The sequence below is a fragment of the Acidovorax sp. GW458-11-26-14-TSB4 genome, assembly GCF_059423865.1.
On the sequence record NZ_JBWKYR010000032.1, the window covers coordinates 1 to 42,721 of the forward strand.

The 42,721-nt window shown below is 64.7% G+C and carries 58 protein-coding genes; 28 read left to right on the plus strand and 30 right to left on the minus strand.

Translation table 11 applies throughout. The features are described 5' to 3' along the window. Positions 1-439: 439 nt before the first annotated feature. From AC07X5_RS30335 to AC07X5_RS30460, 26 genes are all read right to left on the minus strand, one after another. Positions 440-856: a Mor transcription activator family protein gene (locus AC07X5_RS30335; RefSeq protein ID WP_494773168.1), complete on the minus strand. Its 417-nt coding sequence runs from the start codon at positions 854-856 to the stop codon at positions 440-442. Further along, positions 853-1,149: a hypothetical protein gene (locus AC07X5_RS30340; protein WP_494773169.1), complete on the minus strand. Its 297-nt coding sequence runs from the start codon at positions 1,147-1,149 to the stop codon at positions 853-855. The genes AC07X5_RS30335 and AC07X5_RS30340 overlap by 4 nt, the downstream gene beginning before the upstream one ends. A gap of 36 nt (positions 1,150-1,185) precedes the next feature. Then, positions 1,186-1,509 carry a hypothetical protein gene (locus tag AC07X5_RS30345; protein WP_494773170.1) on the minus strand — a complete coding sequence of 108 codons (324 nt, stop codon included), beginning with the start codon at positions 1,507-1,509 and terminating at the stop codon, positions 1,186-1,188. A gap of 52 nt (positions 1,510-1,561) precedes the next feature. Continuing rightward, positions 1,562-2,131, minus strand: a complete 570-nt coding sequence (locus AC07X5_RS30350) for a hypothetical protein (protein WP_494773171.1) — start codon at positions 2,129-2,131, stop codon at positions 1,562-1,564. 136 nt (positions 2,132-2,267) lie between these two features. Continuing rightward, entirely contained in the window at positions 2,268-2,516 is a 249-nt protein-coding gene (locus tag AC07X5_RS30355; protein ID WP_494773172.1) for a hypothetical protein, read from the minus strand. Continuing rightward, positions 2,509-3,012 (minus strand): regulatory protein GemA, encoded by a 504-nt coding sequence (locus AC07X5_RS30360; RefSeq protein WP_494773173.1) that lies wholly within the window; start codon positions 3,010-3,012, stop codon positions 2,509-2,511. The genes AC07X5_RS30355 and AC07X5_RS30360 overlap by 8 nt, the downstream gene beginning before the upstream one ends. Before the next feature lie 5 nt (positions 3,013-3,017). Then, a complete protein-coding gene (locus AC07X5_RS30365; RefSeq protein WP_494773174.1) occupies positions 3,018-3,278 on the minus strand; it encodes a hypothetical protein in 261 nt (86 codons plus the stop codon). A 20-nt stretch (positions 3,279-3,298) separates the two neighbouring features. After that, positions 3,299-3,628 (minus strand): hypothetical protein, encoded by a 330-nt coding sequence (locus AC07X5_RS30370; RefSeq protein ID WP_494773175.1) that lies wholly within the window; start codon positions 3,626-3,628, stop codon positions 3,299-3,301. Beyond that, positions 3,625-3,768, minus strand: a complete 144-nt coding sequence (locus tag AC07X5_RS30375) for a hypothetical protein (protein WP_494773176.1) — start codon at positions 3,766-3,768, stop codon at positions 3,625-3,627. Before AC07X5_RS30375 ends, AC07X5_RS30370 begins: the two co-directional genes overlap by 4 nt. Beyond that, the gene (locus AC07X5_RS30380; protein ID WP_494773177.1) at positions 3,765-4,061 is read right to left on the minus strand and encodes a hypothetical protein; all 297 of its coding nucleotides are present in this window, start codon (positions 4,059-4,061) and stop codon (positions 3,765-3,767) included. The genes AC07X5_RS30375 and AC07X5_RS30380 overlap by 4 nt, the downstream gene beginning before the upstream one ends. Next, the gene (locus AC07X5_RS30385) at positions 4,058-4,258 is read right to left on the minus strand and encodes a hypothetical protein (protein WP_494773178.1); all 201 of its coding nucleotides are present in this window, start codon (positions 4,256-4,258) and stop codon (positions 4,058-4,060) included. Before AC07X5_RS30385 ends, AC07X5_RS30380 begins: the two co-directional genes overlap by 4 nt. Then, positions 4,255-4,956: a DUF2786 domain-containing protein gene (locus tag AC07X5_RS30390; RefSeq protein WP_494773179.1), complete on the minus strand. Its 702-nt coding sequence runs from the start codon at positions 4,954-4,956 to the stop codon at positions 4,255-4,257. Before AC07X5_RS30390 ends, AC07X5_RS30385 begins: the two co-directional genes overlap by 4 nt. Further along, positions 4,953-5,306, minus strand: coding sequence for a hypothetical protein (locus tag AC07X5_RS30395; RefSeq protein WP_494773180.1), 354 nt, complete (start codon positions 5,304-5,306; stop codon positions 4,953-4,955). Before AC07X5_RS30395 ends, AC07X5_RS30390 begins: the two co-directional genes overlap by 4 nt. Further along, complete coding sequence (locus AC07X5_RS30400; RefSeq protein ID WP_494773181.1) at positions 5,303-5,704, minus strand: hypothetical protein; 402 nt, start codon at positions 5,702-5,704, stop codon at positions 5,303-5,305. Before AC07X5_RS30400 ends, AC07X5_RS30395 begins: the two co-directional genes overlap by 4 nt. Further along, entirely contained in the window at positions 5,691-5,957 is a 267-nt protein-coding gene (locus AC07X5_RS30405; protein ID WP_494773182.1) for a hypothetical protein, read from the minus strand. The genes AC07X5_RS30400 and AC07X5_RS30405 overlap by 14 nt, the downstream gene beginning before the upstream one ends. A gap of 216 nt (positions 5,958-6,173) precedes the next feature. Next, on the minus strand, positions 6,174-6,494 hold the full coding sequence (locus AC07X5_RS30410) for a hypothetical protein (RefSeq protein WP_494773183.1): 321 nt from the start codon (positions 6,492-6,494) through the stop codon (positions 6,174-6,176). Further along, positions 6,491-7,108 (minus strand): DUF3164 family protein, encoded by a 618-nt coding sequence (locus AC07X5_RS30415; RefSeq protein WP_494773184.1) that lies wholly within the window; start codon positions 7,106-7,108, stop codon positions 6,491-6,493. Before AC07X5_RS30415 ends, AC07X5_RS30410 begins: the two co-directional genes overlap by 4 nt. A 22-nt stretch (positions 7,109-7,130) precedes the next feature. Then, the gene (locus AC07X5_RS30420) at positions 7,131-7,661 is read right to left on the minus strand and encodes a hypothetical protein (RefSeq protein ID WP_494773185.1); all 531 of its coding nucleotides are present in this window, start codon (positions 7,659-7,661) and stop codon (positions 7,131-7,133) included. Between the two features lie 8 nt (positions 7,662-7,669). Continuing rightward, a complete protein-coding gene (locus AC07X5_RS30425) occupies positions 7,670-8,167 on the minus strand; it encodes a hypothetical protein (RefSeq protein WP_494773186.1) in 498 nt (165 codons plus the stop codon). Then, positions 8,160-8,378, minus strand: a complete 219-nt coding sequence (locus AC07X5_RS30430) for a hypothetical protein (protein WP_494773187.1) — start codon at positions 8,376-8,378, stop codon at positions 8,160-8,162. The genes AC07X5_RS30425 and AC07X5_RS30430 overlap by 8 nt, the downstream gene beginning before the upstream one ends. Next, positions 8,375-8,602: a hypothetical protein gene (locus tag AC07X5_RS30435; protein WP_494773188.1), complete on the minus strand. Its 228-nt coding sequence runs from the start codon at positions 8,600-8,602 to the stop codon at positions 8,375-8,377. Before AC07X5_RS30435 ends, AC07X5_RS30430 begins: the two co-directional genes overlap by 4 nt. Continuing rightward, positions 8,589-9,074, minus strand: a complete 486-nt coding sequence (locus AC07X5_RS30440) for a hypothetical protein (RefSeq protein WP_494773189.1) — start codon at positions 9,072-9,074, stop codon at positions 8,589-8,591. Before AC07X5_RS30440 ends, AC07X5_RS30435 begins: the two co-directional genes overlap by 14 nt. Then, positions 9,071-9,706 (minus strand): hypothetical protein, encoded by a 636-nt coding sequence (locus AC07X5_RS30445; protein ID WP_494773190.1) that lies wholly within the window; start codon positions 9,704-9,706, stop codon positions 9,071-9,073. The genes AC07X5_RS30440 and AC07X5_RS30445 overlap by 4 nt, the downstream gene beginning before the upstream one ends. Continuing rightward, complete coding sequence (locus AC07X5_RS30450) at positions 9,706-10,467, minus strand: AAA family ATPase (RefSeq protein ID WP_494773191.1); 762 nt, start codon at positions 10,465-10,467, stop codon at positions 9,706-9,708. The genes AC07X5_RS30445 and AC07X5_RS30450 overlap by 1 nt, the downstream gene beginning before the upstream one ends. Positions 10,468-10,535: 68 nt before the next feature. After that, a complete protein-coding gene (locus tag AC07X5_RS30455) occupies positions 10,536-12,752 on the minus strand; it encodes a transposase (protein WP_494773192.1) in 2,217 nt (738 codons plus the stop codon). Continuing rightward, positions 12,749-13,033, minus strand: a complete 285-nt coding sequence (locus AC07X5_RS30460; RefSeq protein ID WP_494773193.1) for a helix-turn-helix domain-containing protein — start codon at positions 13,031-13,033, stop codon at positions 12,749-12,751. The genes AC07X5_RS30455 and AC07X5_RS30460 overlap by 4 nt, the downstream gene beginning before the upstream one ends. Positions 13,034-13,246: 213 nt before the next feature. On the opposite strand from AC07X5_RS30460, the gene AC07X5_RS30465 reads away from it, so the two are divergent. The 10 genes from AC07X5_RS30465 to AC07X5_RS30510 all read left to right on the plus strand — a co-directional run bounded on the left by AC07X5_RS30465 (position 13,247) and on the right by AC07X5_RS30510 (position 21,159). Then, complete coding sequence (locus AC07X5_RS30465) at positions 13,247-13,957, plus strand: XRE family transcriptional regulator (protein WP_494773194.1); 711 nt, start codon at positions 13,247-13,249, stop codon at positions 13,955-13,957. Positions 13,958-13,967: 10 nt separating this feature from the next. Beyond that, the gene (locus tag AC07X5_RS30470; RefSeq protein ID WP_494773195.1) at positions 13,968-14,456 is read left to right on the plus strand and encodes a hypothetical protein; all 489 of its coding nucleotides are present in this window, start codon (positions 13,968-13,970) and stop codon (positions 14,454-14,456) included. A 99-nt stretch (positions 14,457-14,555) separates the two neighbouring features. After that, positions 14,556-15,248, plus strand: coding sequence for a glycoside hydrolase family protein (locus AC07X5_RS30475; RefSeq protein ID WP_494773196.1), 693 nt, complete (start codon positions 14,556-14,558; stop codon positions 15,246-15,248). Between the two features lie 103 nt (positions 15,249-15,351). Then, entirely contained in the window at positions 15,352-15,957 is a 606-nt protein-coding gene (locus AC07X5_RS30480; protein ID WP_494773197.1) for a hypothetical protein, read from the plus strand. Positions 15,958-15,962: 5 nt separating this feature from the next. Continuing rightward, entirely contained in the window at positions 15,963-16,268 is a 306-nt protein-coding gene (locus tag AC07X5_RS30485) for a hypothetical protein (protein ID WP_494773198.1), read from the plus strand. Beyond that, a complete protein-coding gene (locus AC07X5_RS30490) occupies positions 16,268-16,765 on the plus strand; it encodes a DUF1804 family protein (protein WP_494773199.1) in 498 nt (165 codons plus the stop codon). Before AC07X5_RS30485 ends, AC07X5_RS30490 begins: the two co-directional genes overlap by 1 nt. Before the next feature lie 4 nt (positions 16,766-16,769). Then, complete coding sequence (gene terL, locus AC07X5_RS30495) at positions 16,770-18,440, plus strand: phage terminase large subunit (protein ID WP_494773200.1); 1,671 nt, start codon at positions 16,770-16,772, stop codon at positions 18,438-18,440. A 30-nt stretch (positions 18,441-18,470) separates the two neighbouring features. After that, entirely contained in the window at positions 18,471-18,650 is a 180-nt protein-coding gene (locus AC07X5_RS30500) for a hypothetical protein (protein WP_494773201.1), read from the plus strand. Between the two features lie 2 nt (positions 18,651-18,652). Then, positions 18,653-20,212 (plus strand): hypothetical protein, encoded by a 1,560-nt coding sequence (locus AC07X5_RS30505; protein ID WP_494773202.1) that lies wholly within the window; start codon positions 18,653-18,655, stop codon positions 20,210-20,212. Continuing rightward, entirely contained in the window at positions 20,209-21,159 is a 951-nt protein-coding gene (locus AC07X5_RS30510; RefSeq protein ID WP_494773203.1) for a putative phage head morphogenesis protein, read from the plus strand. Before AC07X5_RS30505 ends, AC07X5_RS30510 begins: the two co-directional genes overlap by 4 nt. 452 nt (positions 21,160-21,611) lie before the next feature. On the opposite strand, the gene AC07X5_RS30515 is transcribed toward AC07X5_RS30510, so the two are convergent. Genes AC07X5_RS30515 through AC07X5_RS30530 form a run of 4 tightly spaced genes read right to left on the minus strand, consistent with a single transcriptional unit; the run spans position 21,612 to position 22,803 of the window. Beyond that, a complete protein-coding gene (locus tag AC07X5_RS30515; RefSeq protein ID WP_494773204.1) occupies positions 21,612-21,827 on the minus strand; it encodes a helix-turn-helix domain-containing protein in 216 nt (71 codons plus the stop codon). Then, on the minus strand, positions 21,824-22,111 hold the full coding sequence (locus tag AC07X5_RS30520; RefSeq protein ID WP_494773205.1) for a hypothetical protein: 288 nt from the start codon (positions 22,109-22,111) through the stop codon (positions 21,824-21,826). Before AC07X5_RS30520 ends, AC07X5_RS30515 begins: the two co-directional genes overlap by 4 nt. Continuing rightward, a complete protein-coding gene (locus AC07X5_RS30525; protein WP_494773206.1) occupies positions 22,108-22,389 on the minus strand; it encodes a hypothetical protein in 282 nt (93 codons plus the stop codon). The genes AC07X5_RS30520 and AC07X5_RS30525 overlap by 4 nt, the downstream gene beginning before the upstream one ends. Positions 22,390-22,434: 45 nt before the next feature. Next, complete coding sequence (locus tag AC07X5_RS30530; protein ID WP_494773207.1) at positions 22,435-22,803, minus strand: hypothetical protein; 369 nt, start codon at positions 22,801-22,803, stop codon at positions 22,435-22,437. A gap of 174 nt (positions 22,804-22,977) precedes the next feature. Between AC07X5_RS30530 and AC07X5_RS30535 the strand changes: the two genes are divergently transcribed. The 18 genes from AC07X5_RS30535 (at position 22,978) to AC07X5_RS30620 (ending at position 42,185) form a co-directional block, all read left to right on the plus strand. Continuing rightward, positions 22,978-23,208: a hypothetical protein gene (locus tag AC07X5_RS30535; protein ID WP_494773208.1), complete on the plus strand. Its 231-nt coding sequence runs from the start codon at positions 22,978-22,980 to the stop codon at positions 23,206-23,208. A gap of 7 nt (positions 23,209-23,215) precedes the next feature. Next, on the plus strand, positions 23,216-25,678 hold the full coding sequence (locus AC07X5_RS30540; protein WP_494773209.1) for a phage major capsid protein: 2,463 nt from the start codon (positions 23,216-23,218) through the stop codon (positions 25,676-25,678). A 184-nt stretch (positions 25,679-25,862) separates the two neighbouring features. Next, on the plus strand, positions 25,863-26,552 hold the full coding sequence (locus tag AC07X5_RS30545) for a hypothetical protein (RefSeq protein WP_494773210.1): 690 nt from the start codon (positions 25,863-25,865) through the stop codon (positions 26,550-26,552). A gap of 5 nt (positions 26,553-26,557) precedes the next feature. Beyond that, positions 26,558-27,055 carry a hypothetical protein gene (locus tag AC07X5_RS30550; protein ID WP_494773224.1) on the plus strand — a complete coding sequence of 166 codons (498 nt, stop codon included), beginning with the start codon at positions 26,558-26,560 and terminating at the stop codon, positions 27,053-27,055. Beyond that, positions 27,052-27,531 carry a hypothetical protein gene (locus tag AC07X5_RS30555; RefSeq protein ID WP_494773211.1) on the plus strand — a complete coding sequence of 160 codons (480 nt, stop codon included), beginning with the start codon at positions 27,052-27,054 and terminating at the stop codon, positions 27,529-27,531. The genes AC07X5_RS30550 and AC07X5_RS30555 overlap by 4 nt, the downstream gene beginning before the upstream one ends. A 134-nt stretch (positions 27,532-27,665) precedes the next feature. Then, the gene (locus AC07X5_RS30560; protein WP_494773212.1) at positions 27,666-27,860 is read left to right on the plus strand and encodes a hypothetical protein; all 195 of its coding nucleotides are present in this window, start codon (positions 27,666-27,668) and stop codon (positions 27,858-27,860) included. Between the two features lie 37 nt (positions 27,861-27,897). After that, the gene (locus AC07X5_RS30565) at positions 27,898-28,824 is read left to right on the plus strand and encodes a phage tail tube protein (RefSeq protein WP_494773213.1); all 927 of its coding nucleotides are present in this window, start codon (positions 27,898-27,900) and stop codon (positions 28,822-28,824) included. 80 nt (positions 28,825-28,904) lie between these two features. Beyond that, a complete protein-coding gene (locus AC07X5_RS30570) occupies positions 28,905-29,312 on the plus strand; it encodes a hypothetical protein (protein ID WP_494773214.1) in 408 nt (135 codons plus the stop codon). Positions 29,313-29,344: 32 nt separating this feature from the next. Further along, positions 29,345-29,650, plus strand: a complete 306-nt coding sequence (locus AC07X5_RS30575; RefSeq protein WP_494773215.1) for a DUF1799 domain-containing protein — start codon at positions 29,345-29,347, stop codon at positions 29,648-29,650. 171 nt (positions 29,651-29,821) lie between these two features. Further along, positions 29,822-36,436, plus strand: a complete 6,615-nt coding sequence (locus tag AC07X5_RS30580) for a coiled-coil domain-containing protein (RefSeq protein WP_494773216.1) — start codon at positions 29,822-29,824, stop codon at positions 36,434-36,436. After that, positions 36,433-37,332 (plus strand): hypothetical protein, encoded by a 900-nt coding sequence (locus AC07X5_RS30585; RefSeq protein WP_494773217.1) that lies wholly within the window; start codon positions 36,433-36,435, stop codon positions 37,330-37,332. The genes AC07X5_RS30580 and AC07X5_RS30585 overlap by 4 nt, the downstream gene beginning before the upstream one ends. Next, positions 37,329-38,345 carry a hypothetical protein gene (locus tag AC07X5_RS30590; RefSeq protein WP_494773218.1) on the plus strand — a complete coding sequence of 339 codons (1,017 nt, stop codon included), beginning with the start codon at positions 37,329-37,331 and terminating at the stop codon, positions 38,343-38,345. Before AC07X5_RS30585 ends, AC07X5_RS30590 begins: the two co-directional genes overlap by 4 nt. Next, on the plus strand, positions 38,345-39,577 hold the full coding sequence (locus AC07X5_RS30595; protein ID WP_494773219.1) for a hypothetical protein: 1,233 nt from the start codon (positions 38,345-38,347) through the stop codon (positions 39,575-39,577). The genes AC07X5_RS30590 and AC07X5_RS30595 overlap by 1 nt, the downstream gene beginning before the upstream one ends. Positions 39,578-39,590: 13 nt before the next feature. Beyond that, on the plus strand, positions 39,591-40,028 hold the full coding sequence (locus AC07X5_RS30600) for a hypothetical protein (protein WP_494773220.1): 438 nt from the start codon (positions 39,591-39,593) through the stop codon (positions 40,026-40,028). Continuing rightward, on the plus strand, positions 40,025-40,474 hold the full coding sequence (locus tag AC07X5_RS30605; protein ID WP_494773221.1) for a hypothetical protein: 450 nt from the start codon (positions 40,025-40,027) through the stop codon (positions 40,472-40,474). Before AC07X5_RS30600 ends, AC07X5_RS30605 begins: the two co-directional genes overlap by 4 nt. Positions 40,475-40,598: 124 nt before the next feature. Further along, complete coding sequence (locus tag AC07X5_RS30610) at positions 40,599-40,910, plus strand: Com family DNA-binding transcriptional regulator (protein WP_494773222.1); 312 nt, start codon at positions 40,599-40,601, stop codon at positions 40,908-40,910. Next, complete coding sequence (locus AC07X5_RS30615) at positions 40,810-41,553, plus strand: DNA adenine methylase (protein ID WP_494773225.1); 744 nt, start codon at positions 40,810-40,812, stop codon at positions 41,551-41,553. The genes AC07X5_RS30610 and AC07X5_RS30615 overlap by 101 nt, the downstream gene beginning before the upstream one ends. A 17-nt stretch (positions 41,554-41,570) precedes the next feature. After that, entirely contained in the window at positions 41,571-42,185 is a 615-nt protein-coding gene (locus AC07X5_RS30620) for an Rv1289 family protein (RefSeq protein ID WP_494773223.1), read from the plus strand. The last annotated feature ends 536 nt before the right edge of the window (positions 42,186-42,721 follow it).

The following is a 42,721-nucleotide window of genomic DNA, read 5'->3' on the forward strand; positions in this document are numbered from 1 at the left end:
AATGGGGAGGTGATCGAAATGGCACACCCGAACCACCGGGAAAAATTGGGCATCGCTAGAACTGGCGCGGGTTAGCGGGCGATTTGGGGGCGGCGGGCCGTGACGGAAGGTTTGGCACGGAATGGGCGGTCAGAGGGGCCAAAACGGCCGAATTGGGCATTTTCCGGGTCCGGGTGGGCCAAGGGTACTCCAAAGCGGTTAGGCGCCTCAGAGACCCGAATTTCCAGGGGTTCCGGGGACTTTGCCCCAGTTTTCGCGCCGCGCCACTCAGGTTTTAAAGGGTCGAGAAAGTTGGACGCTGGAACTCGGACGGTACAACGCCGTCCGACTTGGAAATTCTCCACGGAAATCAAAGACTTACGGATTTCCTCGCTCCTCCGAGGCTTACGTCCGACTTCTGGGCAAGTCGGACGTGCAAAACCTTTAAATCCGCCCATCTTTAAAACAGCGCCCCCTGGCGTCTATCCGAGGGCGCGGTCACGCCCTGGGCGGCCACGATGCGGACAATCTGGCCCTCCGTGAGGTGGTACTCAGCTGCCAGTTCGCGGGCGGTCTTATGGGTGGCATAGGCAGCACAGATGCGGGCGTTGCGGACGCTGATCAGTGCCCGCTCGGCCTTGGGGAGCTGGAAATGGGACTCGCGCCCGTAGACCTCGGCCAGCTTGCGCAGATTGGCCGTGCCGATCACCTTGGCGTAGGTATGCTCCTCCGTCACCCGATCAGGGGTGGGGATGTAGATGCGCAGCCCCCCAGAGTGGCGCACGAACGCCATGGTGGCCTCCAGGCCGATCAGGCGCACGAAGTCCTGCAGCAGCGGCGGCAGAAGTTCGAGGTCGATGGCTGCGGGGTGGGTCATGACAGGGAAGCGATACCGCTCTGCAGCCGGGCCAAGGCTGCGATGGCGGCTGGGTAGCAGCGGCTGGGGACCACGGTGCGCAGCTCGCGCATCGCATCGTGCGCTGCCAGCAGCAGGGCATCGCGCTCGCGGGTCACCTTATCGAGCGCAGCCTGGCGCAGCTCAGCCCGTTGCCGCCAGGCGCCGGTGGATGCCTGGGCGTCATGGAGCTGCACAAGCGGCACGCCGGCACCTGGCTGTACGGAGGCGCGGCGGATGCCTTCGCGCGTGTACATACGGGCCACGGTGGGCATGCTGGGCACAGGTGGGTCATTGAAGATAGCCACTGCTCACCTCGCTCGCAAAGGCGATGCATTGCGCAGTGCAATGGCCTCTATGGCGGGCCACTCCTCGGGCAGCACCAGGGGCTTGCCCACGCGGTGGCGGGAAACCATGCGGCGCAGCACCATCTCGGCGTCGGCCTGCTTGAAGCCGTTGCAGATTTGAAGGTAGAGGCGGGTTGCCTCTTCATCGTCCTGGCGGCTCACCGCAGCACCGAACAGAGCAACGCGCTCCTGCAGCTCGGCCAGGCTTGGCGAAAGGATCGATGGAGTGACGGTCCAGCCCTGCTCCTCATGGTACATGGCATCAAGCCGGCAAGTGGTGGTGAACATGGAGATTTCGGGCCGGGACGGGTGAGGAGTCTCGATGCGATAGGTGATCATTTCAGGCATCGCGCAGCACCTCTTGGTGTGGGGCTTGGCCGTGCCACTGCGCATCCGGCCCGAGCTTCTCGAAGCTGCCCGACCAGCCATGGATGGAGCCGCACGTGCAGACCGTTCGGCGGCTGTCCCAGTCGTGGAGTGCGTTGCGGTCGAGCGTGTAGCGCTTGCAGTAAGCGCACTGCGCGATGGCGCCTTCATCGTGGAACATAGTGGCGGGAACGCCGTTGAGGGGCTTGGCGGTGCATGGGCACGGCTGCACCTCGCCCGGGCAGGAGTGCACGTCGCCATTCATCGTGCACAGGCCGCTGTAGCAGTCGTCCACATGGCCGCGCACTTGGCCGCTGCCGTTGCACCGGCGGCAGTCGATGCGGCCTTTTGGCGCTGCGGCATCGCGTTCCAGGTGGGCAGGGTCGGGGTGACCACACGCGCATGTCAGCTTGCGCGCTGAGGATGGCCCCCACTCCTCGGGGTGGTGCTCGCATACTGGATTTGAAGTCGAGGCGGGCGTGTTGGCGGGCACGGATTGCATCTCGGCTTCCAGCTTTCTGGCGAGTGCCTCGAAATAGCGCACGCGAGCGACCCAACTGGGATAGCAGGCAGCGTGGCGCGGTGCAGTCGCATTAGTTGCGGCTTGATCGGCGACCTGCTTTCGAAGCCATGCGACGGCCGGTGGACCCCAAACGAAAAGCGAAGGGGTAGTAGTCGAGTCAGGCATTGCTCTTCTCCCTAATGGCGGCGGACTCGCTCACCAGCTCGTCATAGATGGACGGATGGCAGATCAGCGTGTGATCGCCTACTTTGAAAATGGCAGGCGTGTCCTGCCATGTGACCTTCACGCCCCAGTTGCGGCGGCGCTTGTGTATTGGGTGGCGGGTCAGCTCGACTCTCTTGGCGTGGGTGACCGCAAGAGCGCTGAGCTGGACCTGCATGCCCATGACAAAGGTCGGATCAGCCATGGGGAGCTTTCCTTGCGGCATGCGCGGCCTGTGCTGCCTTTTCCTTGGCGCGATCCAGCATCGCCTTGAGCGCCTCGATCACGGTGGAGGCGTGGGACACCGGGATGAATTTCAGAGCGTCGTATCGGGTGCCTGTGGTGCGGGCTACGAAGGCGAGCATTGCGGCCTCGCTGGGGTCGCGCAGGCCGCTGGTCTCGCCCAGCTTGCGCCAGAGCCAAGCGATCTTGGCGGCCTGGTCGAAGACCTTCGGCGTGGACGGTGCGGGCTTGAATCCGCAGCTCGCCATGTGGGCCAGCAGCTTGGCGCGTCCCGGTGCGTCGAGGTCGGCCGAGCTGCTCGCGCCGGTCACCTCGCGAAGGTGGTAGCGGTAGTCGTCATCGGACCAGCCCAGGGCCTTTTTGCCCTTGTGGATTTGGCCCAGGTCGAACTTGCGCGCGGCTGCGACCTTGGCGGGCGAAGTGTGCGCAGTGAAGGCGCGGCGGGTGGTGGTTGCCATGGCTTTTAAACGATGGATGTGAACAGGCCGCGCTGCGGGTCTGCATCGCGGTGCTTGAGGTGGCAGGCGGGGCACAGGTGGCGATTCGGGCCGACCTGGCGCGCGTGGGCCTCGCAGAGGGCTGCATCGCATGTTGGGCGGCCCTGGCCTGGGCCGTCGCACAGGTAGGAGCTGTAGCGCGCGCAGACCTGGTCCTTGCCATCGATCAGCACGCGGGCGGCGCAGGGCTTGGGCAGCTTGGTGCCCTTGACGTGTACGGCGCCCATGTCGGTGCGATAGAAAGGCATCAGCGCACCTCGGCCACGAAGGGAAGCGGCTTGGCCGCGACCACCTTGGAAAGGGAGTACTCCTCGCGGCGCAGGCCGAAGGGCCAGCGCATGCGCGCAATGGCCGCGTCGCGCAGCTTCACGCGCCGGGAGTACTCGTCTTCTGCGATGCCGTCTGCGAAGGCATCAGGCAGGCGCTCGATGCGCTCGCGGAGCTTGCGTGTGGCGGTGTTGATTTGCTCGACTGCACGGCCCGCTGCCGATTCGGAGCCGGCGACCAGCAACGGGACATCGCCACCTTCGTAGGAGTCGTTCTGCTCGTACACCAGCCACATGCGGGGCTTGCTCATGCGGACCTCCCCGTTGGGATGGTGCCGGCACCGCAGTGCCCGGGCGCGTTGATGCAGATGCGAAAGTCGATCACGCCCAGCATGCCGAGCAGCCAGAGCGTGAACAGGCCGGCACCAATGACTTGGAAGAAGCGCTTCATTTGAGCAGCCTCTGTTGCGTTGGGAGTGCCTTGCGTGTGGGGCGAGCGGGCGGCATCACCTCGCCGTGCGGCATGTGGACCTCGCTCGCACGAACGAGCGCGAGGCTTACCTGCAGCTCCTCTTCATCGACCACGTAGCCCTCGTAGTTGCGTTCCGCGCCACCGTGTCGTACGCGCACGGCGGTCTGGAGTGCCTTGATGACCTTCATGCCTTCATCGGCCGGGAGCATCACCATGACATGGCCTACGCTCACCACGGCCATCTGTTGGGCTTTGGCGGTGGCGCGGCTCATGTCGACACCTTGTCGGTTTCGTCTTCGACCAAGCCGTCAGAGACTTCCTTCGCCAGGTCGGCCAGGCGCACCAGTTCGTTGGCGCAGAACTGATCGAGTTCTTCCCACTGCTCGGCCATGTCCAGCAGTTGCACGCGCATGGTGCCCAGGCGGCGGCGATGGCGCGCTGCGAGTTGCTTCTTGGTCGGTGCGCTCATGTCAGCAGCTCCCGTGCCGGCACGCCGCCAACACCACGATGCAATTCGGCTCGCACTCCAGCATCCATGCCCGCAGCGAAGTGACCGAGGTCGGTCTTTCGCGCTTTCGAAGTGTCGCGCGGCTTTGCCGATGTCAGATCGGGGTGATTAACCTCCATGTAGCTCAAGAGCAGCGTCTGATTGCGAGCGGGCTGGGCGAATCGCTCGACCAGCTCTTGAGCCGCCATCACCCACCCTTTTGCGAAGGCATCGCCGCGCGCCGTCTTGGTGATCGCCTTGCAATTGCGAGGCTGTTTGGCGATGTGCGCCAGGCGAGCCTTGGCACATTGGCGCGCGAGCACCTCGTAGGCGTAGCCGGCCACCGTGGGTGATGCATCCAGGCCGACGAAAACGTAATGGCGCGTGCGAATGTAGTTGCCTGCGGCGTTGTATTGCCCTCGCAGGCTGGTGAACTGCTCACAGCCAAATGCATCGGCGATCATGTTGACCAGGCACAGTTCCCACACATTGGCAGCGGTGCTGCATGCCTTTACACGAACCTCGGTCACGTCAGAAAGGCTCACGTCCTGTTCGCGCAGTCCGAACTGCTCCATGAGCTTCTGAGCCTGGCGCACGGCGGTGGCGGCTTCATGCTCACTGGCGCTGCGCCCTAGTGCCAGGCACTTCTTGATCTTCTTCAGTGCCTCATCGCGGGTCATGACCTGACCTCCAATGCATCGCTGGTGCCGCACAACAGCACCAGGCGCTCCACGTCGAAGTGCGGGCCGAAGATGGCCGCGCCCTTGTACGTGAACTGTTCACGCGCCTCGTGTTCGATGCTGGTCAACACGCACTTAAAGGCGGTTTGGACCAGCTCGCTGGGCGTCATGTAGCGGGAGAGCAGCCACTTGCGGGTGGTCTGTGTGGTGGTACTGCCTTGCTCGCTGCGGGGCGCGTCAAAGACGGCCTGCAGGTATGCGCTGCGCGCGAAGTCGCCGACGATGCGGAAGGCATAGCCGGGGAACTGCACGCGACCGAGGATGTCCTGGGCGCGTTCGTTGGTCATCATGGCCGCCTCTCCTCGTTCTCCGCGTCGATGCGATTGACGAAAGCCACCGCCGCGCGCACCTGGGCCGGCGAGACCTTGCCAATCGACATGGCGGGCCGCTCATCGTGGGGCACGATGCTCACGTCATGGCACAGCACGCGCAGGTGCTGCAGTGCCTCTTCCAGGTCGGTCGGCTTGGGCGCGATCAGCCAGGTGTAGATACCCATGATCGACGTGACCAGGAAGCCGAGCTGCTGCAGCAGGAAGAACCAATGGTTGTTGCCCGCGCCGAACAGCACCCAGCCGACATTGCTCACCAGCCAGGCCACGAAGGCCCAGCCGGCATAGCGGGTCTTGGTGGCGAGCAGCAGCGCGCCCAGCAGGCCCATGGTGGCCGAGAACATCTCAATTTGCAGCATGGCGGCGTGCCTCCCATCCGGTTCGCTTGGTCCAGTGCATGAGCACTTCGCTGGGCACGCCGGCTTCGATGATGCGGAGCGAGGCCGTGCCCCCGGTGTGGCGCTGGGCCAGGGTGCTGGCGCTTTCGAGCACTTCATTGCTCGCGTGTTCGTCGGCCGCATCGAAGCTGATGACGTGCTTCCAGGCGCCTGCGGTGTTGATTTGCAGTTGGCAGGGCTTGCTGGTCTCGGTGGGCGTGGTGGTGGCGGGCATGCCGGTGGTCCTGTCTTTAAATGTTGGTGGGGCCGACCTGGGTGCGGGTGTCGGTGTGAGGGGTTGCGGGGGCGGTAGCCGGCTGGGCCTGCGGGGCGGTCTTGGGGGCCAGCCCTGCAGCCGCGACGGTGCGCCAGCAGGAATCACAGAAGATGAGACCTGCAGGCGCCTTGTTGTGGTGGCACGCGGCGCACGTGTGGACGGGGCGCGAGTCGATCATTTGGCAAGGTCTCCCCAGCTCTGTGATGGGCTCGACTCATCAGCGGCCAGTGCCCCGCACATCCAGTCGTGGGCGTTGATCGCACAGTCGAGTTCATGCTCGCTGTGCTCTTCAAGGTCGCACTCCTGGGTGTCGTCTTGGCCGAAGCGGCTGTACACGTCATCCATGGACATGCGCTCGGTGAGCACCGCGATCTGCGCGTCGATGGCGGCATGGTTGTCGTCGCCGAAGAACGAGCGCTCGCGCACGCGGGGCTTGATGGCGCGCAGCGCCGCGATTTCGGCGTCGATTTCCTGGGTGGTGCGCATGGTGCTCATAGCGCAGCGAGGTCCAGGCTGATGGCGACATAGGCGCCGGCTTCGTTGCGCTCGTAGAAGCGGATGTAGAGCTTGGAGCTGGCGACCGTGATGCTGTCGCTGATGGCATCCATGGCCCGGGACCAGGTCTCATCGTCAATCTTGAGGCGGCGCAGGCCCAACACGCGCTCGGTGTTGATCTTCCCGGCCTTGTCCACCTGAAATGCGTCGTTGATCAGCGCCTTGATGTTGGCGTTGCTGCCCCGGCTCCATGAGTGGATGCACTCGTCAATCAATGCCTTCGCAGCTTGCAGGCGTTCGTCGAACACCATGGTTTCCTGCATCTGGCGAACGATCCGGTACCGGCCATCGAAGCTGTGCAGCGTCACGTTGCCCTTCTTGCCGCCCGCCTTGGCGTCGTACTCGGCCAAGCTGCGGTCGATGAAGGCCTGCACCTGTTGCATGGCCGTGGCCTTGAACTGGGCCAGGGCCGCGTGCTGCGCCTTGGCGCTGTCGATCAACGACACCACGGTGTGGTGGCGGTCCTTGTCAATGTCCTTGATCTTCGACACCGGGATATAGGCGCCGTTGGCGTCTTCCCAGTAGCCCTTGGGGACGGTGGTCTCTGTGGTCATGGATGGTGGTCCTTTCGGGTGGTCAGTGGAGGTTGGAGGGGGCGATGGGGCGACCGTTGAGCGCGTCGTCCTGGGCGGCTTTCATCGCCCGGGCGGCGGCCCCCAGGGCGATACCTGCGGCAGGCACCACATCCAGCGCGCCAGCCTCTGCAGCGGTGTTGAGGTACGCCGTAAAAAGGGCGTTGAGCGCTTGTGAGGGGCTACTTGCCTCGCGCATCAACTCCTGTGCACGTTGGCTCAGTCGATTTGCCTCGTCGAGTTCCTCGGGCGTGGGTTCAGGCGCATGTCCCGAGCTGGATACAGCGGCGTCGCTGTGGGGCATAGTCGAAGCCCGGGACGCTTCGCATGCCTGCAATACGGCCGGGTGCCCTGCCATCGTTCGCGCCAAGCGCGGGATGTAGTGCAGCGTGCCAGCGCCGTGTGCAACGTTCATGCAGGCCGATGCGAGCGCATCCATTGCAACGGCTGCATATTCGGTGCGCGAGGTGACGACAAACAGCAGCTCGCGCGTGAGTGCCGTTGCCTCGGCGGTAAGGGCGGCGTTGTCGGGCATGGCTTTTGTCATCGTGCAGCCTCGCTGCGGAAGTCGCGGCGCTTGCCCATGTGCAGGCTGGGAATGCGCGCGTAGTCCATGGCGCCCGGGCGGGACACCGGGACTACAGGGATGTGCTTGCCCAAGGTGCGGTTGATACGGTCCGGCTTCGCAATGCGGTCCTGGTCGGCCTGGGCCTGGTGCGCGTCGGCGCTGGTGATGGGTGCCATGGTGGCGGGTGTCTCCGGGTTGAGGTTGATAACGGTGAGGCCTTCGAGCTGGTAGCCAGGCAGGGGCGTGCAGCGGCCGGTGAAGGCGTATTGGTAGGCGCTGCAGCGCGCTGCGCCCGACTTGACGCGCTCCAGGTGCCCGCTTTTGTGCAGGGCCATCAGGTGGGCCTGCATGTCGGCGATGTGGTACGTGGGGCGCCAGTGGTGGGTCAGCGCGGCATCGGTCCACCACTGGTAGGCGCGCTCGGCGAGGAACAGCCACAACACGCGCGCGTCTTGGGTGATGCCTTTAGCCATGGCGGCGAGCCTCCGCAACGCGGGCCAGGTTGGCCGAGCCGACGAACCATGCATAGTCGATGGCGGCGTACCTGATGGCTTCGCGGCGGGCAAGCTGGAAGCCGTTTTGCAGGCAGCGGGCGCGGCAGGTGATCCAGCGCAACGGGGGGCGGTGGTAAGCCTGCGAGGGCTGGGCCACCGGCAAGCGGGTGATCTTTCCAGCGAGGCTCACGACAGCGCCCTCCAATACTGCGCCGCATCATTGGTGGCGGCTGTCTTGGCAGCAGCCAGGTGATCCAGCTCGGCGCGCAGTTGGGCCATGTGCTCGCGGTGGAGCTGGCGCTCGCGGTCCATCATGGTGGAGACGCGGCGGATGCGCCGCGCCAGCCAGGCCTGGCGCATGGCATGGACCAGGCCGACCGGGCCGCCCTGGGTGATGGCTTTAAACAGTGTCACTGATGGTCTCCTTGGGCTCGCTGGCGGGTTGCTCGGGTTGCTGGACTGCGATGGGGATGACACGGGGCCGCGGCTTGGCCTCGCGCAGCACGGGCGGCGCGCTGGCCTCCCGGTGATGGCACCGGCGGCAGGCCTGCCAGTGCTGCATGGCACGTGGGCTGCCCGTAGGCGGTTCGCGGTGGGCGAAGCTCCGGCACTGCTCGGCGGTGATCGCCTGCGGCTCGCCCCCGGCCTCCTCGGTGAGGTGCGGGCACGTATACCGCCCAAAGGTGTGCAGCACCTTGTCGGCGATGCGCGCGGTGCTGGCCTTGCCTTTGCCGTACTCGCCGGACCCGTTGAGCACCTGGCTCAACATGGCGCCGCTGATGCCCAGTTGCTTGGCGACCTGGCTGCGCGGCACACCTTGCGTGCGGGACTGCAGCAGGGCGAACCATGGCTCTTGCATGTAGCTGCATTGCGTGGCTCCGCTCATTCGGTAACCACCTTGCGGCGGGCGTCGGCTGGCGGTGCGTATGCGGCGGGCGCAGCAGCGTGCGGGATGCGGCTAGGCTTGGTCTTGGGCGGGTGCATACCCGTGTCTTTGACCAGCACATAGGCCTTGAAGCCCCCCACCCTGCGCGCGCTGAGCTGCACCACATCCGGGGCCACCTTGGCCCAGGTGTTGAGGTAGCCCGCGATGGTGCTGCGGGTGCTCGCCATCACCTCATCGCTGCCTGCGTCCACCAGCGTGCTCGCCGCGTCGTCGCTGGTGAGCTTGCGGCGCATGCGCAGCAGGTTCCACAGGCGGGTGGACAGCGCGGCCGGGTCGGGCGGTGCCGCATCAGCGGTGCTCTGTGCTGCGGCCCTGCAGGTCGCCAAGCCGCGAGGCGTGAACCGGTAGCGCTTGATGCGCACCACCGTGCTGCGTGCGATGCTGGGCACGTGCTCGACCAGCTCGTGGCGCAGCAGGCGCTCCAAGGCCAGCCCGGCGTTGCCGGGATCCTTGGCAAAGTCTGGGGTCCAGCCGGCCAGGTCGGTCGCGGTGAACTCGCGGGTAGTGCTCTTGATGGTGGCACCCAGGGCTGTCAGTGCGGCCCCTACAAACCAGGGTTGCTTGCGCTGCATCATCGTGCCGCACCTTTGCGCTTCACCTCGCCCGTGAACTCGGTCACCAGGGCACGGCCCTTGATGTGCTCGGCCTCGACCTTCTTCCACCCGTTGGCCGCAGCCCACTGCTCGATGTTGGCGATGGCGCCCAGCACCAGGCGCATCTTGCCCTGGGCCTGCTGCAGGATGGTCTCGACCACGGCTGGGCTCATGGGCACATCGGACTTGGCCGCGACCGCCGCCTGCACGTCAGCCAGGCTCAAGGGCTCCAGCTCCACGATGCGGGCCACGCGGCTGGCGATGTGCTCATAGCGGGCGACCAGAGCCGGGAAGTTGGCCATACCCACCAGGAAGCACGTCACGCCCGTGAGGTCGGTGATGTCACGCACCGTCTCCAGCATGGGGGCGATGGCCTGGCCCCCGCGCGCCACGCGGCTGGTGGGGATCAGGAAGTCGGCCTCATCGATGATGAGGGGCGTCATCGACACGGCCAGGCGCCCGATGATGCGATCTTCGACGGCCGACTGCGAGCCATCGGGCGAGAGGCCCATGGTGGTGGCGATGTTGGACAGCATGGACTTCTTGGTCCAGGTTTCCCGGGCGCGGACGAAGATATAGCCGTTGTCCGTGGCCCACCGCTCGGTCAGCTCGCTCTTGCCGATGCCGAATGCTCCACGCACCAGCACGAGGCCTTGTTCACGGGCGCCGCGCTGGGCCACGATGGCCTCGGCTTCCCGCAGGCGTTTCAGGTTCTCGGTTTTCACAAAGCCCTTTTTCATTTACATTCCCCTTCGCTTGCTGGTATTCACAAAAATCACTTCAGGCAGCTCTGTGGCGGCGGCAACCGTCACAGGGCACTCTTAAAAGCACCGGGCTCCTCGCCCTTGGTGCCATCACTCCAGGCCATGCCCCGACCGGCGTAGTAGTCGGCCAGCCCCTCGTAGTCACTGCTCGCCACGTAGGTGGCAAGCCAGTCCTGGTCATCAGCGGTCCAGGTGTCGCGGTTGCGCATGAGCCATTCGTAGCGGTCTCCGCGCGTGTCAAAGAAAGGCCTGTCCGGTGCCGATTGCTCGGCCCCGCCCGTGGAGGGAAGGTGTGGGAGGGGAGGAGAGGAAAGCACCTCCACGAAGGGCAGCACCTCGGGGGCGGCTGCTCCTGACAGGAAAACGGTGTTGGTCCCATCGGCGTCGATGGGGGAGCCCAGCTCGCGCAGGGCGGTGTCGATCTGCTGCTGACGGCGTTTGATGGTGGCTGCGGTGCGCTTTTCGCGGGCCATCTGGATGACGGCCTTGGGCATGGCATCCACTCGGTTCGCCTGGTACTTGGCCTCGCACACATACTCACCATCGAGCGTGTAGATCAGCACGTAGGTGGGGTCATGGATGTCAAAGCGCACGCTCACCTCGCGGCCGTCGATATCGCGGCGCATCAGCTCGGGGGCCTGGTACTCCTGATTGCTCAGCACCACCTGGCCGCGCTTGGCGGTGCGGACCATCGCCGGCATGAACAAGTCGCGCGCCTCGCTCTTGCTGGGCATCACCTGCAGCGCTGGGTCGGCCATGTGCTCCCAGGCCTCGGCCGGGGTCATGTGCTTGCCATCCGCGCGCTTTGGCAGGCTGCGGTGGCGGTGCTGGGTGTTGTACTCCTCCACCATGCGCACCACCTCATCCAGGAATTGCCTCCAGGTGGGCGCCTTGGGGCTGAGTCGCACGACCTCGCCAGTCCCCTCGGCGCGGCGCACGGCGCGCTGCTCCTTTGCCAGCTCGGCCGCGACCTTGCGGAAGGTGCCGCCGTCGACATCCTTGCCCTGATAGGAGCCGAAGTTGCGGGCCGACTTGATGGCGTGGGTCGACCATGAGCGCTCGATCACGCCGCGCGCCTGGGGCTTGCCGGGGATGCCGGTGCGGTGGTCCACCCCCAGGCGGTTCATGATGCCGACCACGGGGCAATCCAGGGCCTTGCCGGTCTCGCCCGATCCGTTGTCGCTGTACACCACCGCAGGGATGCCGTGGGTAGAGATGGCGTGGCGCAGGGCATCGCCCACCGCCACCGTGGTCTCCGAAAGGCTCACAGACCACCCGACGATCTTGCGTGAGGCCCAGGACAGCACCACGGTCAGCTCGGGCGCGAAGGGCGCGCCGTGCTCGGGGTGGCGCACCTTGGCTTTGTAGGTGTGGCCGTCCACCACATAGACGTCGGTGGGGTCGAGGTGCTCAGAGGCACGCTTTTTAAACGGCAGGCGTTGGTCGCGCTCGCTGCCGGTGTGGCGGGCTTTGATCAGGCCCACACTGAACTCTGCGGACTGGCCCAGCTTGTCCAAGGCGCGGCGGGCACGGGCGTACAGCGCCTCCCAGGTGTCGTAGTCACGGCCCAGGTCTTTGGTGACCCGCTGGGCTGCATGGGTGAGCTTGCGAAAGCGCGCATCGGTGCTGTGGTACAGGCCGATGACACGAGCAACATCCTCATCGAGCGTGGTGACCGGGGCCACCTCGGCCACCACAGGTAGCAGGCCCCACCAGCCGCTGGCGCGGTGCGCGCCCATCCATCGCTCCAGGGTGCGGGCGCTGACCATGTCGCCACGGGCGCGCTGGTTTGCAGCGCGGGCCACGGTGACCAGGTTGCTGTCTGCATCGCTGATGGCGATCTGCCCGGCCAGGATGGCGCAGCTCTTTTTGGTGCCGTGCAATGGCACCAGTTCGTGCAGCATGTTGACCAGTTGCACGCGGGCGTCGGCCACTGCCTTGTCGGCCACGCTAGGGGGACGGCGCGAGGGCACCGGCACGAGCTGGTCGGGCAGCGGCTTTTCTGGCGGGGCGAAGGACCGCACGGGGGCGGGCTCGACCGTTACCAGGGCCAGGGCGCCGGCTTCGGCGATGGAGCGGGCGGTGATGGCAGCGCGCGTCTCGGCAGGCAGGGCCGAGCAGTCGTATTCCCAGCCACCGCCAACGCGTCCTGTGCGTGGCCGGGTCGGCACGTTCAGAGCCACCAGCTTGTCGCGAGTGCGTCGCTCTGATGCTGGCATGCCAGGCATGCCTGCCAGCTCTCGGGCGGTGAGCCAGGTCATGCGCGGGCCTCCACAAGCTTGATGCGACCGGTGCGCGTGACGGTGATCTTGGAGGTGCGCTTACGCGCGTTGGTGCGCGGCTTGGCGTAGCGCTGGGGCCAGATTTCCTCTGGCTTTTTGTCGAGCGCTGCCGCAACGATCTGCTCGGCTGCCCACCAATGAGTGGACAGCACACGCTGAAAGTGTGAGTAGCCGTGGCTTTTTGCCAACTGACGAAGGCTTACACCTTTTTTTTCGAGTGCAGCCTTTACATCGGCTGGATGCCAATCGGTGGGCTCCATACATTTTTGTGTGTCCATGAGCATGATTATGAACACAAAAAGCGATGACGCCAAGCGGTTACTTACTTTTTTTGTTTTCTTGACTCATGCGCAGGTGTATGCCAAGCCGATGAATGTGCACAGGAATGGTTGAACGCACAATTGCCTGCATGTTTTAATGTGTCGATGGACACACTAAAAAGTGACGGGGAACGCGCCGTCCAACTCTCCACCATGGAACACGCGCAATCCGAACTGAGGGATGAATACGCTGCCGCATTGGGCGAGCGCATCCGGCATTGCCGTGGGTCCATCAGCCGGGAGGAGTTCGCCAAGCGTCTCGATCTGCATGTGAACACCGTGGGCAAATTTGAGCGCGGCGTGACCATCCCCGATGCCCACACCATCATTCGCATGGCAGAGGTTGGGGGGTGCAAGGCTCAGTGGTTGCTTACTGGCGCGGAGCCATCGTCAGGCGTCAAGAAAAGCGTGCGTGCAGTAGAGACAGCCAACTATGTTTTCGTGCCGCACTTCGACGTACAAATGTCGGCAGGCAATGGCGTCTTCTCGGATGTCGAAACAGTGATCGCCATGCGCCCCTTTGACATCGCGTTTATCCGGCACGACCTGGGCATTGCGCACAATGACTTGGCTCTGGTCTCGGTGGTAGGGAACTCTATGGAGCCCGAGCTGCGCTCACGCGACACCACCCTGCTCGATCTCAAGGCAACCGATGTAGTGACCGAGGGTGTGCACGCTATCCGTTTAGACGATGCGCTGATGCTCAAGAAGGTACAACGCCTGCCTGGGCGGGTGCTGCGTGTGAGCAGCACCAACCAGGACTACGCACCGTTCGACATCGCGGGCGGCGATGATGAAGCGGACACTGAACGTGACTTCGCTGTGCTCGGGCGCGTGCGCTGGGGCGGCAAGACTTTCAACTAGGAGAAGCAAGATGGAGAGCGTTGTTCCGGCACCCACGCAGCACTCGGAGAAGCGAAGCGGGCTCGCCGTTGGATTGGGCATCGGCATGGCGGCTGTGCTTGTTGTAGGGGCGTCTTTTGCCTATGCGAAGTGGGACGAGTGGACGGTATGGCCCGAGCTTAAAAGACCTGTGCTTGCCACGCTCAAAGACCCCGACTCGGCGGTTTTCCGAAACCAGTATGTTGGGCGACGGGCGCTGTGTGGTGAGGTGAATGCCCGCAATGGCATGGGCGGTTATGTCGGCTACTCGCGCTTCGTCGCAGGTGGTGAGCGCTTTGCTCTCGAAGGCGCGAGCACACGTACCTGGTATGGCAAGAGCGAAGAAACGCAGCGGCTCACAGATGCGTTGAATAAAGAGGTGGCCTTGATGCGCTCACTCAACCGCAAGCCGACCGAAGACGAGATTCAAGGCTCGCTGTTTAAGGACTTATGGAGCGAACGTTGCGAGGGAATCAGTTGACCCAGCGCCGAGCGCCGTGATACCGTAGGCGCTCCCTCCCTTTAGGGCCAGCACATGCTGGCCTTATTTTTTTGGGCCTCGACCTACACAGTCGGGGCCATGACTCCCACACTCTATTTTGTGGCCGGCATGCTGTGCACGCTGGTCTGGGTTGCGACACTCGCGCTGTGCGAGGCGCGCTCCACGTTGCCCGCGCGCCGCCGCATGCTGGGGGGTGTCACCCCGCGCCAGGCCGTGGCTATGCTCTCGCTGTCTGCGGCCGGGCTGGTCGGCCTTGTGGTGCATGAGGGCTACACCGACAGGGCGGTGGTGCCGACCCAGGGGGACCGCCCCACCATCGGGTTTGGCAGCACGGTCCACGAGGACGGCACGCCCGTCAAAATGGGCGACACCACCACGCCGCAGCGGGCACTGCTCAAAGCCCAAGCCCACATCAGCAAGGATGAGGCCGCGTTTCGTGCGAGCTTGCCAGGCGTGGAGCTGCACCAGGGTGAGTATGACCTCTACCTTGACTGGATGTACCAGTTCGGCCAGGGCGCATGGCAGCGCTCGCCCATGCGGCGCGACCTGGTGGAGGGCAACCACCGACAGGCATGCGATGGGCTGCTGATCTATCGAAAGATGACCAGCGCGCGACAGGAAGGCCCGGGCTGGGTGGTGAGCCAGCGCGATGCCAAGGGCAACCCCACCCGTTGGGAGTTCGATTGCTCCACGCCGGGCAACCGCGTCTGTATGGGCGTGTGGACGCGTGCACAAAAGCGGCACCAGCGGTGCGTGGAGCTGGCGCAATGACCATGGCTCAGCACCTCTTGCGCGCTGTGGCGGGCTTCGTGGTTTCGGCCTTTATCGCGGCGGCGTTTGCTTTCGCGTGGGTCGTGGGCGAGGTGCACCGCTGATGGCCGCCCGCATCCTCGCCGCCCTGGTCCTGGTGCTCGCGCTGGTCGGTGCGGGCTACTGGTGGGGCCACACCGCCACCGACAACGCATGGGCCGCGCGCCAGGCCAAGGCCGACCAGGCCGCGCGCGCACAGCTCGACAGAGAGACCCAACGCGCCGACCAGGCCGCAGCCAATTACCTCACAGAGCACCTTGACCAGGAAGACCGCTATGTCGCCCTCAACACTCGCTATCAAGACCTTCTACGCCGCGCTCCTCTTGTTGTTTATCGCCCTGTGGCTGATGCAGCCAGCAGCGACCCAGCTGGGCCTGCGCAAGCGGTGCCGCCGTCACCAGGCAATGCGCCTATGGCTGCTGTCCCTGGCGTCCCTGTGCTCACTTTGGCTGCTGTCCGGGTGTGGAACGGTGCCCTCGCCGGGGCCGACCAGATCGCCGGTGCCTGCAGCCCTGCTGGTCCCTCCGGGCAAGCCGATGCTGCTTGCGCCGCGCCTTCCGGCCTCACCCTCGCCGATGCCTGGGCCAACCACGCCATCAACGCCCAAACCTGCGCGGCCGACCGCCTCCGGTACCAGCGCTTGATCGACTACCTCAACGAAACGAAGTGACACCGATGTCCTTGGAAAAAGACGAACTGATGATGCTGGGCAAGCTGGATGGAAAGCTTGACCTGATCTCCGGCCACCTTACGCAGCAGGACAAGCGCATTGACGCGCTCGACCTGCGCATGGAGGAGCGCATCGTAGCCCTGACCAAGCGCATGAATGAGCGTCATGACGCCATCGACGCACGGTTGCGAACGGTCGAGCAGCGGGCTGCTGTCGCCGGCGCCCTGGGTGGCTCTGCGGTGTCGATTGGCATCGCCCTGGCCATCGAGGGTGTCAAGCACTGGCTGAGCCGTGGAGGCCCGAGTCCGTAATGGCACACGCCCACGAAAAGCGCACCCAACTGCGGGGGCTGTATGTGTACCAGCGCCTTGCGATGGAGACCGCCTGCAAGAAGCTGGGCGTGCCGCGCAGCACTGCCAATCGGTGGAAGCAAGAGGCTTCGGACAAGGGCGATGACTGGGACACCGCACGCGCCGCCGTGGGCATGGGCGATGAAAACTTTTCGTCGCTCGCCAAGCGGCTGCTGGAAGACTACCTGGTGCAGCACCAGGCAACCATGACCATGCTGCGCGATGACAAAGTGATGAGCGCGCGCGAGAAGGCCGACACGCTGGCAAGCATGAGCGACGCCTTTGCCAAGACCATGAACAGCTTTAAAAGGCTGTCCCCCGAGATCAACGCACAGGCCATACAGATCGATGTGCTGCGGCGCTTGATCTCCTTTACCCAGGCGAAGTTTCCGAAGCACCTTGCGGCCATCGCAGAGCTACTGGAGCCGTTTGGCGAAGAGCTGGCGAAGGTGAAGTAGCGCCATGGCGAAGATCAGCAAGGAATTCCTAGCCAACCTGACCGAGTTGGCGGACGGCCTGCGCCGCCAGATCGACGCCAACATGGACGGGTGGGACGTGTCGCCCGACGCCATCGCGGAACGTCGCCGCAAGGTGTTCGACGCAGTGACAGGCTTCGAGTACTGGGACCGCAATTATTTCAGCCACTACGGTACGGCCGATCCCAGTGCGATGCACCAGTACCTGTACAAGCGCCTGCCCGAGATGGTCAGCGAGCCGAGCGGGCAGCGCGACGCACTGGCGGCACCACGCGGCGAGGCCAAGTCCACCAAGGTGAGCATGTCGTTCGTGCTCTGGTGCATCGTGACCGAGCGCAAGTGGTATCCCGTGATCATCATGGATGCCTTCGAACAGGCCGCCGAGATGTTGGAGGCGATCAAGGCCGAGCTGGAAGCCAACCCGCGCCTGCAGGGCGACTTCCCAGAGGCCTGCGGCCAGGGCAAGGTGTGGCGCGCGGGCGTGATCGTCACACGCAACGGTCGCAAGATCGAAGCGTTCGGGTCGGCCAAGAAAATCCGGGGCCGGCGTCACGGCGCCCACCGCCCCGACCTCGCGGTGATGGATGACATCGAGAACGACGAGAACGTCAACACGCCAACCCAGCGTGACAAGCTGCAGAAGTTCGTCACGGCCAGCGTCCTGAACCTGGGGCCGCCTGATGACTCCATGGACGCCATCTTGGTCGGCACGGTGCTGCACTACGACTCGGTGCTTGCGCGCTTCCTGCGCAACCCACTGTGGAACAAGAAGGTGTTCAAGGCCATCATCGAGTGGCCGCACAACATGGAGCTGTGGGAGCAGTTCGAGGGGCTACTGCTGGCCGGTGAGACGCCCAAGGAAGGCGAGGCAGCGGCGATGGCCCTGTACCGTGCCAACCAGGCCGAGATGGACAAGGGCGCGGTGGTGAGCTGGCCTGCGCTGCGCCCGCTGGTCAAACTGATGATCAAGCGCGCCCGCGAGGGGCACAGCGCATTCGACAGCGAGCAGCAGAACGACCCGGTCGCTGGCGACGATGCGCCCTTTGCGCACTCCATACGGTTCTGGGTGAACCGCCTGGCCGAGTGGATTTTCTACGGCGCGGCAGACCCCTCCATGGGCAAGCAAGGCAACAGCCGCGACCCGAGCGCGCTTGGCATCGGCGGCTACAACCGCGCGACCGGTGTGCTCGACGTGGTCGAGGCCAAGATCAAGAAGCGCACGCCGGATCGAATCATCAGCGACATCATCACGCTGCAGCAGGAGTACTGCTGCATCGTATGGGGCGTGGAGTCGGTGCAGTTTCAGGAGTTTTTGCGCACCGAGCTGGTCAAGCGCAGCGCTGCCTTGGGCGTGCCGGTACCGGCGCGCGGGCTGCTGCCCATCAGCGACAAGCTGCTGCGCATCGAGAGCCTGCAGCCGCACATGCACAACGGCCTGATCCGGCTGCACAGCAGCCAAACCACGCTGGTCGACCAGTTCAAGCACTTCCCCAAAGCAGACCACGATGACGGCCCCGACATGGTCGTGATGCTGTGGATGCTGGCTGTAACCGGGGGCATCGCTGCCGCTGCCCAGGGCGGCCAGGCCGAGGCCGCACCCAGCGCCATGGAGCGCTTTGGGCGCACGGCGCAGCGCATGTTTCGCGGGCCGCGCTGAGCGCCCTGCATCAATCACTGAGAGGCCACGATGACCGAAGACCAACAGACCCTGCTCCTGATCCGGGGCACCATCGCCGGAATGACCGAAGAGCAACAACGCCAAGTCGCCGAGCACGCGGCGGCGATACGCCTGATCGCCAACAGCAAGAACGACCTGGGCCTGATGGCTTTCGCGCTGGTGGGCGCCGAGCTGCAGATTGAGGAATGACCATGGGACTGTGGCGCAGCTTTAAAGACCTGATCGGCGTCGACCAGGCAGAGACCACCTCGGACCCAACGCCGGCACCAGCAGCCGCCCCGATGCGCGAGGCCGCTGGCTCCCAGGGCGCCGATGAACCGGGCTGGCGCAAGCTGACGGGTGATGGCCTGGCCTCGCTCAATGAGCGCGACTTGGCTCCTATGGCGCAGGACCGCATGCAAAAGCTTTCCGAACATCTGTGGCAGAGCAACCTGCTCGCCAACCGCCTGGTGGAGCTGCCCCTGGCCTATCTGCTGGCCGAGGGCGTGACGCTGCAGTGCAAGGATGAAGAGCATCAAAAGCTCCTCAATGCGTTTTGGTCGGACCCCATCAACAACTGGCCGCTCAAGCTCACGTCCCGCGTGCGGGCGCTGGGCCTGCTGGGCGAGCAGTGCTACATCGCCCGTGTGCGCGAAGATGGCTTTGTGCGCCTGGGCTACCTTGACCCGCGCCAGATTGCGACCGTGGTCAACGACCCCGAGAATCCAGAACAGCCCATTGGAGTGGTGACCAAGCGCGACAACCGGGGCAAGCAGCACAAGTACCGTGTGATCGTGCTTGGCGACGATGCCGATCTCTTCACGGAGAACACCGCCCGCATCCGTGCCGAGGAATTCACCGACGGGGAATGTCTGCTGTATCAGCTCAACAAGTTTCCCAACGGCAGCCGTGGGCGCAGTGACCTGCTGGGCCAGATGGACTGGCTGGATGCCTACGACGAGTTTCTCTTCAACGAGCTGGACCGCATTGGCTACCTGCGCTCGTTCGTTTGGGATGTGACCATGACCGGCGCAGATGGTCCGACGGTGGACAAGTACTCAAAGGACTTTAAACCGCCCAGCCCCAACAGCACCTTCGTGCACAACGACTCCATCAAGCTCGAAGCCAAGTCCGCGCCGCTGCAGGCGGCAGACACCAGCGAGAGCGCGCGGCTCCTGCGCAATCATGTGCTGGGGGGCAGTACCACGCCCGAGCACTGGTACGGCGGCGGCGGCGATGTGAACCGCGCAGCGGCCTCGGAAATGGGCGAGCCTACCTTCAAGGTTTACAGCATGCGCCAGGGCTTCCTCAAGCTGATGCTTGAGGAGATCGGGCGCTATGTGATCTGGCAGTCCTCGCAGGGCAAGACGCCGGATTGGTCCGACGAGCGCAACCAGGTCACCGCCGTCTTTCCCGAGCTGGTCAACCGCGACGTGACCAAGTTCGCGGCCGCCATGGGATCGGTGGTGACGGCCGTTATCCAGGCCATCGACGCCGGCCTGTTGACCGAGGAGACCTCCCTCAAGCTGATTGCCGACGTGGCCCAGCGCTTCGGCCAGGACTTCGACGCCAAGACCGAGCTGGCCGAGGCGCGCAGGGAACACGAGGCCCGCAAGGCCAAGCGGGCGCAGGAGGATGCCTTTACCCTGCCCGCCCATCTTCAAGGCGCCCTGCAGGGCGGCAAGGACGTGCCTGGCGCCCCTGCGCCAGGTCGGGCACCTGGCCCAGCACCAGCACCCGCCAAGGCCGACGCTGCGGCCGAAGGCGCGTGACACCCGAGCAAAAGCGCTTTGAGGCGGTGCTCACTGAGCGCCTGGCCGAGCGCGCCCGCACGCTGCTGGGTGCGCAACAAGGGGTGATGGAGCTGCTGCAGGCGGCCCAGGCCCAGATCATCGAGCAGCTCGCCGCGCAGCCGGCCGACTGGGCGCAGTGGCAGTTGACCAGGCTGCGCGACCAGATCAGCACAATCCTCACCGCGACGGGCCAACAAGCGGGCGCAACCATTGACCTGGCGCTGCGCAATGCCTGGCAGCAGGGCGAAGACATCGTTGACAAACCGCTGGCCGCTGCAGGCCAGGCAGTGGAGATGCGCCTGGCTGCGCTGGATATCCGGGTGCTGGCGGCCATGCGGACGTTTGGGCACGAGCGGCTCAACAACGTTGCGGCCGAGGCGGTGGGCAAGATCGGGCAGCAGCTCGGCTTGGTCACCATCGGCAGCGTGACGCCCTTCCAGGCGATCAAGGCAGTGCAGCAGCTCCTGGGCAATGAGACGCCCAGGCGGGCCACCACCATCGTGGTGACCGAGGTCAGCCGGGCCTTTGCGGTGGCGGCAGATGAGCGCCTGGTGCAGGCCGCGCCCCTGGTGCCCGGCCTGGGCAAGCAGTGGCGGCGCAGTGGCAAGATCCACAGCCGGTGGAGCCATGACCTCATGGACGGCCAGGTGGTGGACGCGGGCAAGCCATTCCGGGTGCCCAACCCCGGGGGCGGCATCGACCTGATGCAGTGCCCCCACGACCCCAAGGCGCCTGTGGAACAGGTGGTCAACTGCGGCTGCGTGTCGCTGCCCTGGCTCAAGAGCTGGCAGGTGGCCACCCCGGGGGCCAAGCCGTTTTCGGAGCTGGAGCTGCAGCTCGACCGCCGCAAGGCCCAGCTCGATCAGGACGCCAAACGGGCGGGTCGGCGGCGGGAGGGGCCGGCACTGGAGCCGGCTGCGCGCTAGAACGCTTTAAGTCCGGTCCAGGCCACTACCCCCGCAGGTTTTCCGGCGAGGGGGGCGGAAACCCCTTTAAACATGCTTTAAATTGGATTTTTCGGGTCGGGTGACATCCGCCGGATCGGAGTCGTGGGGCAAAGTCGCCTTGGCGGGCACTTTTGCCCGTGTTCGCGACGCCTGGCCGGAGGCGCTACAGAGGCATGTGACGGCTTCGTGACGCACCCCCTTTTTGCGGCGTGCGAGTGCTGCGCCAATTTTGCTTCCATTCGGTGGCGCAGATGTGTATATTCCATCCGTCGCACCCACTAAAGGTGCGGGGATTTGAACAGCAGGTTTTTCGCACCACCTGGTGCGTGGATTTAAACGGACACTGCCGTGCCCTCTGGGGCGCGTGGATTTGAACCACAAGCAAAAAGGCACCCCCGGGGTGCCTTTTTTGTTTCCGCTGCTCTCGGGGTCTACAGCGCTTTGCCACGCCGATGAGGGGCATGGGCCTTGCCGATGGGCTGCAGGCCTGCCTGCAGTGCCGCGCAGGCCAGAGCCACGAGCTGCGGCAGCTCGCCCACCAGGTAGCGCTTGTAAGTCGCCAGCGACACGCCCAGGGCGTCCGCCGCCCGCTGCTGCGTGTAACCCAACGCATCTTGCCAAGCCTGGAGTGATTGCGCGGGCATCATGCGGACTCTTCGGGCTTGGCGGGGGACGTCTCATCCTCGTAGGCAAGCAGTGCATCGAGCACGGCGGGCAGCGCGGCGAAGCGCCTGGTGCTGCCCGCGCGCAACCCGCTCAGAGCCGTGACAGTCCGATGCCCGTCGCCCGCGCGCATCGCGGTTTCCATGTTGGTGATGAGGCCGAGCTGCTCTGCCTGCCACTCGGCCGCCCAGGTCTGCACGGTTTGCCGCTTGGCCTGCAGCGTGGTGGCCCGGCGAAGTTGCTGGTTGATGGATCGCTGGGTCGTCATGCCGCTTGCTCGCTGTAGCGCTGCTTGGCCGCTGCCTCGATGGCCGCATAAGCCTGTTGAGGAGAGATGCCCTTGACGGCATTCCAGAGCCACTTCTCAACATCGACGCCTTCAGAGGTGACATTGCACTTGCCATTCCATTGGGCACTAGACTTCGTCCCGATGATGACGGGACCGACGGAGTCCATGAGGATGGCGTAGCCACGCGGATGGTCATCGCCCGCCTGCTCGATGATGTGCGGATTGCCTTGCTGATCGATTGCAACGTAGGTTCTCATGGGGATGGTCCTTGGGAAAATTGATGTGGTGGACATGAGTGCCTCTCAGCACTTGCTGTCGATGTACGCGAGGGCATCGGCTCGGTCGGAGAACGTGCGGCCCATATCGCGAAAAGAGAGCCACTCGTAGTAGCTGACCAGCTTGCGCCCCCGGCGCACGTTGCGAGCGGCGCAGAGGCACGTCATGAAATACGGCTCACCGCCCACCGTGCTTTTGAGACTGAGGAGCACCCAGCTCAGGCCATCGGCCTTGCGGGTGGTGATGAGTTCGCCAGTGCTCATTTCGGGCGCACTGGTTTGGACCTGTACTTGCATTTTGAATCTCCCCGCCAACAGGTGGCGTATCGTGTTTCGCGCATCAGCCGGATGCGTCGGCCGGTGTCTGTCGATCACCGTGGAGTCAATGTAGCTCAATTTGAGCTACTTTGAAAGCACCGAATTTGCTCGCTCTCGGGCAGCGTGGTACGCTGAAAGCACCTCACCGCAGTTTCGGGCCAGCACATGCTGGCCTTAGTTTTTTGTGCCCCCCTCGGCACAGTCACTCCATCGCAACCGCCGCATGTCGCGGCCCACCTGATGGAGTGAGCAATGGAACCCAAAGACCCCGCCGCCGAAGCCAAGCAAATGACTGCGGCCGAGGCCGCCAAGCGCGTCAAGCGGACCGTGACCGAGCTGGTCGACGGCAAGGAAGGCGCCAAGGTGCCTCGCAGCAAGAAGGTGGCTGTTGAAGCCGAAGAAGTGCTGTCGTTCCAGGACTACGGCACGCACGTGGTCGTGGTGACCATCGACGGCCAGAAGCTCACCGACGCGGCTGAGTAAGCGGACCATGCCGAAATTCGCACCATTGGTTGCCGCGCTCGCTGCTGCGGGCGGGCTGCGCACCACGATGGAGGTGGAAGGCGCCATGCGCGAGGCTGCGGCCACGCCCGAGCGTGACTTCCGCCAGCTCATGGACGTGGTGCGCGCCGCGATCTCCGAGCAGATCAACAGCGGCCGGTTGCCCGAGCAGCGCCGGTACATCAGCCTCTCGGCCATCTACGCCGACCGTGCTGTCATCGAGATCGACGGCAAGCACTACCAGTACGGCTATTCGTTCAAGGCCGTGGCCGGGACCGAGCAGCTCGTGCTGGCGGCGCCCATTGAAGTGGTCGAGTCGTATGTGCCGGTAATCCAGACGCCGGCCGCGACAAAGGCTGCGCCTGGCGCAGCGGTGACCACCGTGCGCGAGGCCGTGAACGCTGTCGAGCAAGGCGCCGCCGATGCCGTGGCCTTCCGCGAGGCTGCCGATGGGTCCATCGAAGTCACGCTGATCAAGGCCGGACGCAGCATCAACAAGGCCTACTACCCCGACACCGCGCTGCGCGAGGCCGTGCCCCTGTTCGATGGTGTGCGCGTGTTCGCCAAGAGCGACGCGGAGCACTCCGCAGGCAAGGGCAAGGACGTGCGCAACCTGATCGGGGGCATCTACGGCGTGCGCTTCGTCGAGGGTGCGGCGCCCGACACCGGAGCGCTCGTGGGCACCTTCAAAGCCCTGGACCCGACCGACGCAGCAGTCACCAAGATGACAGAGGCCGTTAAGCGCGGCATGCAGGGGCTGCTGGGTCTTTCCATCGACGCGGACGCCCGCACCAAGAAGCGCAAGGCCGGTAACGAGACCCTGCGCGAGGCCGTGAAGTTCACGCGGGTGCATTCCGTTGACCTGATTGTCGAGCCGGGCGCTGGTGGCGGCCTGGATCGTCTGACCGAAGCCGCCGCCGACCAACTACCCACCACCACCGAAGGAAACGCAATGCCTCTCTGGAAGCAACGCATGCTGGAAGCCGTGAAGGCCAAAGACCCAGCCAAGCACGCCACGATCAACGTGGACACGATCACCGACGATGAGGTGGTCAATCTGCATGAGTCCGTGTGCGGCCCGCTGGTGCCTGCGGACCCCAGCACCACGCGCATCACCGAAGCCGTGGGCGACAACGCGCCACTGACACGCGCCGACCTGGCCGTGTTCGCGGCCCGCCAGGGCGCTGCCGCCCGCATCGGCGCCAGCAAGCTGCCCCAGGCGGCCAAAGATCGCCTGCTGGTGCAGATCAACACCGCCCCGGCCGAGCGCCTGACAGAAGCCGCCGTGGACGAAGCCATCAAGGCCGAGGGCGTGTACATCGGCCGCTTCACCGAAAGCGGCGCGGTGCGCGTTCCCGATTTCGGCGGCATCAGCGTGGAAGACCGCTCCGTCAAGATCGGCGAGATGCTGACGGCGTTCTTTGACCCGTCCCACAAGGAGCACCGCAACGTGCAGTCGCTGCGCGAGTGCTACATCGAGATCACGGGCGACAAGCGCGTGACCGGCATGGTGCGTGACTGCGACCTGTCGCGCATGGCTGAAAGCCTGGGCGTGATGCGCGAGGCCGTGAACAGCACCACCTGGTCGGAGGCGCTGGGCGACAGCATCACCCGCCGCATGCAGGCCGTCTACACCGGCTTGACCAACCTGGACACCTGGAAGAAGGTGGCAACCTGGGGGCCGGTGAGCGACTTTCGCACGCAGGAGCGCGTGCGCATCGGCGGCTATGGGAACCTGCCCGCCGTGGCGCAGGGCGCGGCCTACGGCGCGCTCAGCTCGCCCGGTGACGACAAGGCCACCTACGCAGTGACAAAGCGCGGCGGCACCGAAGAGGTGACGCTGGAAGCCATCAAGAACGATGACGTGCAAGCGCTGCGCCGCATTCCCACCGAGCTGGCCTTGGCGGCAAAGAACACGCTGTACGAGTTCGTGTTCGACTTCTTCCGCGTCAACGGCCTGATCCACGACGCCAAGGCGCTGTATCACGTGGATCACGGCAACCTGCTCACCGCAGCTTTGAGCGCGGCCGAGTATGCGACCCACCGCCTGGCGATGCTCAAGCAGACCCGCGCGGGCAGCGCCAAGCGCCTTGCCACCGGTCCCGCCTCCATCCTCGTGCCCTACGAGCTGGAAGAGACTGCCTTCAACCTGTTCGTGCGCAACCAGAACCTGGACAAGACGTTCGTGCAGTCGATCAACCCCGAGGTGATACCGGTGAGCTACTGGACCGACGCCAACGACTGGTGCACGGTGGCCAGCCCCACGGTGCTGCCGGTGCTGGAAATCGGCTTCCTCGACGGGCGCGAAGACCCCGAGCTGTTCGTGCAGGACCAGCCCAACTCGGGCTCCATGTTCTCGAACGACAAGCTGACCTACAAGATTCGCCACGTGTACGGCGGGGCCGTGCTGGTCGACGGCGAAAAAGGCACCACCAAGGCGGTGGTCGCGTAACCCAACTCGTAGCAGCGCGAAGTGCGCGCCGTGACCGGCGCGGGGGTGTGGTGAGCCTCGACGGATTGAGAGATGGAAATGCACCCGGCCCCCTCGCAAGAGGTGGGCTCGCAAAGGCACCGTGCGAAGCCTTTGCGAACCCAGCCGCAACCGACCCAACCAACCTTTAAAGCAGACCCGACCCATGGCCCTGGCCGACTATCAACAGCTCGTAGATGACATGGTGCCCGACCAGGCCGCCAACATCACGCCCGAGGTGCGCGACCGCGCCATTGGCAACGCGGTGCTGCGCTATGGCACTGACCTGGAGCGGGTGGTGGTGGAGGATGTGGTGTGGACGGACCCGGGCTATGACGGCCCGATGCCGGCCGACTGGATCGATGGTGCCTACGTGCGCCAGGCCGAGCACCCTGTGGGCCAGCAGCCGCCCGCGCTGATCGAGCTGGCGGTGTACCAAGGCCCGGGCGGGCAGCGCCTGGCGTCTGTGGAGCCGATGGATGCCGGCGACGTGGTGCGCGTGACTTATGGCTCGCCGCACCTCCTGCAGGCGGCACCTACCCCCGCCGACACCATACCGCTCAAGCACCGCTTGGCGGTGGCCCAGCTCGCGGCCAGCCTGCTGTGCGCCCAGCTCGCCACGCGGTACAGCGGCCAGCGTGAGACGGCCATTGGCGCCGATGTCACCCAGGCCGAAACGCGGGCGCGTGAGTACTCGGCCCGCGCCAAGGAATACCGCACGGCGTACTACGTGGGCACGGACCAGGCCGACCCATTTGCCAAAGGCACCACGCCCGCAGGCACCGGGGCAACCGCCGCCGCCGTGGTGAGCTGGCCTGGCCGCACGCGCGGCAGTCTGACGCGAGGTGTGCTGTGACCCGGATGCACCTGAGCTTTGCCGGGCTGGACGCACTGCGCCGTGGCTTTGACCAGGCGCCCGCGATGACGCAGCGCGAGCTGCTGGGGGCCACCACCGAGGCCACGTTGCTGATGGAGCGCGAGGTCAAGGACGGCATGCCGCGCGTGACGGGCATGACGGCGGCCAGCGTGAGCAGCGATGCTTTCAGCAGCCCCGTGGGCGTGATCGGCGTGGTGGGCAGCTCGCAGCCAACCGCCATGTTCCTGGAGCTGGGCACCAAGCCGCACATGCCACCCATTGAGGCCTTGGTGCCATGGGTGCAGGCCCGCCTGGGCGTTGAGCCCAAGCGCGCCCGCAGCGTGGCCTTTCTGGTGGCTCGCAAGATCGCCCGCAAGGGCACCAAGCCGCAGCGCAATTTCGAAAAGGTGGCCATCGCAACCGAGGGCCAGGTGCTGCGCATGCTGGAAGACGCTGCAGGCCGCATAGCAGCCAATCTGGCCGGTGCTGGGGGTGGGGCATGAGCAGCGTACTGCAGGCCCACCGCGCGGCCATTGTGGCGGCGCTGGCATCCGTGCCCGGCATGGGCGTGGTGCACGACCGCGAGCGGTATGCCACCGACAACGGCAAGTTCGCGGCGCTGTACCTGTACACGCCCGCTGGTGGCAAGCCACAGATCCGTGGCTGGTGGATTCGGCGCGTGGAGACCGAGGAGCGCATCGACGTGTACGGCCCGGGCACCAGCACCAACGTCTTCATATGGCAGGTGCGCGGCTACATGGCATTCGCCGACGCCGATGCGTCCGAGCTGGTGCTCGATGAGCTGGTGGAGAGCTTTCGCGCTGTGGTGCGCGATGACCTCTCGCTGGGCGGCGTGTGCGAGCCGCCACCCGAAGAAGAGACGGACGGTGTGCAGGTGCTGGACGCTGGACCCGTGATGTTCGCTGGGGCGCTGTGCCACAGCGTGCTTTTGCAACTCAAGACCTGGAGCGACCTATGACCAAGAAAGGCACGACCAATGCCAGCCCGACCACTGCCCTTGCGGCCCAAACGTCCACGGCGAACGCGACAGCAGAAGCGGCCACGGCGCAGGCCGGCGCCAGTGCAACTGGATCTGGAGCTGGAGCCGGAACCGTGGTTTCTGCCGAAGCGGCAACGGCGGGCGCCCAACCCACCGGGGCCGACAAACACCAAGGCCATGGCGGCCACTACCGCCGCTTGAATGGCGTGCGCCAGCTGGTGCACCGCACGAAGGCCGAGGACGAAGCCGAGCCAGCTGAGAAGGCTGGCGACAAGGGCGACGAAAGCGCCCAGGCAGAGCCGGCCTGACCAGACCGCCCACTGACGCAACACACCGGAGATTGAAATGGCAAAGAAAACACGACTGACCAGCCTGCTCGCGAAGATCGAGACGGTATACGGCACCGACCCCACGCCCACGGGCGCATTGAATGCGGTGCGCATCTTCGACGGCACCATCCAGCCGCTGGAAGGCGATGAGGTGTCTACCCAGTACATGCAGGCGCACTTCGGCGCGGGCGAGACCACCCAGGTCACGCAGTACATGAGCATGTCTTTCAAGGTGCCTTTCAGCGGCGTGGCCGCTGCAGGCGATGAACCTGGCGTGGCGGCCCTGCTGCGCATGTGCTCCATCGCCATGACGGAAGACGTTGGCGTAAGCCACACCTTCGACCCGGTGACCAACAACCCCGAGTCGGGCACGATCTACTGCAACATCGACGGCATCCTGCACAAGTCCACGGGCGTGCGTGGGAACGTCAAGGTTGATATCGCGGCCAAGGCCGTGCCATCGTGGCAGTTCGACATCATGGGTGCCTTCGTGCCGCTCACTGATGCCCCGCCGCCCGCCGCCGTTTACGCGAAGTTCCTGAAGGCGTTGCCGGTCAACAAGACCAACACCACCGCCACGCTGGACAGCATCACGCTGGCCGCGTACAGCTTTTCTTTCGACGTGGCAAACACGGTCACCAAGGAAGACCTGATGAACGTGGACAGCGTGGACATCACCGACCGCGTGTCGACCGGCTCCATCACCTTCCGGACCAACAGCATCGCCACGAAGAACTGGGTGGAGATGGCCCGTGTGCGCGCCCAGGTGCCGCTAGTCATCAAGCACGGCCAAGGTGCGACCAACACGATCACCATCACCTCGGCCCAGGCCGAGATCGGCAAGCCCACCTACGGTGACTCCAACGGCATCCACACCACCACGCTGCCGCTCAAGTTCGTGCCTACAGACGCCGGCAATGACGAGTGGTCCATCGTGATCTGACGGCCCCCGCCGTTTGACCAGGCGCACCTGGTGCGCCTTTCTTTCTCCCTCTCTCACTTCAACTTTTAAAGGAGCCTCTCATGGCCGTCGTTTTTGCTCGCAGTCACCCAATCTTCACGCGCCCCGCAACCTACTACGCGCCCGCTGGCGCTGGATTCGACGCCTGGCGCTTCACCATCGACTTCAAGGTCTTGAGCGGGGACGAACTCAAGGCCCTGAACGAGCGCTATGAGAAGGGCGAACTGTCCAACGCGGGCTTGCTGGATGAGGTGGTGAAGGGCTGGCACGGACTCAAGGACGCTGATGCGCAAGAAGTGCCCTACAGCATCGCCGAGCGCAAGGCGACGGAAGCGGAGTACCCCGGTTTCGAGCAATCGATGGCCATCGCGTTTTTTGATGCGGTGGCGATCAACCAGCGCACGGCGGCGGTGCTGGCCGAGGAGGCCGCAAAAAACTTCGCGGCGCAGTCCAGCACCACTACGGACTAGACGGCGCCGCCGACGACGTGGTCGATGAGGAGATGCGCAGGGAGGCAGAGGGCCTGGGCATCGACATCGACCAGCTCGTGCCGCCGCAGGACCAGCTCGAAGAGCCAGAGGACTTCGAGCTGTGGCCGGACCATTGGGATGCATGGATGGTCTTTCTGCGCGTGCAGAGCCAATGGAAATTGGTAGTGGGCATGGGTGGTGCCCTGTGGACAGGATTGGACTACCAGGGCGTGGACATGGTGCTGCGCAAGGTGGTGCGCGATGAGGACCGCCACCTGGTGGTGCTGGATCAGCTGCAGGTGATGGAGCAAGAGGCTCTGAAGATTCGCAACAAGTAGACGCAAGGACAGGCACACAACATGGCAGGCGCGGTACGGCAGATCGGCATCAAGCTGGTGATCGACGGGCAATCGGCGCAGGCCGAGCTGCCCAAGATCGGCCGCGAGTTCGACCGTGTCGCCAGCAGCGCGGAGCAGGCCGCAGCACGCACCTCGCGCGGCCTGCAGCAGATGGACCTGTCCATTGGCAGCATCGTCAAGGGCGCTGCCGGCCTACAGGTGGTGGCCGGTGGTTTCAACGCGATCACCGAGGCCATCAAGGCACTGCCCAAGGCTGCGTTTGGGTACTCCAGCGAGATGGAGACCACCCGGCTTGGGATGGCCGGCATCCTGGGGTCGATGACTGCCATCAACGGCAAGCAGACCGACTTCAACCAGGCGCTGCAGATCGGCAACCAGTACATCCGCAAGCTCAACGACGACGCGCTACGCACCGCCGCCACTAGTCAGGAGCTGGTAGGCGTTTTCCAAGCACTCATGGCGCCCGGGCTTGGTGCGCGCATGACGCTGGACGAGATCCGTCAGCTCACCGTGGTTGGCACCAACGCGGTCAAGAGCATGGGCCTGGCCGGCGCACAGGTGGTGCAGGAGCTGCGCGACCTTGTGCAGGGCGGCATCACCGCTTCGGGCTCCACGCTGGCGACGGCGCTGGGCCTCAAGGATGCGGACATTGCCAAGGCCAGGGCATCGAGCGAGGGACTGTTCAAGTTCCTCATGGACCGCCTGCAGGGCTTCAAGGCGTCAAGCGAAGCCTTTGATGAGACCTTCAAGGGCAAATTCGAGCAGCTCAAGGAAGGCGCTACGCGTGTAGCAGCCGAGGGCCTGGACCCCATCTTTCAGGCCAGCAAGCAAGCACTGGGCGAGGTCAGCAAGCTCTTTACGACGATTGACCAGGCCGGCAATGTCTCGCTCAACCAGGGGCTGGTGGACGACATCCGGGGCGTCGCCAATGCCACCGTGAGCGCGGTGCAGACGGGGCGTGAATGGGTGGGGATCATCTGGGAGAACCGCGAGGCCGCTGTAGCGCTCGGCGCCGCCTGGGCGGGCATCAGGCTGGGCGGCGTGGTCACCGATATTGCCGCCGCCGTTGCAGCCAAGATCGAGCTGGCGCAGGCATCGCGCCTGGCGAGCGTGCAGGCTGCGGCGGAATCCGCCACCAATACAGAGGTGATGCTGACTTCTCGGCAGAAGGTGGCTGCACTGCTGTCGGAGCTGCAGGCCAAGGCGGCGTCGGCACAGGCCGAGGTGGCTGCACAGGCAGCGCAGATCGCAACCCTCAACACCACACGCGAAGCCATCGTGCTGTCGCGCGCCGAGGTGGTGGCAAAGCTGGAAGCAACGCGCGCCACCATAGCGCAGACCGAAGCGCAGATCGTTGCCGCTCGGGCTGCGGGTGCCCAGAGCTTTGCCATCGCCGCGCTGCGCGACGGAACCAACGCGCTTGCAGTTGCCCAGGCTCGGCACGCGGCGCTACTGAACGAGCTGGCACTGCTGGGACAACAGCAAGCCCGGGTGACCACCGCCATGGCTGCGGCGACAGCCGCGCAGACTGCCGCGACCAATGCGGCAGCGACATCCGCCGCAACCCTGCAGGCGGCCAATACAGCCGCGTCAGCGTCTGCGGGCGCTGCTGCCATTGCCTCGCGTGCGTTGGGGGGCGCCGTGGGCTTCCTGGGCGGCCCCATAGGCATAGTTACAACGGCGCTCACACTTGGCGTGACGGCCTGGCAGCTCTGGGGCAGCTCTGGGGCCAACGCGCAGACCCAGGTGCAGAGCGCTGTTGCTCGCAGCACTGCAGAGATTGTTGCGGACCTGAACAAGCAGATTCAGAAGCTGCAGGAGCGCAACGGGCTCCAGGCTGCTGGCCTTGGCGATCTGGCAAAGCAAGGTGGTGAAGCTGCTGACAAGCTTGGGGCATTGCAGGCACAGATCAGCAACCTGCAGGCCAACAAGGGACCAGATGGGGGCGCGCCCCTGCCCGAGGCTGCGCGCGTTGCGCTGCTGCAAACGCTGCTCAAGCAGTACGCCTCGCTCGCCGGGACAATGCAGACGGTCAACGCCAAGCAGGCCGAGTTTGACAAAGGGGCATCCACTGGTCAGAACATGACACTGACCCTGCAGGGCCAGGAACAGGCATGGCGCAAGGTGCTCGACGGCATCAAGACCACAAGCGCGGCGCAGCAGGAATACGAGACCAAGCTCACCGCTTCGCGTCAGGCGTTTGCGCAGTACGAGGCAGGCCTCAAGAGCAGCAACGCTGACCCCGCAGTACTCAAGGCGGCGCAGGCCGAGCAGCTCCAGGTCGAGAAGGCCCTCGCCGACGAACGCGACAAGAAGCTGAAGGAAATCGGCGCCGGGGGCGTGTCGGCCCGCAATCAATCCATCGAAGCCCAGATCGAGGCGGTGAAGGCCGGCTACAAGCGTGAAGCCGAGGTGACCGCCAACGGCCTGGCCGAACTGGATGCTCTGCGCAAGCAAGACCTGGTGGGCGAGTACGACGCCATCGAGCGCGGCGCCGCGCTGCGCATGGCAGACCTCAACAGTAAGGAGGCGGCTATCCGCACCGAGCTGGCCCTGGTGGCCGGCAAGAAGGACTCTGCCAAGGAACAGGCCAAGCTGCAGGGCGAGCTGCAGGAGATTGCCCAGAAGCGGACCAACCTGGAAGCCGAAACGGCGCGCCAGGTGCGTGAGGCCGACGAGAAGCACCTGGACGCGTTGGACAAGCGCGCGACCGCAGAGCGCAACCTTGCCACCCAGGCCCAGGACAAGCTGCGCAATGCCAAGCTGGATCAGTTGGAGATCGGCAAGACAGGCGCGGCCCTGGGTGAGCTGCGCGCGGCGCGGGTAGAGGACGCAGCGGCCGAGCTGGAGCGCCAGGCCGTGGTGGCAGATGGCATCGACCTGAGCAAGCGCACAAGCGATGCGCTGCGCGACCAGGCCAAGGCCATGCGCGAGAACTTCAACACTGCGGGCTACAACGACGCCGCGCGTGGGGTCGCCGAGTACGTCAAATCCATTGACGACGCGAACCGGGCGGTGATGTATGAGCAGAGCCTTGCGGGCCTGTCGCAGCGGGACCGAGAGATTGCACTGGAGCAGTACCGCATCGCTATCTCGCTCAAGCAGCAGCTGGACCTGATCGACGCCAACAACCCGAACGATGCCCAGGGCGCGGCCAAACTCAAGGCGCAGGCGACAGAGGCGGCGATGCGTGCGAGTGCGGGCGCCGCGACGAAAGTCAACCTGGCAGAAGCCAGGAAGACAGCGGACCAGATGGACGACATCTTCCGCACAGGCTTTGCGAACATCGTGAACAACGGCAAGGGCGCCTTCAAGGCGATGGGCCAGTCCGTTGTGACCACGTTCAAGACCCAGGTCGCGAACGAGATCTACAAGATGTTCCTGCAGCCCATCGTCATGAAGGTGTCGGCAAGCGTGACCGCAACCCTGGCATCGCTGCTTGGTGGCGGATCGGGCGGTGGGTCAGGTACCTCGCTGCTGGGCCTGGCGAGCAACGCAAACTCTCTGAACACCGTCTATGGAGCCGCCTCGCAAGCGCTGACTGGTGGCACCGCTGGCGCCTCGGCACTGTCGCTTGGCTACGCCAATGCAGTCGGCATGGCGGGGGGCGACGCACTGGGCGCGCTGATTTCGGCCAATGGTGCCTGGGCGGGTGTCAGCACGGCGGCTACTGGCCTGAGCGCATCGGCTGCTGATGCGGCAATCGCCATGAACCTGGCGGCAGAGGCCGGCACTGGCGTGGCAATGGCTGCTGGCACTCTGGAGGCGTCTACGGCCGGAATTGCTGCGGCGGAAGCGGCAGGGATGATTCCAGGCGTTGCAGCAGCCGTTGAGGGCGGTGTGGCGGCGGGGGCCGCGACCGGGGTTATGGGTTCGTTGACATCAGCCCTGTCCGCTATCCCCGTGTGGGGCTGGATCGCCGCAGCGGTGATGGTGGTCGGCAGTGCTCTGAGCAAAAAGCCAACGCCTCACAGCGGTGGCGCGGTTTACTCCGACCCGATTCTGACCGCAGCCATCAATCCGAACGACAAAGACCCAATCGGGTTTTCCAGCTATGTCGACAAGGACACGCTGACCAAGGTCAACAGCATCGCCACGGGCACGCAACGGGGCCTGAACTCCATTCTTGCGACCGGCACGAGCAAGACGCCGTTGGCGGTGATGACGGGCTACGCTGATGACGAGAGCAAGGATGGAGCCTGGGGTCAGCTGATCATCAAGAAGCTGGACGCGACTGTTGAAGACGCCCTGGTCAACTGGGAGAGGTCGCGCACCGAGAGGTGGGCGCCGCGCGTGTTCGCGGATGGCGAGGAAGGATTTAAACAGTACCAGAACGCGGTGGCGGCAGACTCCATCGCTGCGCTCAAGGCCGTGAGCAGCGAGCTGCCGGCCTGGGTCAACCGCATGGTCAGCGCGGCCAATACGGCGGGCGACAACACTGCGGAGGTGTTCGCCAAGCTGGTGACGGACATCGGTGAATATCCAGAAAAGCTGCTGAAGACCTTGGGCACGAGCACGGAGCAGTTGTCGGCGAAGCTCCGGGAGGACTTGGTCGCTGGTGACGCCGAGGCGGCCGGCGAGAATTTCGCAAACTCCATCGTGGGTGGCATCGAGAACGCGCTGCTGGGCAACTTCTCCAACCAGGTGACCAACGCAGTGACCAGCGGGATGGTGACGCCATTCATCGACGCGATGCTGACAGGCGCGACCACGAGCGAGGCCATCTCTGCGATGACCACGGCGACGACCCTTGAAAGGGTCAAGCAGCAGGCTGCAGCCTTTAAAGAAATCTGGAACAACAAGGAGTTTCAGGAGGCACTTGGGGAGCTGCGCACCACCCTCTCCAGTACGGTCTCCACGGGGGCACAGGGCGCGGGCTACCAGCCGCAGTACGTGGCATCGACCACCTCGATCAAGGCCAACACGGAAGCGGTCAAGGAATCGACAGCCGCGAACAACGACGCGGCCGACGCGGCCAAGCGAATCGCCGATGAGCGCAAGGGCCTGCAGGACCAGATCGACGATCTGACGATGTCGCGCACTGAGCTGATCGCCAAGGAGCGCCTCACCGTCGACGCCAGCAACCGTGACCTGTTTGACCGCCTGCAGTTGCTGCAGGATGAGCGGCGGATATCGGATGAGCGCAAGGGCATGGAGCAGACGTGGCTCTCTGCTATTGGGGCAACGGCCGAGCTGCGCCGCCGTGAGCTGGAGAGCATTGACCCAGCCAATCGCGCTCTGCAGCAGATGATTTACAACCTTGAAGACGTCAAGACGGCAGCTGAGTCGGCCAAGGCCAAGGTGGACAGCGACTACAACGTGTTGGTCCGCTCGGTCGACGCCGAGAAAAAGGCGCTGGCCGACCGCCTTGCGACGGCGAAAGAGGGCCTGGCGGCGCAGTCGGAAGCGGCGCGCGAGTCGGTGAGCAAGATCACCGAAATCTTCAACACGCTGAAAAACGCCATCAAGAGCGTGGTGGTGGAGAGCGACGAACTTAATCGCGCCCGCCGTGCTGCGGCCGATGCCGCGCTGCGCGATGCTCTGACACAGGTCAAGAGCGGCGTGCGCGTGGACTCCATCAAAGGCCTGGAAGATGCCTTGCAGACGGTTGCCAAGCCGAGCGACCAGCTCTATGGCCGCTTCTCGGACTACGCCAAGGCTCAGGACGAGTCGGCCGATCTGATCCGCCAGCTGACAGGCCATGCCGGCGACCAGCTCAGCGTGGCTGACCTCACCCTCAAGGCCACCGAGGCCAGCGCGAAGGCGCTGGACAAGCAGTACCAGCAGGACATTGCCGCGCTGGACGCAACGCTCAAGATTTGGCGCGAAAACATCGATGCGGTGGCCGGCGTGGACACCAGCGTGATAAGCGTGCGCGACGCTGTCAACGCCCTGTCCGGCTCGCTGTACAAGAGCCAGACGGCCAACCAGGCGGTCGCAGCAGCCACGGGAGGCGCGCTGAGCGGTTTCAGCACCCGCCAGGTGGAGGCGGGCGTGACCTTCATCAAGCAGAAAGCGGCCACGGGCGATATGCGCGGAGTCTACGAAGGCGCCCTCGCGGCGGGCTTGACGGTGGAGCAGCTCCTGGGGCTTGGCGCAGCAGCAGGCTGGAGCACGATCTCTGCCGAGGACATCAAGGCCTTTGGCGTGCGAAACGGCCTGCGGCCCCTGGCCGGAAGCGCCGCGCCGAGCGCTGGTGCGGGTGCGGGCAACGGCGCCCTGTCGGGCTACACCAGCGAGCAGGTTTCGGGCGGTGTGGACTACATCAAGGATCGGGCCAGCGCGGGCGATATCAGCAGCATCTACCAAGGGGCGGTGAACGTTGGAATGACAGCGGAGCAACTGGCTGCAGCCATCGTCAAGGCCGGCTACGACGTGACGCCCGACCAGGTGCGCGACTGGGGCCAGCAGGCGGGACTGCCGCCTCTGGCTGGCAAGTTCGCAACGGGCGGTGCCTTCGTGGGCGGCGGGGTCGTGCACCGGCCCACGTACTTCGACATGGGCCAGATGGGCGAGGCGGGTTCGGAGGGCATCCTGCCGCTTGCCAACATCAACGGCAAGCTGGGCGTGTCGGCGGCCGGCATGGGCACAGGGGCCATCGTGGCGGCCATAGAGGCCCTGCAGGCGCTGCTGGCGACCGTGGCAGCCAACACCGAGGCGGGGGCCGTGCATGCGTACCAAGGGGCCAAGGCAACCCAAGAAATCGCCGACCGTGGCGTGGGCGTCAAGCCCATTAAAGACCTACCTCTGGTGATCGCATCATGAGAATTCTTCGACCGATTGATGTCTCCGATGCGGTTCTTATCAGCAGCAGCGTGCCCTTGCCTGTGGTTGGCCCTGGTGTTGATCCTGACCCAGCCCTGTGGCTTGCAGGTTCGACCTATGCGGTTTCCGTCGAGGTGTATGAGGGCAAGCGCCGCTACCGCAGCCGCCAGGCGGCCAACACCGGTAAGCCGCCATCGACCAGCCCTGACTGGTGGCTCGACCTTGGTCCCGTGAACCGGCATGCGATGTTTGACACCAGCCTGGGCACAGTGACCAGTGCGGCCGAGCAGATCGTGGTGGTGCTGCAGCCACAGTCATATGTGGATGCGGTGCTGCTGATGGGCGTGGATGCTGCGACGACGCGGCTGCGCGTGCTGGGCAGTCCTTACGACAAGACCGTGGAGATGATCCATGCGCGCGCCGTGAGCAACATGTACGAGTACCGGTTTGAGCCCTTCGAGGTGCGGCAGAAGGTGCTCTTCTCTGGCCTACCCGTGGGTGCCGGCGCGCAGATCGAAATCACCATCTCCAAGCCCGGTGGCACTGCGGCTTGCGGCATGTGCGTGGCAGGGCTGATGCGCCAATTCGGCCGCACCGAGTTCGGGGCCAGCGTGGGCATCAAGGACTTCGGCATCAAGAGCGTTGACAAATGGGGCGCACCCACCGTGCTGGAGGGCGCCTGGGCCGACCGCATGTCACTGACCGTTGATCTGCTCAACAGCGAGATCGACGCGCTCAAGCGCGAGCTGACCAAGTACCGCAGCGTGCCGGTCGCCTGGATCGCCTCGGACCTGTTCGAAGCAACCCAGGTGTTCGGTGTTTACAGAGACTTCGGCGTGGTTATCCCGAATGCCAAGCGCTCGAAGTGCTCCATTGAAATCGAAGGTTTTGCATGACCATCACCGTTATTCCCACACTGCCGACGCCGCCCAACAGCGTGACCCGGCCCACCACCTTCAACGCGGACTCGGACGCCACGTTTGCCGCCCTGCCTGCCGTCGTCCTTGCGTGGAATGCCAATGTGACGGCCTTCAACGATGGTGTGATCTCGGTTGCTGCCGACAAGGTCATATCCCTGCAGGCGCGGGATGATGCACTCGCCGCCGCCGTGATCGCGCAGGATTGGGCATCGAGCGCCATCAACGCGCCCGGCACCTGGGCAACCAGCTCCAGCAACTTGGTGCTTGCTGCAGGCACAGCGACCATCACGCTCGACCAGATGGGCAAGCTGTTTGCCAAGGGGCAAAACATCACGGTCGCCCGCACCTCCAATCCGCTGGTGCAGGCGCCCGCCATCATCACCAACTTCGTGCCGGGCACGGGCGTGATGACCTTCGCTCTGGGCGAGCCAACGGCAGCAGGGACCTACAGCGACTGGACCATCAGCATCGCGCCGCCGCCTGGTGCTTTCGTGCGGATCACCTACGACAACCGCAGCTCGCTGCGTGGTGTGTCGGCCATGCCAGGCGGTGCGGCGATGGTGGACGGGCTGGGCATGTTTCTCCATGCCGCTGGCTCCACCGAGCTGGACGACGACGAGACCTGCTTTGCGACAGCCACCGGGCGCTGGCTGTTGGTGGCCGCCAACCTGGATGTGGTCAACGGTTGGCTGCAACCGGTGCTGGACCAGTGCAACGTGGGTTCGATCAACGGTTCAGTGCTCTCGTCCCTCACCAGCATCAACGCAGTGACCTCGGCCACGCTGACGGCCCCCGCAGCGGGTGCATTGCCAGGTGATCGCGTCATCGTCACGCCGCCTGGTGCGCTGCAGGCCTGGGGCACGTTCTATGGCTTCGTGCCTGCCTTGGACACGGTCTCCATCGTGATCGGCAACAGCCATGGTTCGACCGCCCTCACCACCAATGTCGCCGGCACCTGGCGATTCACCGTTCTCAAGGAGCTGACCTGATGTCCATCGTTCGCGCAATCCGCCTCGCAAATTCGCTTGAGGCCGGCACCACCGATGCCACCGCGCTGGAAGCGCTGCTGGCCGACAACGCCCGCAAGGGCGAGCTGGGGGGCCTGATGACCCTGCGCGGCCAGGCCCGCCGCCTGGCCGACAACGCCATAGCCGCTGCAGCGGTTGCTGGCAGCCCCCTGGCCGTGGGGATCATGGCTGGCGCCCGGGTGGGTGCCGATGAGTTCGCGGCGAGTCCCATCGCCTCGGCTGCGCTGGCCGCCAACCGCAATGCCATGCGGGCCGTCACCCTGGCTGCAGCGGGCAATCGCCGCTGGATCGAGCAGTACCCTTGGACCCTGCGCGGCCCCGCAGCGGTGGTGTTCAACGGGGTGGCCTACGGCGCCGGCATCTATGTGGCCGTGGGCAATGGCGCTGTCATCTACTCGTCAACCGACCTGATCACGTGGACGCAGCGCGTCAACCCACTGGGCGGCGCCCTCAACATCCTGGATGTGACCTTTGCCTTCGGCCTGTTCATCGCGGTCAACTCTAGCGGCAACATCCTGACATCGCCGGACGGGATCAATTGGACGCAGCGCGCCAATCCGCTTGCCATTGCGGCCGACGCAGTAGGGGATGGCAGCGCGCAGCGGTACCGCGTTCTGATCAGCGGTGACAACAAAGTGGCCTTTGCCTGCTACGACTCGACGGCAACGGTCTGGAAGGTGGTGTACTCGTCCAACGGCACTGCCTGGTCTGCATCCGTGGGCGGCGGCACTTCCACTTACAAGCGCTGGCAGTTGGCGTACGGAAACGGCGCATGGCTGTGGGGCGGCACGGTGGACAACGGCAGCTTGTCACTGTGGCGAGCCCCAGACATTACGGCCGCCGTGTGGACGAGCGTGACGCCTGCGGCCATCAGCGTCAATTCGCTGACCTTTGCCAATGGCTACTTCTACATTTCGGTCGGCAGCAACTACTACCGCTCACTCAATGGCGTGACCTGGTCGCTGGTTGCGTCCGCCCCTGCGGGCATGAGCTACGCGTACTGCGTGCAGGCTGTGGCAGGTCTCCTGCTGGCGGTGGGTGGTGGGTCGAGCACCGCGATGGGATACAGCGCGGACGGGCTCGCGAGCTTTCGGATGCTGGCAGTGCCGTTCAACGGCAGCAACCGCGTGCACCTGGTCAACGACATGATCGTGTTGACGGGCACGCCTGGCGGTATCTACACCAACTACTGAGAGGCCTCGACCCATGAAAATCGTGCACAACGGCGCGTCCATCATCGGCACCGCCACCGACGAATACATCGGCCCGGACCAGTGGGCGCCGGCACCCGAGGACTTCGATGCAGCCCGCATGTCGGAATACACGATCCAGGACGGCCTGGTGGTGCTGGTGCCGAGCACCCGCATCACCAAGCTGGCCTTTCGGAATCGGTTCACCCAGGCTGAAAAGGTCGGCATAGATCTGGCATCCATCGACAACCCCTCGGGCACCATGCCCCAGCGCCAGCAGCAGGCCGCGCTGCGCGTGTACCTGGCCGACGTGGCCTCGGCGAGCTGGATCGACCTGGCGCGCGCCGACACACGGGCCGGTGTGCAGCAGCTCGAAGACCTGGGCGTGTTGGCGGATGGTCGTGCGCTGGTGATCCTGGACACGCCCGTGGCACTTCACGAAAGGCCCCTGTGATGCGCGCCGCTTTTTACAAGGGCACCCGCCCGGGTTTGCAGGGCATTTACAGCCGCCTGGTGCGCTGGGTGGATCGCGGCCCCTACAGCCACTGCGAGCTGATCTTTGCGGACGGCATGAGCGGCAGCGCCTCTTGGGTCGATGGCGGCGTGCGCCTCAAGGTCATTGCCTATGACCCGGCGCGCTGGGACTTTATCGAGCTGCCCGAGCACCTGGAGGCGCAGGCCCGCGCGTGGTTTGAGCAGCACAAGGGCGAGGGGTATGACCTGCTGGGCAACCTGCGGTTCGTCTTCTGGATGGTGCGCGAGTCGGCCAAAGACTGGTTTTGCAATGAGGCCCTGGGCGCTGCCTGCGGTCATTTGCAGCCGTGGCGACTTGGACCCAATGGGTACGCCGCGATGCTGCTGAGCATGTACCCGCAAGGGGGGCAGGAGGGCCAGAAATAAAAAAAGACAGGGCGAGTGATGGGGGTGCTGGAACACCCCCGCCACCCGTCTCCGCCGTGAGTGAGACGGCATCAACCAAAGACCCTGCCACCTAGCTAGGCGGGGCGATTCTAGGTGATGCCAGATGCAAGACGTGAGATGTGGCAAGTGCGGCAAGTTGCTGGCACGTGCCGAGGGAACCGTAGAGATCAAGTGCCCGCGCTGCGGGTGCCTGAACCACTGGAGGGCCGGGGTCGCTGATCGCAGCGGCGAGAGCCTCAAAATGCCAGAGCGCCGCCGAGCGTCATCAACCCAACAGGACAAAGATGACTCAACTCAAAAGCCCTCTCGCATGGCTGGGCGGCAAGAGCCGCCTGGCCGACCGGATCATCGAGCGGATGCCGGTTCACCAGACCTACTGCGAGGTGTTCGCAGGCGCGGCCTGGGTGCTCTTTAAAAAGCCGGAAAGCAAGGTCGAAATCATCAACGACATCAACTCGGACCTGACCAACCTATACCGGTGCGTCAAGTTCCACCTAGCCGAGCTGGTGGCCCAGTTCCGCTGGATGCTGGTGGCGCGTGATGAGTTCGACCGCTTCCTCAAGACGCCGGCTGACACGCTGACGGACATACAGCGGGCGGCGAGGTTCTTCTACCTTGCCAAGGCGAGCTTCGGGGCAAGGATCGTGCGGCCCACCTTTGGTATCGCGGCCACGGCGCAACCCCGCCTGAACCTGCTGCGGATCGAGGAGGATTTGAGCGAGGCGCATCTGCGCCTGGCGCGGGTCTTCATCGAGTGCAGGCCCTATGACCAGGTGGTGCAGCGGTTCGACAAGCCAGGCACGCTGTTCTACTTGGACCCGCCTTACTGGGACTGCGAGAGCGACTATGGCGAGGGGGTGTTCAGCCGGGACGACTTCGGGCGTTTGGCGGCCCTCTTGGGGGCGGTGAAGGGCAAATTCATCTTGAGCCTCAATGACACGCCAGGGGTGCGGGAGACCTTCGGGGATTTCCGCATCGAGTCGGTCAAGACGCGATACAGCGTGGCGGCCACCAAGAAGGCCGAGGCGGCCGAGGTGCTGGTCACAAACTTCCGATAATTGCGTGGGAGGTGCCTATGAACGTTGGAGATTCTGTACGGTTGGCGATCAGGGACTGGTGCGACGGCGAAATCCAGTCCGCGATGCTTCATGCATGTAACGCAATAGATGGGACCGCTGCCAAGAGATATCCCAAGATGCTTGTTGGAGAGCGCTTCAAAACGCTGATACGGGATCACTATGCGATCTTCGGCCCAATGGCGCAGCCCGGTCTCGACATGGTTGGCACTAGCTGGGGGGTGAAAGGTGTGAAAGGTAGTGGTGCTGGCGGCATCGTAGATACGGCTGACATCATCTACAAGATCCACCGATGCACCCATGGGCATGGAGCCGAGTTGCCTGGAGGCTTTGAGTTACTCCCAGATGCAGCGACTGATAGCACCAAGACATCTTTTCGCTTCATGGACAAAACGGAAACTGTTCAGCTTAGCGACCGCACAATTTTTGGCCTGCTAGCTGTTGCAGTCCTAGCTCCTGAGAATCATGATCAGAAAACCCTGGACGAGGACTACTTGAGCTACGGCCGGAAGCGAATGGAGATGCGTATAAACGACTGGTGGGGAAAGGCAGACTTGTTTCACTGGATCGTTGCGAGTGATCCGCCACCCGGGCCGGTGACCGCTCGCTTTTAGCACTCAGCGTGCGCGAGCTGGACAATAGGCCGGGTTGGGAGGTGCGGCGGAGGTGAGCTTCTAGCGCCTTCTACGCCTTCGGGGTCGTGTACGAGCAGGCTGATGGCGTGATGGCTGCGCTAGGTAAGCGAAGGAACCATAGAACACCACGACCATTAAAGCCCATGCACCAGGGTGCTCAAGCCCGAGATGCATGCCAATGGCCCCTACGATGAAAGCCATAAGCCCGCTTGCCACGGTGTATCCAACCAATCTGCCGAGCGAAAGGCTGTCCTCACGCAAACGCCACAGGTAAGCCGCAAAGAATGGGAGAGGTAGGAGGACAGCAATTGCAATGCCGCTTCCCATGCAGTTTCCGTTGCAATGGCCTTTAGCGACTGCCTCTGGAACAGCACAGACGCTGCCGACCAAGGCAATCAACAGAACCAGCGGACGTGCTTTAAGCATGCCCGACTTTAAGCAAAATCGTGCCAAAGCGAGCGGCAATTAGTGCCAAAGCCTGCGTAAATCGGTGCCAAAGAGGTCGGCGCGCAATT

Coding starts and splice junctions, on each gene's coding strand:
- AC07X5_RS30335 (WP_494773168.1), bottom strand. CDS start 856: ATGACCCACCCCGCAGCCATCGACCTCGAACTTCTGCCGCCGCTGCTG.
- AC07X5_RS30340 (WP_494773169.1), bottom strand. CDS start 1,149: ATGCCCACCGTGGCCCGTATGTACACGCGCGAAGGCATCCGCCGCGCC.
- AC07X5_RS30345 (WP_494773170.1), bottom strand. CDS start 1,509: ATGTTCACCACCACTTGCCGGCTTGATGCCATGTACCATGAGGAGCAG.
- AC07X5_RS30355 (WP_494773172.1), bottom strand. CDS start 2,516: ATGGCTGATCCGACCTTTGTCATGGGCATGCAGGTCCAGCTCAGCGCT.
- AC07X5_RS30360 (WP_494773173.1), bottom strand. CDS start 3,012: ATGGCAACCACCACCCGCCGCGCCTTCACTGCGCACACTTCGCCCGCC.
- AC07X5_RS30365 (WP_494773174.1), bottom strand. CDS start 3,278: ATGGGCGCCGTACACGTCAAGGGCACCAAGCTGCCCAAGCCCTGCGCC.
- AC07X5_RS30370 (WP_494773175.1), bottom strand. CDS start 3,628: ATGAGCAAGCCCCGCATGTGGCTGGTGTACGAGCAGAACGACTCCTAC.
- AC07X5_RS30375 (WP_494773176.1), bottom strand. CDS start 3,768: ATGAAGCGCTTCTTCCAAGTCATTGGTGCCGGCCTGTTCACGCTCTGG.
- AC07X5_RS30380 (WP_494773177.1), bottom strand. CDS start 4,061: ATGAGCCGCGCCACCGCCAAAGCCCAACAGATGGCCGTGGTGAGCGTA.
- AC07X5_RS30385 (WP_494773178.1), bottom strand. CDS start 4,258: ATGAGCGCACCGACCAAGAAGCAACTCGCAGCGCGCCATCGCCGCCGC.
- AC07X5_RS30390 (WP_494773179.1), bottom strand. CDS start 4,956: ATGACCCGCGATGAGGCACTGAAGAAGATCAAGAAGTGCCTGGCACTA.
- AC07X5_RS30395 (WP_494773180.1), bottom strand. CDS start 5,306: ATGATGACCAACGAACGCGCCCAGGACATCCTCGGTCGCGTGCAGTTC.
- AC07X5_RS30400 (WP_494773181.1), bottom strand. CDS start 5,704: ATGCTGCAAATTGAGATGTTCTCGGCCACCATGGGCCTGCTGGGCGCG.
- AC07X5_RS30405 (WP_494773182.1), bottom strand. CDS start 5,957: ATGCCCGCCACCACCACGCCCACCGAGACCAGCAAGCCCTGCCAACTG.
- AC07X5_RS30410 (WP_494773183.1), bottom strand. CDS start 6,494: ATGAGCACCATGCGCACCACCCAGGAAATCGACGCCGAAATCGCGGCG.
- AC07X5_RS30415 (WP_494773184.1), bottom strand. CDS start 7,108: ATGACCACAGAGACCACCGTCCCCAAGGGCTACTGGGAAGACGCCAAC.
- AC07X5_RS30420 (WP_494773185.1), bottom strand. CDS start 7,661: ATGCCCGACAACGCCGCCCTTACCGCCGAGGCAACGGCACTCACGCGC.
- AC07X5_RS30425 (WP_494773186.1), bottom strand. CDS start 8,167: ATGGCTAAAGGCATCACCCAAGACGCGCGCGTGTTGTGGCTGTTCCTC.
- AC07X5_RS30440 (WP_494773189.1), bottom strand. CDS start 9,074: ATGAGCGGAGCCACGCAATGCAGCTACATGCAAGAGCCATGGTTCGCC.
- AC07X5_RS30445 (WP_494773190.1), bottom strand. CDS start 9,706: ATGCAGCGCAAGCAACCCTGGTTTGTAGGGGCCGCACTGACAGCCCTG.
- AC07X5_RS30450 (WP_494773191.1), bottom strand. CDS start 10,467: ATGAAAAAGGGCTTTGTGAAAACCGAGAACCTGAAACGCCTGCGGGAA.
- AC07X5_RS30455 (WP_494773192.1), bottom strand. CDS start 12,752: ATGACCTGGCTCACCGCCCGAGAGCTGGCAGGCATGCCTGGCATGCCA.
- AC07X5_RS30460 (WP_494773193.1), bottom strand. CDS start 13,033: ATGGAGCCCACCGATTGGCATCCAGCCGATGTAAAGGCTGCACTCGAA.
- AC07X5_RS30465 (WP_494773194.1), top strand. CDS start 13,247: ATGGAACACGCGCAATCCGAACTGAGGGATGAATACGCTGCCGCATTG.
- AC07X5_RS30470 (WP_494773195.1), top strand. CDS start 13,968: ATGGAGAGCGTTGTTCCGGCACCCACGCAGCACTCGGAGAAGCGAAGC.
- AC07X5_RS30475 (WP_494773196.1), top strand. CDS start 14,556: ATGACTCCCACACTCTATTTTGTGGCCGGCATGCTGTGCACGCTGGTC.
- AC07X5_RS30480 (WP_494773197.1), top strand. CDS start 15,352: ATGGCCGCCCGCATCCTCGCCGCCCTGGTCCTGGTGCTCGCGCTGGTC.
- AC07X5_RS30485 (WP_494773198.1), top strand. CDS start 15,963: ATGTCCTTGGAAAAAGACGAACTGATGATGCTGGGCAAGCTGGATGGA.
- AC07X5_RS30490 (WP_494773199.1), top strand. CDS start 16,268: ATGGCACACGCCCACGAAAAGCGCACCCAACTGCGGGGGCTGTATGTG.
- terL (WP_494773200.1), top strand. CDS start 16,770: ATGGCGAAGATCAGCAAGGAATTCCTAGCCAACCTGACCGAGTTGGCG.
- AC07X5_RS30500 (WP_494773201.1), top strand. CDS start 18,471: ATGACCGAAGACCAACAGACCCTGCTCCTGATCCGGGGCACCATCGCC.
- AC07X5_RS30505 (WP_494773202.1), top strand. CDS start 18,653: ATGGGACTGTGGCGCAGCTTTAAAGACCTGATCGGCGTCGACCAGGCA.
- AC07X5_RS30515 (WP_494773204.1), bottom strand. CDS start 21,827: ATGATGCCCGCGCAATCACTCCAGGCTTGGCAAGATGCGTTGGGTTAC.
- AC07X5_RS30520 (WP_494773205.1), bottom strand. CDS start 22,111: ATGACGACCCAGCGATCCATCAACCAGCAACTTCGCCGGGCCACCACG.
- AC07X5_RS30525 (WP_494773206.1), bottom strand. CDS start 22,389: ATGAGAACCTACGTTGCAATCGATCAGCAAGGCAATCCGCACATCATC.
- AC07X5_RS30535 (WP_494773208.1), top strand. CDS start 22,978: ATGGAACCCAAAGACCCCGCCGCCGAAGCCAAGCAAATGACTGCGGCC.
- AC07X5_RS30540 (WP_494773209.1), top strand. CDS start 23,216: ATGCCGAAATTCGCACCATTGGTTGCCGCGCTCGCTGCTGCGGGCGGG.
- AC07X5_RS30545 (WP_494773210.1), top strand. CDS start 25,863: ATGGCCCTGGCCGACTATCAACAGCTCGTAGATGACATGGTGCCCGAC.
- AC07X5_RS30550 (WP_494773224.1), top strand. CDS start 26,558: ATGCACCTGAGCTTTGCCGGGCTGGACGCACTGCGCCGTGGCTTTGAC.
- AC07X5_RS30555 (WP_494773211.1), top strand. CDS start 27,052: ATGAGCAGCGTACTGCAGGCCCACCGCGCGGCCATTGTGGCGGCGCTG.
- AC07X5_RS30565 (WP_494773213.1), top strand. CDS start 27,898: ATGGCAAAGAAAACACGACTGACCAGCCTGCTCGCGAAGATCGAGACG.
- AC07X5_RS30570 (WP_494773214.1), top strand. CDS start 28,905: ATGGCCGTCGTTTTTGCTCGCAGTCACCCAATCTTCACGCGCCCCGCA.
- AC07X5_RS30575 (WP_494773215.1), top strand. CDS start 29,345: ATGCGCAGGGAGGCAGAGGGCCTGGGCATCGACATCGACCAGCTCGTG.
- AC07X5_RS30580 (WP_494773216.1), top strand. CDS start 29,822: ATGGACCTGTCCATTGGCAGCATCGTCAAGGGCGCTGCCGGCCTACAG.
- AC07X5_RS30585 (WP_494773217.1), top strand. CDS start 36,433: ATGAGAATTCTTCGACCGATTGATGTCTCCGATGCGGTTCTTATCAGC.
- AC07X5_RS30590 (WP_494773218.1), top strand. CDS start 37,329: ATGACCATCACCGTTATTCCCACACTGCCGACGCCGCCCAACAGCGTG.
- AC07X5_RS30595 (WP_494773219.1), top strand. CDS start 38,345: ATGTCCATCGTTCGCGCAATCCGCCTCGCAAATTCGCTTGAGGCCGGC.
- AC07X5_RS30600 (WP_494773220.1), top strand. CDS start 39,591: ATGAAAATCGTGCACAACGGCGCGTCCATCATCGGCACCGCCACCGAC.
- AC07X5_RS30610 (WP_494773222.1), top strand. CDS start 40,599: ATGCAAGACGTGAGATGTGGCAAGTGCGGCAAGTTGCTGGCACGTGCC.
- AC07X5_RS30620 (WP_494773223.1), top strand. CDS start 41,571: ATGAACGTTGGAGATTCTGTACGGTTGGCGATCAGGGACTGGTGCGAC.